The 52,635-nt window shown below is 72.6% G+C and carries 61 protein-coding genes and 1 riboswitch (2 of these 62 cut by a window edge); of the genes, 31 read left to right on the plus strand and 30 right to left on the minus strand.

Annotation, left to right across the window (positions count from 1 at the left end; genetic code table 11):
* A protein-coding gene (locus Q2K19_RS27745) for a hypothetical protein (protein ID WP_302765066.1) crosses the window boundary here: on the plus strand, positions 1-309 show its 3' end. Its footprint begins 609 nt before the window's first position; only the last 309 of its 918 coding nucleotides appear in the window; the start codon falls outside the window, past its left edge; its stop codon occupies positions 307-309.
* Positions 310-312: 3 nt separating this feature from the next.
* Entirely contained in the window at positions 313-1,329 is a 1,017-nt protein-coding gene (locus tag Q2K19_RS27750) for an alpha/beta hydrolase (RefSeq protein WP_302765067.1), read from the plus strand.
* Between the two features lie 3 nt (positions 1,330-1,332).
* On the opposite strand, the gene Q2K19_RS27755 is transcribed toward Q2K19_RS27750, so the two are convergent.
* Together Q2K19_RS27755 and Q2K19_RS27760 are read right to left on the minus strand one after the other, a co-directional pair.
* Entirely contained in the window at positions 1,333-2,211 is an 879-nt protein-coding gene (locus Q2K19_RS27755) for a bifunctional 5,10-methylenetetrahydrofolate dehydrogenase/5,10-methenyltetrahydrofolate cyclohydrolase (RefSeq protein ID WP_302765068.1), read from the minus strand.
* A 13-nt stretch (positions 2,212-2,224) separates the two neighbouring features.
* Positions 2,225-2,307, minus strand: a riboswitch (ZMP/ZTP riboswitch).
* Positions 2,305-3,330: a hypothetical protein gene (locus Q2K19_RS27760; RefSeq protein ID WP_302765069.1), complete on the minus strand. Its 1,026-nt coding sequence runs from the start codon at positions 3,328-3,330 to the stop codon at positions 2,305-2,307. (Overlaps the previous riboswitch by 3 nt.)
* A gap of 125 nt (positions 3,331-3,455) precedes the next feature.
* Between Q2K19_RS27760 and Q2K19_RS27765 the strand changes: the two genes are divergently transcribed.
* Positions 3,456-4,868 (plus strand): acyltransferase family protein, encoded by a 1,413-nt coding sequence (locus Q2K19_RS27765; protein WP_302765070.1) that lies wholly within the window; start codon positions 3,456-3,458, stop codon positions 4,866-4,868.
* Between the two features lie 94 nt (positions 4,869-4,962).
* Here the strand turns inward: Q2K19_RS27765 and Q2K19_RS27770 are convergent, their stop codons facing one another.
* Positions 4,963-5,166 carry a hypothetical protein gene (locus Q2K19_RS27770; protein WP_302765071.1) on the minus strand — a complete coding sequence of 68 codons (204 nt, stop codon included), beginning with the start codon at positions 5,164-5,166 and terminating at the stop codon, positions 4,963-4,965.
* Between the two features lie 219 nt (positions 5,167-5,385).
* On the opposite strand from Q2K19_RS27770, the gene Q2K19_RS27775 reads away from it, so the two are divergent.
* A complete protein-coding gene (locus Q2K19_RS27775) occupies positions 5,386-5,811 on the plus strand; it encodes an SRPBCC family protein (RefSeq protein ID WP_302765072.1) in 426 nt (141 codons plus the stop codon).
* Positions 5,812-5,848: 37 nt separating this feature from the next.
* On the opposite strand, the gene Q2K19_RS27780 is transcribed toward Q2K19_RS27775, so the two are convergent.
* The 3 genes from Q2K19_RS27780 to Q2K19_RS27790 all read right to left on the minus strand — a co-directional run bounded on the left by Q2K19_RS27780 (position 5,849) and on the right by Q2K19_RS27790 (position 8,583).
* On the minus strand, positions 5,849-6,862 hold the full coding sequence (locus Q2K19_RS27780; protein ID WP_302765073.1) for a tyrosine-type recombinase/integrase: 1,014 nt from the start codon (positions 6,860-6,862) through the stop codon (positions 5,849-5,851).
* A 535-nt stretch (positions 6,863-7,397) separates the two neighbouring features.
* The gene (locus tag Q2K19_RS27785; RefSeq protein ID WP_302765074.1) at positions 7,398-8,057 is read right to left on the minus strand and encodes a hypothetical protein; all 660 of its coding nucleotides are present in this window, start codon (positions 8,055-8,057) and stop codon (positions 7,398-7,400) included.
* Positions 8,058-8,232: 175 nt separating this feature from the next.
* Positions 8,233-8,583 (minus strand): DinB family protein, encoded by a 351-nt coding sequence (locus Q2K19_RS27790; protein WP_368046115.1) that lies wholly within the window; start codon positions 8,581-8,583, stop codon positions 8,233-8,235.
* Between the two features lie 14 nt (positions 8,584-8,597).
* Here Q2K19_RS27790 and Q2K19_RS27795 point away from each other — a divergent pair, with 14 nt between their 5' ends.
* Complete coding sequence (locus tag Q2K19_RS27795; RefSeq protein ID WP_302765075.1) at positions 8,598-8,822, plus strand: hypothetical protein; 225 nt, start codon at positions 8,598-8,600, stop codon at positions 8,820-8,822.
* A 326-nt stretch (positions 8,823-9,148) separates the two neighbouring features.
* On the plus strand, positions 9,149-9,571 hold the full coding sequence (locus Q2K19_RS27800) for a hypothetical protein (protein ID WP_302765076.1): 423 nt from the start codon (positions 9,149-9,151) through the stop codon (positions 9,569-9,571).
* A gap of 397 nt (positions 9,572-9,968) precedes the next feature.
* Here Q2K19_RS27800 and Q2K19_RS27805 read toward each other — a convergent pair whose 3' ends face one another.
* The 4 genes from Q2K19_RS27805 to Q2K19_RS27820 form a co-directional block, all read right to left on the minus strand.
* Positions 9,969-10,403, minus strand: a complete 435-nt coding sequence (locus Q2K19_RS27805) for an MOSC N-terminal beta barrel domain-containing protein (RefSeq protein ID WP_302765077.1) — start codon at positions 10,401-10,403, stop codon at positions 9,969-9,971.
* Positions 10,404-10,467: 64 nt separating this feature from the next.
* The gene (locus Q2K19_RS27810) at positions 10,468-11,412 is read right to left on the minus strand and encodes an FAD-dependent oxidoreductase (RefSeq protein WP_302765078.1); all 945 of its coding nucleotides are present in this window, start codon (positions 11,410-11,412) and stop codon (positions 10,468-10,470) included.
* A gap of 87 nt (positions 11,413-11,499) precedes the next feature.
* Complete coding sequence (locus Q2K19_RS27815; RefSeq protein ID WP_302765079.1) at positions 11,500-12,372, minus strand: GNAT family N-acetyltransferase; 873 nt, start codon at positions 12,370-12,372, stop codon at positions 11,500-11,502.
* A 94-nt stretch (positions 12,373-12,466) separates the two neighbouring features.
* Positions 12,467-12,955 carry a MarR family winged helix-turn-helix transcriptional regulator gene (locus Q2K19_RS27820; RefSeq protein WP_302765080.1) on the minus strand — a complete coding sequence of 163 codons (489 nt, stop codon included), beginning with the start codon at positions 12,953-12,955 and terminating at the stop codon, positions 12,467-12,469.
* Between the two features lie 249 nt (positions 12,956-13,204).
* Here Q2K19_RS27820 and Q2K19_RS27825 point away from each other — a divergent pair, with 249 nt between their 5' ends.
* Positions 13,205-14,086 (plus strand): pirin family protein, encoded by an 882-nt coding sequence (locus Q2K19_RS27825; protein ID WP_302765081.1) that lies wholly within the window; start codon positions 13,205-13,207, stop codon positions 14,084-14,086.
* Positions 14,087-14,152: 66 nt separating this feature from the next.
* Here Q2K19_RS27825 and Q2K19_RS27830 read toward each other — a convergent pair whose 3' ends face one another.
* On the minus strand, positions 14,153-14,578 hold the full coding sequence (locus Q2K19_RS27830) for a MarR family winged helix-turn-helix transcriptional regulator (protein ID WP_302765082.1): 426 nt from the start codon (positions 14,576-14,578) through the stop codon (positions 14,153-14,155).
* An 81-nt stretch (positions 14,579-14,659) separates the two neighbouring features.
* Here Q2K19_RS27830 and Q2K19_RS27835 point away from each other — a divergent pair, with 81 nt between their 5' ends.
* Positions 14,660-16,189, plus strand: coding sequence for an MFS transporter (locus Q2K19_RS27835; protein ID WP_302765083.1), 1,530 nt, complete (start codon positions 14,660-14,662; stop codon positions 16,187-16,189).
* Between the two features lie 66 nt (positions 16,190-16,255).
* Complete coding sequence (locus Q2K19_RS27840; RefSeq protein ID WP_302765084.1) at positions 16,256-16,600, plus strand: TraR/DksA family transcriptional regulator; 345 nt, start codon at positions 16,256-16,258, stop codon at positions 16,598-16,600.
* Positions 16,601-16,988: 388 nt separating this feature from the next.
* Here Q2K19_RS27840 and pdxY read toward each other — a convergent pair whose 3' ends face one another.
* On the minus strand, positions 16,989-17,840 hold the full coding sequence (gene pdxY, locus Q2K19_RS27845; RefSeq protein WP_302765085.1) for a pyridoxal kinase PdxY: 852 nt from the start codon (positions 17,838-17,840) through the stop codon (positions 16,989-16,991).
* A gap of 37 nt (positions 17,841-17,877) precedes the next feature.
* Complete coding sequence (locus tag Q2K19_RS27850) at positions 17,878-18,450, minus strand: GNAT family N-acetyltransferase (RefSeq protein ID WP_302765086.1); 573 nt, start codon at positions 18,448-18,450, stop codon at positions 17,878-17,880.
* Positions 18,451-18,622: 172 nt separating this feature from the next.
* Here Q2K19_RS27850 and Q2K19_RS27855 point away from each other — a divergent pair, with 172 nt between their 5' ends.
* Together Q2K19_RS27855 and Q2K19_RS27860 are read left to right on the plus strand one after the other, a co-directional pair.
* Positions 18,623-20,041 (plus strand): OFA family MFS transporter, encoded by a 1,419-nt coding sequence (locus Q2K19_RS27855; protein ID WP_302765087.1) that lies wholly within the window; start codon positions 18,623-18,625, stop codon positions 20,039-20,041.
* Positions 20,038-20,160, plus strand: a complete 123-nt coding sequence (locus Q2K19_RS27860) for an MFS transporter small subunit (RefSeq protein ID WP_302765088.1) — start codon at positions 20,038-20,040, stop codon at positions 20,158-20,160. Before Q2K19_RS27855 ends, Q2K19_RS27860 begins: the two co-directional genes overlap by 4 nt.
* Before the next feature lie 50 nt (positions 20,161-20,210).
* Here the strand turns inward: Q2K19_RS27860 and Q2K19_RS27865 are convergent, their stop codons facing one another.
* Complete coding sequence (locus Q2K19_RS27865; protein ID WP_302765089.1) at positions 20,211-20,939, minus strand: SDR family NAD(P)-dependent oxidoreductase; 729 nt, start codon at positions 20,937-20,939, stop codon at positions 20,211-20,213.
* Between the two features lie 79 nt (positions 20,940-21,018).
* Here Q2K19_RS27865 and Q2K19_RS27870 point away from each other — a divergent pair, with 79 nt between their 5' ends.
* The 4 genes from Q2K19_RS27870 to Q2K19_RS27885 all read left to right on the plus strand — a co-directional run bounded on the left by Q2K19_RS27870 (position 21,019) and on the right by Q2K19_RS27885 (position 24,173).
* Positions 21,019-21,846, plus strand: a complete 828-nt coding sequence (locus Q2K19_RS27870; protein ID WP_302765090.1) for a patatin-like phospholipase family protein — start codon at positions 21,019-21,021, stop codon at positions 21,844-21,846.
* Positions 21,847-21,888: 42 nt separating this feature from the next.
* Entirely contained in the window at positions 21,889-22,347 is a 459-nt protein-coding gene (locus Q2K19_RS27875; protein WP_302765091.1) for a peroxiredoxin, read from the plus strand.
* A 66-nt stretch (positions 22,348-22,413) separates the two neighbouring features.
* Positions 22,414-23,091: a hypothetical protein gene (locus tag Q2K19_RS27880; protein ID WP_302772778.1), complete on the plus strand. Its 678-nt coding sequence runs from the start codon at positions 22,414-22,416 to the stop codon at positions 23,089-23,091.
* 191 nt (positions 23,092-23,282) lie between these two features.
* A complete protein-coding gene (locus Q2K19_RS27885) occupies positions 23,283-24,173 on the plus strand; it encodes a GNAT family N-acetyltransferase (protein ID WP_302765092.1) in 891 nt (296 codons plus the stop codon).
* A gap of 67 nt (positions 24,174-24,240) precedes the next feature.
* On the opposite strand, the gene cydB is transcribed toward Q2K19_RS27885, so the two are convergent.
* Together cydB and Q2K19_RS27895 are read right to left on the minus strand one after the other, a co-directional pair.
* Complete coding sequence (gene cydB / locus Q2K19_RS27890; protein WP_302765093.1) at positions 24,241-25,239, minus strand: cytochrome d ubiquinol oxidase subunit II; 999 nt, start codon at positions 25,237-25,239, stop codon at positions 24,241-24,243.
* Positions 25,240-25,254: 15 nt separating this feature from the next.
* Complete coding sequence (locus Q2K19_RS27895; RefSeq protein ID WP_302772779.1) at positions 25,255-26,667, minus strand: cytochrome ubiquinol oxidase subunit I; 1,413 nt, start codon at positions 26,665-26,667, stop codon at positions 25,255-25,257.
* Between the two features lie 176 nt (positions 26,668-26,843).
* Between Q2K19_RS27895 and Q2K19_RS27900 the strand changes: the two genes are divergently transcribed.
* Positions 26,844-27,620, plus strand: a complete 777-nt coding sequence (locus tag Q2K19_RS27900; RefSeq protein ID WP_302765094.1) for a lysophospholipid acyltransferase family protein — start codon at positions 26,844-26,846, stop codon at positions 27,618-27,620.
* A 26-nt stretch (positions 27,621-27,646) separates the two neighbouring features.
* Here Q2K19_RS27900 and Q2K19_RS27905 read toward each other — a convergent pair whose 3' ends face one another.
* Both Q2K19_RS27905 and Q2K19_RS27910 read right to left on the minus strand, forming a co-directional pair.
* Positions 27,647-28,009, minus strand: a complete 363-nt coding sequence (locus Q2K19_RS27905; RefSeq protein ID WP_302765095.1) for a DUF4180 domain-containing protein — start codon at positions 28,007-28,009, stop codon at positions 27,647-27,649.
* Positions 28,002-28,454, minus strand: coding sequence for a helix-turn-helix domain-containing protein (locus tag Q2K19_RS27910; RefSeq protein WP_302765096.1), 453 nt, complete (start codon positions 28,452-28,454; stop codon positions 28,002-28,004). The genes Q2K19_RS27905 and Q2K19_RS27910 overlap by 8 nt, the downstream gene beginning before the upstream one ends.
* A gap of 99 nt (positions 28,455-28,553) precedes the next feature.
* Between Q2K19_RS27910 and Q2K19_RS27915 the strand changes: the two genes are divergently transcribed.
* From Q2K19_RS27915 to Q2K19_RS27925, 3 genes are read left to right on the plus strand one after another with little or no spacing between them, the layout of a single operon-like run.
* A complete protein-coding gene (locus Q2K19_RS27915) occupies positions 28,554-29,321 on the plus strand; it encodes a glycerophosphodiester phosphodiesterase family protein (protein WP_302765097.1) in 768 nt (255 codons plus the stop codon).
* 14 nt (positions 29,322-29,335) lie between these two features.
* Positions 29,336-30,736: an MFS transporter gene (locus Q2K19_RS27920; protein ID WP_302765098.1), complete on the plus strand. Its 1,401-nt coding sequence runs from the start codon at positions 29,336-29,338 to the stop codon at positions 30,734-30,736.
* Positions 30,737-30,790: 54 nt separating this feature from the next.
* Positions 30,791-31,510, plus strand: a complete 720-nt coding sequence (locus Q2K19_RS27925) for a thymidine kinase (protein WP_302765099.1) — start codon at positions 30,791-30,793, stop codon at positions 31,508-31,510.
* Positions 31,511-31,542: 32 nt separating this feature from the next.
* On the opposite strand, the gene Q2K19_RS27930 is transcribed toward Q2K19_RS27925, so the two are convergent.
* Entirely contained in the window at positions 31,543-32,001 is a 459-nt protein-coding gene (locus tag Q2K19_RS27930) for an Rv0361 family membrane protein (RefSeq protein ID WP_302765100.1), read from the minus strand.
* Entirely contained in the window at positions 32,001-32,909 is a 909-nt protein-coding gene (locus Q2K19_RS27935) for an EamA family transporter (protein ID WP_302765101.1), read from the minus strand. The genes Q2K19_RS27930 and Q2K19_RS27935 overlap by 1 nt, the downstream gene beginning before the upstream one ends.
* A 362-nt stretch (positions 32,910-33,271) precedes the next feature.
* Between Q2K19_RS27935 and Q2K19_RS27940 the strand changes: the two genes are divergently transcribed.
* Entirely contained in the window at positions 33,272-33,643 is a 372-nt protein-coding gene (locus Q2K19_RS27940) for a VOC family protein (protein WP_302765102.1), read from the plus strand.
* 69 nt (positions 33,644-33,712) lie between these two features.
* On the opposite strand, the gene Q2K19_RS27945 is transcribed toward Q2K19_RS27940, so the two are convergent.
* Both Q2K19_RS27945 and Q2K19_RS27950 read right to left on the minus strand, forming a co-directional pair.
* Positions 33,713-35,086 (minus strand): vanadium-dependent haloperoxidase, encoded by a 1,374-nt coding sequence (locus Q2K19_RS27945; protein ID WP_302765103.1) that lies wholly within the window; start codon positions 35,084-35,086, stop codon positions 33,713-33,715.
* Positions 35,087-35,204: 118 nt separating this feature from the next.
* Positions 35,205-36,194 (minus strand): tyrosine-type recombinase/integrase, encoded by a 990-nt coding sequence (locus tag Q2K19_RS27950; RefSeq protein WP_302765104.1) that lies wholly within the window; start codon positions 36,192-36,194, stop codon positions 35,205-35,207.
* Positions 36,195-36,323: 129 nt separating this feature from the next.
* Between Q2K19_RS27950 and Q2K19_RS27955 the strand changes: the two genes are divergently transcribed.
* The gene (locus tag Q2K19_RS27955; RefSeq protein ID WP_302765105.1) at positions 36,324-37,343 is read left to right on the plus strand and encodes a helix-turn-helix transcriptional regulator; all 1,020 of its coding nucleotides are present in this window, start codon (positions 36,324-36,326) and stop codon (positions 37,341-37,343) included.
* A 3-nt stretch (positions 37,344-37,346) separates the two neighbouring features.
* On the opposite strand, the gene Q2K19_RS27960 is transcribed toward Q2K19_RS27955, so the two are convergent.
* The 5 genes from Q2K19_RS27960 to Q2K19_RS27980 all read right to left on the minus strand — a co-directional run bounded on the left by Q2K19_RS27960 (position 37,347) and on the right by Q2K19_RS27980 (position 40,123).
* Positions 37,347-37,772, minus strand: a complete 426-nt coding sequence (locus Q2K19_RS27960; RefSeq protein ID WP_302765106.1) for an Hsp20/alpha crystallin family protein — start codon at positions 37,770-37,772, stop codon at positions 37,347-37,349.
* Between the two features lie 76 nt (positions 37,773-37,848).
* Positions 37,849-38,358, minus strand: coding sequence for a GNAT family N-acetyltransferase (locus Q2K19_RS27965; RefSeq protein WP_302765107.1), 510 nt, complete (start codon positions 38,356-38,358; stop codon positions 37,849-37,851).
* 38 nt (positions 38,359-38,396) lie between these two features.
* Entirely contained in the window at positions 38,397-38,918 is a 522-nt protein-coding gene (locus tag Q2K19_RS27970; protein ID WP_302765108.1) for a DUF2087 domain-containing protein, read from the minus strand.
* A 65-nt stretch (positions 38,919-38,983) separates the two neighbouring features.
* Positions 38,984-39,550 carry an isochorismatase family protein gene (locus tag Q2K19_RS27975; RefSeq protein WP_302765109.1) on the minus strand — a complete coding sequence of 189 codons (567 nt, stop codon included), beginning with the start codon at positions 39,548-39,550 and terminating at the stop codon, positions 38,984-38,986.
* Positions 39,551-39,589: 39 nt separating this feature from the next.
* Positions 39,590-40,123: a MarR family winged helix-turn-helix transcriptional regulator gene (locus Q2K19_RS27980; RefSeq protein WP_302765110.1), complete on the minus strand. Its 534-nt coding sequence runs from the start codon at positions 40,121-40,123 to the stop codon at positions 39,590-39,592.
* A 68-nt stretch (positions 40,124-40,191) separates the two neighbouring features.
* Here Q2K19_RS27980 and Q2K19_RS27985 point away from each other — a divergent pair, with 68 nt between their 5' ends.
* Complete coding sequence (locus tag Q2K19_RS27985; RefSeq protein ID WP_302765111.1) at positions 40,192-41,427, plus strand: MFS transporter; 1,236 nt, start codon at positions 40,192-40,194, stop codon at positions 41,425-41,427.
* A gap of 9 nt (positions 41,428-41,436) precedes the next feature.
* Here the strand turns inward: Q2K19_RS27985 and Q2K19_RS27990 are convergent, their stop codons facing one another.
* Positions 41,437-41,832 (minus strand): cupin domain-containing protein, encoded by a 396-nt coding sequence (locus Q2K19_RS27990; RefSeq protein WP_302765112.1) that lies wholly within the window; start codon positions 41,830-41,832, stop codon positions 41,437-41,439.
* Positions 41,833-41,859: 27 nt separating this feature from the next.
* Positions 41,860-42,345, minus strand: coding sequence for a GNAT family N-acetyltransferase (locus tag Q2K19_RS27995; RefSeq protein WP_302765113.1), 486 nt, complete (start codon positions 42,343-42,345; stop codon positions 41,860-41,862).
* An 87-nt stretch (positions 42,346-42,432) separates the two neighbouring features.
* Between Q2K19_RS27995 and Q2K19_RS28000 the strand changes: the two genes are divergently transcribed.
* Positions 42,433-43,986 (plus strand): ArnT family glycosyltransferase, encoded by a 1,554-nt coding sequence (locus tag Q2K19_RS28000; RefSeq protein WP_302772782.1) that lies wholly within the window; start codon positions 42,433-42,435, stop codon positions 43,984-43,986.
* Between the two features lie 39 nt (positions 43,987-44,025).
* The gene (locus Q2K19_RS28005) at positions 44,026-44,844 is read left to right on the plus strand and encodes a TIGR04222 domain-containing membrane protein (RefSeq protein WP_302765114.1); all 819 of its coding nucleotides are present in this window, start codon (positions 44,026-44,028) and stop codon (positions 44,842-44,844) included.
* A 24-nt stretch (positions 44,845-44,868) separates the two neighbouring features.
* Here the strand turns inward: Q2K19_RS28005 and Q2K19_RS28010 are convergent, their stop codons facing one another.
* A complete protein-coding gene (locus tag Q2K19_RS28010) occupies positions 44,869-46,350 on the minus strand; it encodes a vWA domain-containing protein (protein ID WP_302765115.1) in 1,482 nt (493 codons plus the stop codon).
* A 251-nt stretch (positions 46,351-46,601) separates the two neighbouring features.
* On the opposite strand from Q2K19_RS28010, the gene Q2K19_RS28015 reads away from it, so the two are divergent.
* From Q2K19_RS28015 to rox, 7 genes are all read left to right on the plus strand, one after another.
* On the plus strand, positions 46,602-48,062 hold the full coding sequence (locus tag Q2K19_RS28015) for a hypothetical protein (RefSeq protein WP_302765116.1): 1,461 nt from the start codon (positions 46,602-46,604) through the stop codon (positions 48,060-48,062).
* A 43-nt stretch (positions 48,063-48,105) separates the two neighbouring features.
* Positions 48,106-48,690, plus strand: a complete 585-nt coding sequence (locus Q2K19_RS28020; RefSeq protein ID WP_446839817.1) for a hypothetical protein — start codon at positions 48,106-48,108, stop codon at positions 48,688-48,690.
* Between the two features lie 176 nt (positions 48,691-48,866).
* The gene (gene msrB, locus Q2K19_RS28025; RefSeq protein WP_302765117.1) at positions 48,867-49,334 is read left to right on the plus strand and encodes a peptide-methionine (R)-S-oxide reductase MsrB; all 468 of its coding nucleotides are present in this window, start codon (positions 48,867-48,869) and stop codon (positions 49,332-49,334) included.
* A complete protein-coding gene (msrA, locus tag Q2K19_RS28030) occupies positions 49,331-49,849 on the plus strand; it encodes a peptide-methionine (S)-S-oxide reductase MsrA (protein ID WP_302765118.1) in 519 nt (172 codons plus the stop codon). The genes msrB and msrA overlap by 4 nt, the downstream gene beginning before the upstream one ends.
* A 222-nt stretch (positions 49,850-50,071) precedes the next feature.
* Positions 50,072-50,254 (plus strand): epoxide hydrolase N-terminal domain-containing protein, encoded by a 183-nt coding sequence (locus Q2K19_RS28035; RefSeq protein ID WP_302765119.1) that lies wholly within the window; start codon positions 50,072-50,074, stop codon positions 50,252-50,254.
* Positions 50,255-50,278: 24 nt separating this feature from the next.
* Positions 50,279-51,208, plus strand: a complete 930-nt coding sequence (locus tag Q2K19_RS28040) for a redoxin domain-containing protein (RefSeq protein WP_302765120.1) — start codon at positions 50,279-50,281, stop codon at positions 51,206-51,208.
* A gap of 571 nt (positions 51,209-51,779) precedes the next feature.
* On the plus strand, positions 51,780-52,635 hold the 5' portion of the coding sequence (gene rox / locus Q2K19_RS28045) for a rifampin monooxygenase (protein ID WP_302772785.1). Its footprint extends 596 nt past the window's final position; 856 of the gene's 1,452 nt are visible here — the first part of the coding sequence; the start codon lies at positions 51,780-51,782; its stop codon lies off the right edge, out of view.

The following is a 52,635-nucleotide window of genomic DNA, read 5'->3' on the forward strand; positions in this document are numbered from 1 at the left end:
GTCGCCCCCACCGGCCTCGCCCCGCTCGCCCGGGCCGTCGTCCGGGCCGCACCGACCCGCTATCCCACCCTCGTCCTGCTCGACGACGCACCCGTCCCCGACCGGCAACCAGCCCCCACCGACCTGCCCAGCACCGAAACCCTCGCCGTCCTCGGCCCGCCCACCCGCCCCGGCGACCGGCTCGCCGCCGCCCTGGCCTGGGCCTGCCGACAGACCCCCGCGCCGCTGGGCGCACCCCCCGCGCTCATCCCGCCGCCCCCGCCACCCCGCGACCACCCGCCCCGCGCGCCACACCATCGGCGAGGCTGAACGATGGCCCCCGACAGCCTCGCCGCCGCCCTCACCGCCACCGCCGCCGCCGTGCTGACCGCCCTGCTGCTCGCCACCACCTGGGACCACGGCACCGGCGTGCGCCGGGCCGCCCGGCGCACCGCCACCGGCGTCCTCTGCCTCACCACCGCCCTCGCCGCCACCGGCATCTGGATCAACCGGCAGGTCGACACCTTCACCACCTGGACCGCCGGCGCCGGCCACGACGCCACCGCCACCGTGACCGCACCCACCGGCCCCGGCGGGCGGCTGTTCACCTTCACCGTCACCGGCACCGCCAGCGGCCTCACCCTCCCGGTCCGCGCCTACCTGCCCGCCGCCTACCACCAGCAGCCCACCGCACGCTTCCCGGTCATCGAGGCGCTGCACGGCTTCCCCGGCTCACCCGCCTCCTGGACCAACCGGCTCGCCGCCGCCCACCACCTCGACCAGGAGATCGCCGCCGGCCGCATGGCCCCCACCGTCGTGCTGTTCCCCCCGCAGACCCCCGACGCCCTGCTCGACACCGAATGCACCGACCTCACCCACGGACCCAAGGCCGAAACGTTCCTCACCGTCGACGTGCCCGCCGCCGCCGAGGCCCGCCTGCGGGTACGCACCGACCGCGCCGGATGGGGCCTCATCGGCTACTCCGCCGGCGGCTACTGCGCCACCAACCTCGCCCTGCGCCACCCCGACCGCTACGCCACCGCCGCCAGCCTCTCCGGCTACGCCGAACCCGGCATCACCATCGGCGACGGCACCGAACACACCCTCAACGACGACGCCTGGCGGCTGCGCCACCTGCCCCAACCCGCCGTCGCCCTCTACCTGTCCAGCGGCTCCGCCGACCACAAGGCCCACCACGACGCGGACACCCTGCGCCGCCTCGCCCACCCCCCGCTCGACGTCACCACCGCGTACGTGGCCGGGGGCGGCCACAGCATGGCCGTCTGGGAAGCCGCCGAAGGCCCCGCCTTCGACTGGCTCTCCAGCTGGCTCGGCCGCCCCCTCACCTGAGGCTCAATCCAGCCCGGCCGCCCGCTGCGCCGCCCGCACCGCGTTACGGAACAACATCGCCACCGTCGTCGGACCCACCCCACCGACCCGCGGCGTGATCGCCCCCGCCACCTCGGCACACGACTCGTCCACGTCCGGCAGCAGCAGCCGCCCCTCGTAACGCACCCCACCGCCGACCACCACCGCGCCCGGCCGCACATGCTCCGGCCGCACGATCCCCGGCACCCCCGCCGCCGCCACCAGGATCTCCGCCCGCCGCGTGTACCGCGGCCAGTCCGCCACCCCGGTGTGCACCACCGTCACCGCCGCATTCGCCGTCGGCCGCTTCTGCGCCAGCAGCATCGCCAACGGCCGACCCAACGTGGCACCCCGACCCAGGATCACCACCTCCCGGCCCGCCACCGGCACCCCGTGGAACGCCAGCAACGCCTCGATCCCCGCCGGCGTACACGGCAACGGACCCGGCAACCCCAACGCCAGCCGACCCATGTTCACCGGGTGCATCCCGTCCACGTCCTTGTCCGGATCCAGCACCGCCAACGCCCGGTCATAGTCCAACCGCGCCGGCACCGGATGCTGCACCAGCACCCCGTGCACCGCCTTGTCCGCGTTGAAGTCCTCCAGCGCCGCGTGCAGATCCGCCTGCGACGCCGCCGCCGGCAGATGCACGTGCGGCGACGCGAACCCCAGCTCCGCCGCCTGCCGCTGCTTGATCCGGATGTATCCGGCACTCGCGTCGTCGTCACCCACCAGCACCGTCGCCAACGCCGGCGTCACCCCCGCCGCGCGCAGCGCCGCCACACTCTCGGCGACCTCCGCCAGCACCCGCTCCGCCACCGGCCCACCCGGCAGCAGCCGAGCCGTCGCACCCGAAGAAGACATGACACACCTCGCCCGCGGAGGCCCAGGCGGTCGACCCCCGCGACGAGCTCCCCGATGGTTGCTGCCATCCCCGTGCCGCCAGTCGCGTCCGCCTCAGCCTGCCACAGCGCGCTGCGCGACCGCATCCGCCACCGCCTGCCACCGCGGCAACGACCCCAGCAGCTCGCCGGCCCGGCGCCGCCGGTCCGCCGCCGACGCCACCCCCAGATCCGCCAACGCCGCCGCGAACGCCGGCCGCAACGCCCGCTCCCGCCCCGGGGCGTCCGCCGCCAGGATCGCGTGACATCGCGCGTACGACACCACGATCCAGAACATCGCCTCCCGGTGCGCGCCCGCCCCGATCAGCTCCGCGCTGCCGTCCACCACCACCGGCCGCCCCGCCGCGCTCACATCCGCCCGGAACGGAAACGGGGTACGCGCCACCCGCGCCGCCTCGTCGAACGCCACCGCCAACCCGGCCAGATGCTCCCGCACCCGCCCCGGACCCACCCCGCCGCCGTCCAGCGACGCCAGCAACTCCGGACACCGGTCGGCGAACCCGTACCCGGTGAGGACCTCCCGCGCCCGCACGTACCGCCGCCGTACCGTCGGATCCCGCAACCCCGCCACCACCGGCAGCAACGCCAACACCGACGTCGGGAACAACCACGCCAGCACCTGATCGTGCAGCGGCGCGGCGTCGTCCCACCGCCGCAACCCCTCCTCGATCCGCCGCCGCACCCCGGCCATCCGCCGTCGCACCCACACCGGATCCGCGTACCCGGCCGACACCCGCTCCCGCACCGCCGCCAACCGGCCCGTCGGATCCACGATCACCGTGTCCGTACGGAAGAACGGGGCGAACACCCACGACCCCAACACGTCCTGCGGCCCACCCAGCTCGTCCCAGCTGACCGCGCTGACCTCCAACAGCACCCCCCGGTGCCGAAACTTGCCCAGCTTCCCGCCCGAACCGTCCCGCACCAGCAGCACGTCCACGTCCGACGACGCCGGCAACACCGCGTCGGCCGGCAACCCCACCGTCGACCCGCTGAAGAACGCCCCCTCCACGCCCGGGTCCCGCCGCAAGTGCTCGCGCACCCACTCGACCGCGACCAGCCGAGCGTCACCCACCCGCATCCTGCAACAAGTCCCCTCAAGTCAGACAAAGCCGAACAACGCCCCGCCGCTTCTGAGAACATGAAGCCCTGCCCCTGCGTCAGCAGCTCGACGCCGCGCCGCCACGCCACGAACAGGAGCGGGGCATGGACCGTGTGCGTCGGCTCGCCACGCGGACGCCGGCCGGTCGGGAACGATACATCGACCTGCTCCGCGCATTGGCGATCATCCTCGTGGTCTACGGCCACTGGACGGACACCGTCATCGCATACGACCGCGCCGGTCACGTCACCGGCTACTCGGCGACCCCCGAGCTGCGGTGGGCACACCCGCTGACCTGGATCTTCCAGGTCATCCCGGTCTTCTTCCTCGTGGGCGGCTTCGCCAACGCCGCCTCCCTGACCACCTTTCAGGCCCGCGGTGACACCGCCACCGACTGGCTGCTGGACCGCAGCGCCCGGCTGATCCGCCCGAGCACCCTACTGCTCGGCACGCTGTTCGCCGGCAGCCTCCTGGCCCGGCTGCTCGGAGCCGACCCGACCGAGACCAGGACAGCGGTCTCGTTCGCCACCATCCCGCTGTGGTTCCTCTGCGCCTACGTCGCCGTCGTCGGCCTGACACCCTTGATGTACGCGCTGCACCGCCGTCTCGGATTCCTCGTACCGCTGCTGCTGGTGGCGCTCGTGGCCGCCGGCGACGTGGGCCGCCTCCGCGGCCACGGACCGCTCTCCGCAGGCAACTTCCTCTTCGGCTGGCTGGTCATCCACCAGATCGGCTTCGCCTGGTACGACCGCTACGCCACCACCCTCCCATCGGCAACGGGCCCACGAGCGGCCACCGAACGAGGCGGACTTCTCGCCCGACAACTGCCGATCGGCTGGCCCCTGGCGGTGACCCTGACCGCCGTGGGCCTCGGCGCGCTGTTGCTCCTCACCGTCGTCGGCCCCTACCCGGTCAGCATGCTCACCACGCCCGGCGAGCGAGAACTCGACAACTCCTCACCGCCAAGCCTCGCACTGCTCGCCCTGGCAACCCTCCAGCTCGGAGTCATCCTGCTCCTGTACCGCCCAGTTCAACGATGGCTGCGCCGCGGGCGACCCTGGCGGACGGTCATCGGGGTGAACGCCGTCGTGCTGACCATCTTCCTGTGGCACATCAGCGCCGTGCTGCCCCTGACTGCCGCTCTGAACGCCGCACACTGGCTGCCCGCCCCACCCGTCGGCACCGGAACCTGGTGGGCCTGGCGGGTGCCATGGCTGCTGAGCCTCACTGTCATCCTGCTCGGACTACTGGCCATCTTCGGACCGATCGAGGCACGCGCCGCCGGTCACCGCCCGGAGACCATCCCCGACCGGCAGCACGAGAGCCGACCGGGGAGAAGCCGTACCGTCCTCACCATCGGCGGATACGCCGGTGTGGTCCTCGGCCTGCTGATCAACAACGCGGTTCGCATGTCCACGCCCGAGCCACTGGGCATTCCCCCGGTCGCGTTGCTGGCCTACCTGGCCGGGGCAGGCGTCCTACGACTACTGAGATCGACCCGGCGGCACCCGGCCTGACCGCCGTCACCCACCCTGTTCCTCCGCGCCGAACATCGACCGCCGGCACCGCCCCGACCGACCGCGTCGAGACCGACCTGCCGTGTCCGCCCGGTCAACTGGTCGCCGCCTGCCAGTGATAGGTCCAGGGCGGCCCGGAGCCGGCGACGGCCGCTCGCACGTACAAGCCGTCCCCGACGACGTCGATCTCGCCCGGATGCAGCTCGGCCGGTGGTTGCCCACGGTCGTCGAGTACGACAGTGGCCGTGCGTCCGTCGGCCGGCCCGCCCACGACCACGACATCAGCTACCTCTCGCATAGCTGCAGCATCACGGTCAGACCTCGGAGCGCACGCCGGAATGCCGGAGTTTGCCACCTACGGCCCCCAACCCACCAACGGTGAGCTGACGCAGGCGCCTGTCCGGGCACGCCGGCCCGGTGCGAGCACAGCAGCGGCTACCTCGTCCGCGCAGACGTGACACCCTGACCGTCAAAGCACTGACGGATACCAGCGAACATGGGGAACAAAGGAGGGACGATGGCACCACTGGTTTCCACCATCGAGATCGCGCGTCCACCGGAAGAGGTCTTCGCCTACGCCACCGACCCGTCGCGGTTCGCCGAATGGCAGCACGACGTCGTCAAGGTGCACCTGCTGGACGGCTCCCGGTTCACCACCACCCGCCGGATCAGGGGCGCCGAGCGCACCATGACCCAGCAGATCACCCACAACGACCCGCCGCACAGCTGGGCCGCTCGAGGCACCGACGGCCCCATCCGTCCGCACGCCACGATCACCGTGGTGCCCACCGACAACGGAACCAGCTCCCGCGCCACATTCACACTGGACTTCGAGGGCCACGGGATCGGCCTTCCCCTGGTGCCACTGGTCCGCCGGCAAGCACGGCAGCAAGCACCGAACAGCTACCAGAACCTCAAACAGCTCCTCGAAAGCAACGAATAGCCCGCCGACCGGGCCGCCGCAGCGGCAACCGCCAGCACTAACCCCCACCTCCGACAGCGCGCCCACCCAGCAGACCCGCCAACGTACGGTTCGTGCGGTTCGAGCGCACCGCCGCGCGCTGCTGACCCGCCGTCACCTCGATGTACGTCTGCGACGACGCCAACGACGCGTGCCCCAGCAGTCGCATGATCTCCGCCGCGCTCGCCCCGTCCTCCGCCAGCCGGGTCGCGAACGTGTGCCGCAACGCGTGCAGACGCGCCCCCTTCGGCACCCGATCGCCGATGCCCGCCCGTCGGTAACACGACTCCACCAGATACTGCAGGCCACCCCGACGCAGCGGCTCACCCCGCCGGTCCACCAGCAGCGGCGCGTCCGGCCCGACACTGCGCGCACCGAACCGCCGCCGGCGAGTGTCCAGGTAGTCCGCCAGCACCCGGTCCAACCCCGCCTCGATCGGCACCGTACGCGGACGCCCGCCCTTGCCGGCGACGTCCACCCGCCGCTCACCGTCCCGGCCGGCCACCGACGACACCCGCAGCGCCAGCAGCTCGGACAGGCGCAGCCCCGCGCAGAGCGCCAGGGCCAGCACCGCCAGGTCCCGCTCCGGCCACGGGTCTCGCTGCCGCCCCGCCGCGCCGGCGACCGCGGCCAACAACTCCTCCGGGGTGTCCTCGCCGCGCAGCGGCTTGGGCCGGGGGAGCGCGGCGCGCGGCCGGCCCACCGCCGGCATCGGGTTTCCAGCGACGACGCCCTCAGCGACCAGGAAGGTGAAGAAGCTGTTCCAGGTGGACCAGGCACGGTGGACGGAGGCGGCGGCGCGGGCAGCGGCGAACCGGGCGAACGCCGCCCGCATGATCCGGGGGGAGAGCGCGGTGATCGGCACCTGGTCGAGGGGGAGGGGAGGGGTCTCGTCGGTGCCGGTCAGGGCCGCGATGATGGTCAGATCCCGCCGGTACGCCGCGAGGGTGTGCGGGGACGGCTTGCGGGTGGCCCGGTCGGTCAGGAACTCCTCGATCAACCGTCCTGTCGATTCGCCCGCTTTGTCATGCATAAGGGACATTATGCACGACTTTCGCGTTTCCGTCACCCCGAAAGTCGGGGGAGAGCACGAACGTCTTCCGCAGTGGCTCCAAACGCAGGGATTCCGGCCCAGGGCGCGTCTGGCGCGGTGCGCCGTGCGGCAACCGCGGCGTGGCGACCAGCGCCGAGCCGACTACCACCCGGGGAGCGGGTCACCCTGGCAGGAGGCAGACGTCGGCGCCCGTCGAGAACTGACGGATGTGCTGCCACAGGCGTCGAAGTGCTGATGCGGGCGCGGCACACCCGGAGCTGGCTGGCCGAGCCGCCGCACCTCGTGGCAGGTGGCCGCGGTTACCTGCGCGGAGCGGCTCCTCGCCAACCGGGAACGGCCGCGTGGCGGACGCATCTCGTCAAGGCACCGGGGCTGCTTCCCCGGGGAGGGTCCCGCCCACTTGACTTTACATAATGTAGATTATCGAATCTCCTGTCCGCGCACGTGGCCGGCCTCGCGCTATGCGGATGCCGCTACAGGTACGCAATCTCCACTTCTCCGGCGGCTCGGCGGCTCAGAACGTCACCGGCTCGGCCTTGACGATCTCCAGCGGCACCCCGGGTCCGTAGTACGCGGGAAGCAACTTCTTCGCCTTGTCCACATCGGGCACGCCGACCTCGATGTCGCCCTTGTCGGGCCGTGGCCCGATCATGTTGATCTGCACACCCCTGCTGCGCCAGTACGCCATGTCCGCCGAGATGCGGTCCGCGCGGGCCCCCAACTCGACAATCGAGTACCGGGCGTCCACGATCTCGACGCAGTCCCTGGCGAAGTCGCGCAGCACCCACGCGTCGAAGCTCGCCGACGGCTTGCGGCGTACCAGAATCCGGTCACGGATCTGGACCAGCTCGACGCTGGCGTATACGTCGGGAAAGCGGGAGCTGGCGACAGGGTTGAGCCTGTTGGCCACCTCATCGAGCCGGTTCTGGTTCTCCGGCTGCGGCGTACCACTGATCTCCATGGCCGGGGTGGTCGTGGCGAAGGCGCACCCGGCCGTCTGCACCACGCCGTCCGCGCGGCGGCCCCCGGCGGTGGGTGTCGGCGCGGGCGCCGTCTCCACGGCGGCGCCGGCGCGAACCGGCGTTGTACCGGACGGATCGGCGCAGCCCGCCACCATCATTCCCAGTACACTGCCGGCCACGGCGAGCACAGCCGGCACCAGACGCAATCGCATGACCCCCATCCTCGTCGTCGAAGGTCACGGTTGGACCCGGGCTGGCGTGCCACGGTTCCCGTACGGCCGGCGGCAGCACCCGATTCGGGCGTGCTCTCTGGCACCGGGGTCCTGCGGGGGTGTCCGCCGTCCCCGCGCGACTGATCAGCATGACTCAACAGCGCGAGGCGTCTGGTCATCCCATCGCGGCGAGGTCGCGGACGGCGAAGCTGTGGTGCGCCCACTCCTCGTTGAAGATGACCCGCAGGCACGCCGAGGCGGCGCGAGGGCCGGGCGACGGCCAGCCGGGCGGGGCGTTCGGCTCGCGTACCCGGTCCAGGTCCTCCTGGGTGACGGTGGCGAGGAACTCCCGTACCTCGGTCATGCGGCCGGCCCGGACCGCCACCACCTCGGCGAAGCTCGGATCGGCACCCAGGTCGATGCCGAGGTCCGCACCGTTCGTGATGAACGTCGCCGGCAACCCGAGCGGGTGGTACGGCCGTTCCCGGCCCAGTACCGCCTGACCGAACCACAGGTCGGTCGCCATCACCAGATGCCGCAGTGTCTGGACGAACGACCACTCCCCGTCGATCCTGTTCCGCCCTCCCTCATGAGGGGTACGCGGCCTACGTCTGGCTGTCGGTCGACGAGAAGAGGGCGGAGGTCAAGGCGGAGGTTCGCCTGGCGGCGAAGCTGGTCAGCCAGCACCGCGAGTCGGAGGACGACGGGGCGGCAATCGGGGTGCTTGGGGCGGCCGACGGGTGGGAGCAGCTACCGCCCGGGTAGCCCGGGCCCCTGTACGGTCCGCACCGCGTACCGGATCTCGTCGAGCCGCGGCCCGCCGTTGTAGCGCAGCTGCGCGCCGACCCGCCGCGGTGGCCACCTCGAAGACGATCACGCCCGGCAGCGCGGCCGGTTCGGCCGGCTTCTCCCCTCGCCCTCGTCCACGCCGGGAATTATGCGCGGCTGATGTGGACGGCCAGAACCCCTCTCGCGAGTCGGGCTAATCGCCGCTTTGACGGCGCGCATACTCTCCGGTCATGTGCGATGACTACACCCCGACGCCGGCGGAGGTCGCGAGGCCCCAGACGGATCGGGCCACGGGAGACCACATGAGACAGAAGCTGCACGATGCCCTGATCCGCACCGCAACCCCACTCCTCAACCCTGGTGAGACGCCGGCCGCGACCGGTCGAGCCCGCCTTGGCCAGGTCTCGCTCGCCCGCAATGCCGCCCTGGCCGCCGCCTCGACGGTGCTGTCCGGCGTGAATCTGAATAACGCCTACTACGTGCTGCTGACCAACCAGCGGCTGCTGCTGCTCGAGCCGCACTGGCTAACCAGCCGCCCCACCGCGAAGGTCGTCGGCAACATCCCCCGGCCACTCCTGTCGGTCGCGGACGTCAAGCGTGCAGTCATGACGTCGGTGACGCTGTCGATCGGCGGTGAGGGCAAGAAGCTGCTACTCAAGTACCCGTCGCTGGACAAGGAAGGCGCAGAGTCACTGCTCAAGGCGCTCGAGGCAAGCGGCGTCTGATCAACCAGCTAGGTTGCCGGGACCGTTGCCTTTGCCAGGACCAGCGAGAGTCGTTGCGGTCCGCGCCCGCCTGCTGGGATCTCTACGCCAGATCCCGAGGCGAGTTGCGCGCACCGTGGCGCTGATTCGTCCCAGGCCTCGGCCTACTCGAGCGCGGGCCGCCGGATCTCGGCGAGGGCCAAGGCCACGCGCTGGTGCTCGGTGATGAGCTCGCCGGCGCGACGGGCCCGCTCACCGGGTCCGCGATGCCGGCCACCGCCTCGAGCTCGTCCACGCGCCATCGGCAGGGCCTGCGGTGCCTGCTCTCCGCGTTCGGCGGCGCCCTCGGATATCCATTCGTTGAGCTGGTGGAGTGAGGGCAGCGTGGCGGCGAGGAGTGGACCGGCGTCGGACAGGTTCAGTGGGGTCGCCTGGGGAGGCCCCCGTGGTTGGTGGCGACCGGCCGGCGGCGGGGGTCGTCGAGCCACGCCAGCCGCAACGGGCGCTGGAACTGGGCCGAGAGCCATTCATGGGCTTCTTCGTAGGCCAGCCTCACGGTGTCCAAGCGGGAGACGGTGGTGGTGACCAACTGCCCGTATGTCGGTTCAGGGACGGCGAGGGTGGAACCGTCCAGCCCGGTGAGGGTGATCGAACCGAGGGCCGGCGCGGCGCTGACGCCGAGCATGCGGTGTTCGTTGCGCGCGGTCAGGTAGCTGCCGTCTGGATTGAGGGCGAGCCAGCGCCGATCGTGGCGCAGGCCCCACGGCTCGACCGTGGCTTGCCCGACGCCGGTGCCTCCGAGCGATTTGACGGGATAGATCTGCACGGCGGTGAGGCGCATGATCTCGACCATAGGTCACCTGCACGGTTGGCGAGGGCCGCCGATGATCTAGGGGTATAAGCCGCCACGTATTGGGTCAGGACAGTCCTGACACGAGTGCGGCCACGTCCTCGGCGCAGCCGTACGACAGGGTGACGCCCGCCCCACCGTGGCCGTAGCAGTGCACGACCGGGCCGCGGTCGATGAACCCGGTTTCCAGCCGGACGCTCGGGCGCCCGGGACGTAGGCCCACGCGCTGGCTGAGGATGGGGGCCTTCTCGAGCGCGGGTACGAGCTCTATGCACCGTTTCAGGATGCCCGCGGTCGTTTCCGGCCGGACGCTCAGCTCCTCGTCGTCCTCCTCGGCGGTGCCGCCGAGCAGCACGGTGTCACTCCTCGGTACGACGTAGGTCAGCTGTTCCGGGACGCTCTGATCGAGTAGCCATTCGGTCAGGCCGACCTGCGCGACGACGATGACCTGTCCCCGCACCGGCGTCAGCGTCCGGTCGTGGATCAACTCCCTGGACCCCAGCCCGGGGCAGTTCACCACGACGTCCACGTCGTCGAAGGCCCCGGCCAGATCGTCCACGTGTCGCGTCCGGACGGTGACCCCCGCCGTTTCCAACTGGCCGTGCAGCCAGGGCAGATGCATCGCCATGTCCACCACCGGAACGCTCAGCTCGTAACCGTCGACGTAGCCGGTCGGCAGTCGCTCGTCGGGGACCCGACCCAGTTCGGGAACGGCCCCCCGCCACCACGGGTCGGCGGTGTGCTGGCGGAACAACTCCCGCCCGAGGCGCATCCGAACGCCGGCGGACGGGTCGGAGGTCAGGCGGCACAGCACCTCGTAGGTGGTCGCCGACCATCGGGTCACGTCCGCCTCCGGGTAGGCGCGGTAGGGGTACCAGAGCGCCGCGGCGACCGAGGATGTGGTGCTGTTCCCCAGCTGCGCGGCGACCACGTCGACCTCATGACCGGCTTGCACCAGACGGAGCGCACAGGTCAAGCCCACCACACCGGCACCGACGACCCTGACCTTCATGCCTCGAGATCACACCACATCGACGTGCCCGTACGCGCAACGGGCGCGGGCCGGAGCGGGCGACGCCGCCCGTCAGGGGCAGCGCCGTCAAGCGAGAGCGGGCGACGGAACGGCGCGGTGCGGGTCCAGCAGCATGGCGTGTGTCGCCATGAACAGGTCCATGCTGGTTACCCGCCATCCGGCTGCCAGCAGCGGCCGGACAGCCGGGTGTGGCGCCGGCAGGCACACCCGGGCGTTGCCGCCGGCGGTCTCGAGCGCGGCGAGCACCGCCAGCACGCTGTCCGCCGCCTGGGCGTCGTGAAGACGCGGATCCCCTGCCAGGTGCACCAGACCGAAGCCGTCACCTTCCCCTGCTGCGGTGCCCGCAGCACAGGGGCGACCATCCAGGTTCGCGACAATTGCCATCCCGTTCGGCCGCCGCGCCCAGGCGCGATGGTCGGTGCGGCGATCGATGCCCGTCCAGGCCGCCTCAAGCGTGCTGACCGCCTCGGGTGTGGACGACTCGACCGTCCAGCGAGCGGGCGTCGACACGGTGTGACCGGTCAGGTACAGCAGCGGCCACCAGCCGCCCAGGCCGGCGCTCGTGTAGAGCGGTAGCGCATGTGGGTGTTGGCTGCTGAACGTCATCCGGGGGGAGTTCTGCTCGGGCCACAGCTCGGCGAGCAGTGCCCTTCCACAGCCGCGACCGTGGTGCGACGGATGAACGAATAGGTCGCACAGCATTGAGGTCACGCCGTCACGTCCGGGGATGCCCCGGGTCGCACCAAAACCGACAATCCGGCCGCCAGCGATCACAACGGCGATCCGGCCGTACCGCAGCAGGTGCCCGACGTACGCGGGGTCGACGCCGGTCCATTCGCCCCGCTGACCCGCCGCCTCGGCAACCCGCCCGATGGCATCGACGTCAGCGGTGGTGGCGCCGCGAACCATCAGGCCTTGCCGGGGTGCGAGATTGGTCATCCGCCACATCCTGCCCCCACTGACCACGGCGCGAGGGGCTGGGAGCAACGAGAAGCGCTGGAGCCTGCACACGACCTACCTCGGCGCGGTCTCGTCAGCGCTCCGGGACCGGTCCGGGGTGGGGTAGCTGGGACCAGCCGGTGGCGGCTGCGACCCGTTCGGCGATGGCGGTCAGCTGGGCGATCTCGTCCTGGTTGAGCTGGTCGACGAGGACGTTCCGGATGGTTTCGACGTGCCCCGGTGCGGCCGCGGCGACGGCGGCGTAGCCCTGGTCGGTCAGTTTGACCATGGTGCCGCGGGCGTCGGTGGGGCACTCGGAGCGGGTGATCAGCCCGCGCTGTTCCATCCGGCGTAGCTGGTGCGCGATGCGGCTGCGGTCCCAGCCGAGCCAGGTGGCCAGGTACCGAACGCGCAGGGTCCGCCCTTCGGCTTCGGAGAGCGGCACCAGCACCTCGTAGTCGGGGCGGGAGATGCCCGCTTCGCTGAGCTGCCGGTCGATGGCGACCTCCACCGCGCGGTGCATGCGCAGGTAGGCCCGCCACATGCGGCTCTCCTGCTCGTTCAGCCAGCGTGGTTCGGTCACACGTCACACTCTACCCCGATTTTGTTGACGCGTCAGCATCTTGGTCGTAGTTTCGCTGATGCATCAGCAATTTGCTGCCGGCCATATCCGAGGAGTTCAAGGACCTGGCCGCGCAGATGCGCGTACAGGCCGAGGAACTCGCCCGCTCGCACGGCCGCGCCCTGCGCTGAGGGTCGGCCCCACCCCAGCCCGAGGCGCCGAGACCGTTCCAGCGTGGCGCCCAGCAGGCAGAGCAAGGAGGAACGCCCCATGGCCCCGCATCCAGCCCGGCGCACCGTCGACCGGGTCACCCGCAAGCAGCGGTTGGGCCCGGACGCGCAGGTCGACGACAAGGCGCTCATCATCGCCCCGACCGATCCGTCGCAGACCGACCCCTTCCTCCTGCTGAGCGAGGACTGGTTCTCCGCTCCGGGTTTCGAGTGGCATCCCCACCGGGGCCTGGAGACCGTCACCACCGTGCTCGACGGTGTACTCGAGCACGGTGACAACCTCGGCAACGCCGGGGCACTCGAGGTCGGCGACGTCCAGTGGATGACCGCCGGACGGGGCATCATCCACCGTGAGCTGGCCTACCGGAACGAGCACGCGCACACGTTGCAGCTCTGGCTGAACCTGCCCGCGAAGCGGAAGATGGCCGAGACCCGTTACCAGGACGTCCTCGCCGCCGCTCGGCCGCGCATCACCCTGCCCGGCGTGATCGTCGACGTGGTCTCCGGCACGGTGGCCGGTGTCACCGGGCCGGCGTTGAACCATCACCCGGTGCAGGGCGTCATCATCACCCTCGACCCGCTCGCCGGCTGCGAGCTGCCGGTGCCAGCCCGGCACCGGCTGTTCGCGTACGTCGTCGAGGGCGAGATCACGGTGGCCGGCAGGAGGTTGCGGGCCGGTGAGACGGCCTGGTCCGATCCCATCCGGGGCGCCACGGATTCCCTCCTGGCGCTGACCGCCGCGGATGGTGCGGCCCCGGCGCGAGTCATGGTCTACAGCGGTGAGCCGCTCCGGGAGCCGGTCGCGATGGGCGGCCCGTTCGTCATGAACCGGCGGGTCGAGATCGTCCAGGCGTTCAACGACTTCCACGCCGGCAAGTTCGGCAGCGTGCCCCGCCAGGCACGGTTGGCCTACGACCGCTGACCGGCTCCCGATCGGTCCGGGGGCTCGGCGTCGTGCATCCTGTCCGCCCGCCTGACGGCTACCGGGCTAGCTGGAGGGCGGGCGGGCGACGATGCGCTCAAGGAGAGCGTGGAGCTGGCCCAGCTCGGTGTCGTCGAGGTTGCCGAACTGGTCCCGGAGCGCCCGCTCGACCAGCGGGTCACAGCGCTTGAGCAGTGCTGCCCCGTCGTCGGTGAGCCGGTGGAGCAGTCTGCGGCCGGGGCCCTGAGCGCGTTCGACGAGCCCGCGGTCGACCAGCCGGCTCACCAGCGCGCCGAAGGACTGATCCGTCTGGAAGGTCACCTGGGCCAGTTCGTGAGCCGATTTGCCGGGGTGGGCCGCGATGTTACGCAGGACGATCCACTGGGACATGGTCGTGCCCAGCGGTGCGAGGCCGGCGTCGACCGCGAGCTGCTTGCGCTGCTGGATCTGCTTGATGTGCAAGCCCAGCTTGAAGACGTCGACTGCGGTCATCATCACAGCATACCGCGTGTCTAAGGACCCTTAGATAAGCTTCCTTATATCAGGTTCCTTAGTCGAACGGACGATGGTCTCATGGCCGTAGCAGCACTGTCGCCGACCGCGTCTCGCACGTCCGGCGCGAACCGGTCCAGCCGGACGGCAACGACGGTGGTCCTGGCCTGCCTGGGCGTCTTCTGCGCATATCTCCAGATCAGCGCGATCTCGGTCAGCCTGGCCACCATCGGCCGGGATCTGCATGCCTCGACCACGGCACTGCAGTGGGTGTTCGACGCCTTCACCATCCCGGTTGCCGCCCTCGTGCTCAGCTTCGGTGTCCTCGGCGACCTCGCCGGCCGAAAGCGCATCGCCATCGCCGGTCTCGCACTCACCGTCACCGGCAACCTGATCAGTCTCCTCGCACCCGGCACCGGCGTACTGCTGACCGGACGGGCCATCGCGGGTGTCGGAGCCGCCGCCCTGCTACCCGCCACCCTCGCGCTGATCACGCACGCCGTACCCGAACCCGCCCGGCGCGGGCACTACGTCGCGTTCTGGACCGGCGCCCTCAACGTGGGCCTCGCCGTCGGCCCGTTCATCGCCGGCGTGCTCCTGGCGCACGCCTCGTGGCGCTGGGTCTTCCTGCCGGTGACGCTGGTGCCCCTGGCCGTACTGATCCTCAGCGCCTGCCTGCTCGAAGACTCACGTGCCGCGGAAGGCCGCCGCCTGGACGTCCCCGGCCAGATCCTGGCCGCGGCCGGCATCTTCGCGCTGATCTACGGCGTGATCGAGGGCGGCCAGCAGGGCTGGACCAGCCCGCAGGCCCTCGTTGCACTGCCACTCGCCGCCCTGGTCCTGACCGGATTCGTACTCGTCGAACAGCGCAGCCCCTCGCCTATGCTGCGCCCGCAACTGTTCCGCTCCCCGGCGTTCCTCGCCTCGGTCCTGGCCGGCCTGCTGGCCATGTTCAGCCTCATCGGCTCGAACTTCGTTCTCAGCCTCTTCCTCGGCGCGGTGCAACGGTTGACGCCGTTTGGCATCGCACTGCGGCTGCTGTGCCTGTACGGCGCGGTACTCGTCACCGGGCAACTCGCGGGCCGTGTCCTGGCCCGCACCGGCCCGCGCACGCCGCTGATCAGCGGGCTGCTGCTGGCGGGCGTGGGCCTGTTCACCCTGCGCGGCGTCCAGCCCGACAGCTCCCTGGCCGACCTGGGATGGCGCCTGGCCCTGCTCGGCCTGGGCTTCGGGCTCGTGCTCACCTCCGTGACAGCCGCCGCCGTCAACGCCGTCCCCCGCCACCTCGCCGGCATGGCCAGTGCCGCCATCAACACCTTCCGGCAGGTGGGTGCCGCCCTCGGCCCCGCGATTCTCGGCGTCATCCTCACGACCGCGACCACGTCCCACCTGACGACCGGCGCCGCGTCCATCAGCCCCGGTGCCTTCCACACGCTGGCCCAGGAAGGACTCGGCGGACTCACCCGCCTGACCGTTTCCCCCGCGGGCCAGGCCGCCATCGGCCACAGCGCCGCGAGCGCGATCCACACCTGCGCCACCGTCAGCGGATGCGGAATGCTCCTGGCCGCACTCCTCGTCGCCACCCTGATGCCGCGCCGCACCCACGACTAGCAGGACCCCAGGTTGCCGGGGCGGTACCCGGGGGAATGAGAGCAGCACACGACGGTGGAGGTCGGTATGCATGACGCGGAATCGCCTCGGGAGGCGTTGCAACGCGCACGGCACGAGACCGAGCTGCAGATTGCGGCACTGACCCGCGACCTGACCGGGGTCATCGACGCCTCCCGCTCCTCCAACGCCGACGACGAACACGATCCTGAAGGCGCGACCATCGCGTTCGAGCGGGCGCAGGTGGCCGCGCTGCTGTCCGCCGCGCGTCGACGCCTCGCCGAGTTGGATGCCGCCGGGGAACGACTGGACGGGGGCACGTACGGCAGGTGTGAGCGATGCGGCTCACCGATCCCGGCGGAACGGCTTGCGGTACGCCCGTCCGCGCGTACCTGCGTCAGCTGCGCCCGCTGAGGCGGCCCGCCGCCAACATGACGCTGACGGACCGCGGTGATGTCCAGGCCGGCCCGCGGTGGGCCGGCCTGGACGTCGCAGCACGGCCCGGGCCGCGTCGGTGGCAAGCCGTCCGGCGCCACGCCTCCGCCGGCCCGCTCCCGCGCCAGATCCACACCACCAGGCCGAAGGTGATCCCGGCGGCTATCCACACCGCGCTCCAGAGCAGTGCCTCGCGCAGCTCGATGGCGTGGTGGTCGCGAGCCGTCCGCCGGGAGGCGGCGGTCCGGCGAACTCCGCCGCCATGCCGGTCGGCTCATCGGACGCGGCAGGATCATGACCGGGGAGGACGGGTGCTGCTCTCCCCCGCCGGGCCGCGGCGCGTGACTGGCTGATCCTGCCGATCGGGTCAGCGCAGCCGGCGGGCGGTGAACTTCGTCGGCGGGTCGGCGATCGCGTCCTGGGCGGCGATCAGCTGGAGTTCCCGGGTACCCGCCGCGAGGGTGGCCTCCAGCACGGCGAAGATCGAGTTGGTGGTCCGCTCCAGCGCCGTCTCGGGCGAATTGGTCGTGAACAGGTGGGCCAGATACAGCGCGGCGGTGATGTCGCCGCCCCCGTTCGGGCTGATCGGCAGGAGCGGCGTGGTGACCGCCCAGGCGCCGTCGTCCGACACGGCCACCACCTCCAGCGACCCCTCGGGTACGTCGCCGTGCAGCACGCTGGTGACCAGCACGTGCCGTGGCCCCGTCGCACGTACGGCGTCGACCGCCGCCAGCAGGTCCGGCAGCGTGTTGGTCGTGCGGCCCGAGAGGAACTCGAGTTCGAACTGGTTCGGGGTGATGATGTCCGCGCGCGGGACGACGGTGTCGCGGAGGTATTCGGGGATGCCGGGCCGGACGAACATGCCGCGGCCGACGTCGCCCATCACGGGGTCGCAGCAGTACACGGCGTTCGGGTTGGCCGCCTTCACCCGGTCGACGGCGTCGAGGATCACCGCGCCCATCGCCGGGTCGCCCTGGTAGCCGGAGAGGACTGCGTCGGCGGTGCCGAGGACGCCGCGGTCCTCGATGCCCGCGATGACGTCGGCGACGTCGGCCGGTGCCAGCAGCGGGCCGCGCCAGGCGCCGTACCCGGTGTGGTTGGAGAAGTGCACGGTGAGCACCGGCCAGATCTCGTGCCCGAGCCGCTGCAGTGGGAAGGCGGCAGCGGAGTTGCCGACGTGGCCGTAGGCCACCGAGGACTGGATGGACAGGATCTTCACCGGCCCATGGTCGCATTCGCCGACCGGTGGCAACCGGTCAGGTGTCGGTGCGCAGCCGGGCGTGCAGGTGCATGTCGTGCCAGCCGTCGGCGTGCCGGGCGGCGCCGCGGTTGGTGCCCTCGGCGGTGAGGCCGGCGCGGTCGGCCACCCGGCAGGAGGCCGGGTTGGCGGTGGAGTGGCGCAGCCAGAGCCGGTGCAGTCCGGCCTGGTGGAGGCTCCAGGTGGTGAGGGCGGTCAGGGCGCGGGCGGCGACGTGGTGGCCGCGGGCGGTGGGGAGCACCCAGTACGACACCTCCCCCCGTCCCTCGGCGAGGTCGATCTGGCGGAGGCTGATCTGTCCGAGGACGCCGGTGGTGTCGGTGACGGCCCAGCCGGCGCCGGTCTCGGCGTGCCAGCGGTGCGGCCAGGCGGTGAGCCAGGCGCGGGCCTCGTCGTCGGTCATGGTGCGGCAGTGCCAGCGGCGGATGTCCGGGTCGGTGTAGGCGGCGCGGACGGCGGGCAGGTCGTCGGGGCGCCAGGGGCGCAGCAGCAGGCCGTCGGCGGGGATGTCGGGTTGTGGCCGGTGGGCCAGGGCGCCGGGGGTCAGCGCCGGGGTGGTGAGCAGCGGCATGCGGTGAGCCTGCCGAACGGTCGTGCGGCGGTGCCGATCGGTGTGGGCGGCGGGTGCGGGTTGACCGTTCGGCTCAGCGTTTCGACCGTCCGGCGCGCGGTGGGTTTGACTGGAGCGTGCGGTATGGGCATGTGGCGGGAAGTTACCGCCGTTTTTTGGAGAGGAAGCACGCATGCTTTCCGCACTCGATCGTCGGCACACCGTCGCGCCGCCCGGGTACAGCCGTTGGCTGATTCCGCCGGCGGCATTGGCGATCCATCTCTGCATCGGGCAGGTCTACGCGACCAGCGTCTACAAGAATTCCCTGATCGCGCACTTCGACGCCAGTCAGACGGCGATCGGGATCATCTTCAGCATCGCCATCGTGATGCTCGGGTTGTCGGCCGCGGTGGCGGGCACCTGGGTGGAGGCGAACGGGCCGCGGAAGGCGATGTTCGTCTCGGCGTGCTTCTGGGCGGCCGGTTTCCTGGTCGGGGCGCTGGGCATCGCGACGAAGCAGTTGTGGCTGCTCTACCTGGGGTACGGGGTGCTGGGTGGGATCGGCCTGGGCATCGGGTACATCTCCCCTGTCTCGACGTTGATCAAGTGGTTCCCGGACCGGCCGGGCCTGGCGACGGGTCTGGCGATCATGGGGTTCGGGGGTGGGGCGATGGTGGCCTCTCCCCTGTCCCGGCAGTTGCTGTCGTTCTACGACGCGGGGTACGACCCGGCGAACGCGGGTTCGACGGCGTCGGGTTCGGCGCTGGTGTGGCTGTTCGTGACATTGGGCCTCGGCTACTTCGTGATCATGATGTTCGGGGTGTTCAACGTGCGGGTGCCGGCGGCGGACTGGCGGCCGGTGGGGTTCGATCCGGCGCGGGTGGCGGCGAAGCCGCTGGTGACCACGGCGAACGTGTCGGCGGCGAACGCGGTGAAGACGCGGTCGTTCTGGCTGTTGTGGGTGGTGCTGTTCTGCAACGTGACGGCGGGGATCGGGATCCTGGAGCAGGCGAGTCCGATGATCCAGGACTTCTTCCGGGACAACGGGACCTCGACGGTGTCGGTGGCCGCGGCCGGCGGGTTCGTGGGGCTGCTGTCGCTGTTCAACATGGCGGGCCGGTTCGTGTGGTCGTCGACGTCGGATGTGATCGGCCGTAAGCCGATCTACCTGGTCTATCTGGGCGTCGGGATGGTGCTGTACGTGCTGCTGGCCCTGTTCGGGCAGTTGGCGACGGCGTTGTTCGTGCTGCTGGCGTGCGTGATCCTGTCGTTCTACGGCGGTGGGTTCGCGACGGTGCCGGCGTATCTGCGGGATCTGTTCGGCACGTTCGAGGTGGGCGCGATCCACGGCCGGTTGTTGACGGCGTGGTCGGCGGCGGGGGTGGCCGGTCCGCTGATCGTGAACGCGTTCCTGGACGCGCAGGGCAAGCCGGGCACGTTGACGGCGGCGGCGTACCGGCCGGCGTTGTTCACGATGGTCGGCGTGTTGGCGGTGGGGTTCGTCGCGAACCTGTTGATCCAGCCGGTGCCGGAGCGGTTCCATGAGCCGGCGTCGGGCCGGGACGGGTCGGAGGGTACGGAGCCGGTGGCGGCGGAGAGGAGTGCGTCGTGAACGAGGTCGGTGGCGGGCAGCAGGTGCGGCTCGTGGTGTCGTGGCTGGTGGTGTCGGCGCTGTTGGGTTACGGGGTGGTGCAGACGCTGATCACGGCGATGAAGTTGTTCACCCACTAGGCGTGGGGTGTCGAGGCGGCCCGGGGGTGGACTCCCCCGGGCCGCTGTCGTCAGAGGCCACCGGCGACGCGCAGCACGGCACCGGTGGTGTAGGAGGCGTCGGGGCCGAGGAGGAAGGCGATGGTGCCGGCGATCTCGTCGGGTTCGCCGGCGCGGCCGAGCGGGACGCGTCCGGCGGCGCTGTCGGCCCGGTCGGGTACGCCGGAGAGGGCGTGGATGTCGGTGCGGACGATGCCGGGGGCGACGGCGTTGACGCGGATGCCGCGGGGGGCGAGTTCCTTGGCGAGGCCGACGGTGAGGGTGTCGGTGGCGGCCTTGACGGCGGCGTAGTGGATGTATTCGCCGGGGCTGCCGAGGGTGGCGGCGGCGGAGGAGACGTTGACGATGGCGCCGCCGCGGGTCATCGTGCGGGCGGCGTGCTGGGCGCAGAGCACGTATCCGATGAGGTTGACGTCGACGACCTGGCGCAGGTCGTCGACGCGCAGGTCGGTGAAGGGGCCGATCGGGCTGGTGATGCCGGCGTTGTTGACCAGGCCGGTGAGGGGGCCGAGGTCGGCGGCGACGTCGAAGAGGCGTTGCACCTGGTCGGGGTCGGTGGTGTCGGCGGGGACGGCGACACCGCGGCGGCCGGCGGCGTGGATGTCGGCGAGGACGGCCTTGGCGGCGGCGTGGTCGCGGCGGTAGCCGATGGCGACGTCGTGGCCGCCGGTGGCGAGCCGGCGGGCGGTGGCGGCGCCGATGCCGCGGCTTCCGCCGGTGATGATGGTGACGGAGGTCAATGCCCTCTCCCCTGCCCTGGTGGTGCGGGTGACGTTACCGTGGCCGGAACGGGGTCGGGGTGGAGAGGACGGTCACACCATGACGCGAGCGTTGGTGCTGGGTGGCGGCGGGGTGACCGGGGTGGCCTGGGAGTTGGGGCTGCTGGCGGGCCTGGCGGAGCGCGGCCTGGACCTGACGGACGCGGACGTGGTGGTGGGCACGTCGGCGGGGTCGGTGGTCGGGGCGCAGGTGTGTTCCGGGACGCCGGTGCGGGAGTTGTACGCGGCCCAGCTGCGCGCGCCGCGGGGTGAGGTGGCGGCCCGGTTGGGGGTGGGTGTGCTGCTGCGCTGGGCGTGGGCGGGCGCTCGGGGGCGGGACGAGGCGCGGGCCCGGGTCGGGGCGATGGCGCTGGCGGCGCGTACTCCGTCGGAGGCGTCGCGGCGCGCGGTCATCGAGGCGCGGTTGCCGGTCCGGGAGTGGCCGGCGCGGCGGCTGCTGGTCACGGCGGTGGACGCCGCCTCGGGCGAGTTCGTGGTGTTCGAGGCGGGCAGCGGGGTGTCGTTGGTGGACGCGGTGGGGGCGAGCTGCGCGGTGCCGGGGGTGTGGCCGCCGGTCACCATCGGCGACCGCCGGTACGTCGACGGTGGGGTGCGGTCGGCGGTGAACGCGGACCTGGCGCGGGATTCGGAGGCGGTGGTGGTGCTCGCGCCGGTGTCGTCGGGGTTCGGTCCGGCGCCGCGGTTGGCGGCGCAGGTGGCCGGATTGCGGTCGGCGGGGTCTCGGGTGGCGGTGGTGGCCCCGGTCGCGGGGGCGCGGCGGGCGATCGGCCGCAACGTGCTGGATCCGGCCCGGCGGGCGGGGGCGGCGCGGGCGGGGTTCGCGCAGGCGGCGGCGGTGGCCGGTGAGGTGGCGGCGGTCTGGGGCTGATCGCCTAGGCTCACCGCGTCGGTCTGACGGTGGAGGCGCGCGGTGGGTGTGGGTGTCGGGGATCTGGTCGAGGACTTCGCGCTGCCGGACGAGACGGGCACGGTGCGGCGGCTGTCGGAGTTCCTGGCGGCGGGTCCCGTGGTGCTGTTCTTCTACCCGGCGGCGATGACCCGCGGGTGCACGGCGGAGAGCTGCCACTTCCGGGACCTGGCGGCGGAGTTCGCGGCGGTCGGCGCGCGGCGGGTGGGGATCAGCCGGGATCCGGTGGAGAAGCAGGCGGAGTTCTCCCGGCGGCACGGTTTCGACTATCCGCTGCTGTCGGACGTCGACGGGGCGGTGGCGGAGGCGTTCGGGGTGCGGCGGCGGCTGCCGCTGGGGGCGTTGAGCACGCGCCGGATGACGTTCGTGATCGGCCCGGACCGGCGGGTCCTCGCCGTGGTGCACAGCGAGCTGAGCATGAACGAGCACGCCGACGCGGCGTTGCGCGCCCTGGGGGGTTGATCTTCCCGGTGTCGCAGCCGGCTGGTATCAAGGCTGCAGTCAAACAGGTGTACGGAAGAGGGCATGATGGCGGGCCAGGGTTTGTCCACTGACGAGGTGCAGGGGATCCGGGAGGCGTTGGCGGCGGGCCGCAAGCCGAAGGTGGTGTTCACGGCGGCGGCGGGTCAGATGGCCGGGCAGCTCGGCCAGGTGGTGGAGCTGACCGATCCGGAGGTGTCCGAGGAGTTCGTGGTGGTGCGGTTCGGCCGCGACGAGCTGCCCTTCTCCCCCGCCGACGTGGCGATTGCGCCGAAGGGCGCCGGCCGGAAGCCGGCGGAGCCGAAGCCGGAGGCCGAGCCGGCGCCGGCGGAGCCGGAGTTCGTGTTGGACACGCCGCCCGTGCCGGCGCCGCGTCGGGAGGAGCCGAAGGTGGAGCAACAGCAGGCGGAGGCCCGGCCGGCGCGGCGGGCGGTGAAGGCGGCGAAGCCGAAGAGCCCGGCCGGGCTGACGGTGACGCTGGCGTACGCCGAGGGTGAGTGGACGGTGGCGGCGCAGCAGGGCGCCAAGGCCCTGGCGAAGCCGTACGTGGTGAAGCCGGCGGAGGCGCTGCGGATGGTGGCGCTGGTGGACGTGCCGGGCGTGCAGGAGGCGGTGGAGCAGATCCTCGCCGCGGAGCGGGCCGAGGCGGAGCAGCAGGCGGAGAAGCTGCGCGCGGAGCTGGCGGAGATTGAGGCGCGGCTGGCGGAGCTGCGCGAGGCCCGCTGACCCTCGCCGCGCGCCGGCCGGGAAACGCCTCGGCTGGCGCGCGGGCCGTCTGCTACGGTTCTGCCGCGTCCTCGAACGAGGCCGGAGGGAGGTGAGTGCCATGGCACGTACGACTGTCATGCGCTCCCACCCGTCCGCGGGGACGCCGGGTTCCTGATCCGGGGAGCGCACCGCTTCCTGGAAGGACCTGCATGACCGACCTGGTCATCCGCCCGCTCGTCGCGGGCGAGGAACACCTCTTCGACACCCTTTCCGACCCGGGGCTGGTCGGGCGGGCCATACTCGGCGAGACGTACGCCGACGGCCGCTACCGCCCGGAGTGGACCTGGGTGGCCCTGCGCGACGGGAAGGTCGTGGCCCGGGCCGCCTGGTGGGCCGGGCCCGACGATCCGGCGCCGCTGGCGCTGGACTGGTTCGACTTCACCGACGCGCAGGCCGCCGTGGAGCTGCTGCGTACCGCGCCGCTGCGCGCCGAGTACTCGATCCTGCTGCCGCCCGGGTGGCGGGACGATCCGCCGGTCCACGCCCAGGCGCAGGCCCGGATCGACGCGGCGACGGCCGCCGGCCTGCGGGTGCTGGTCGAGCGGTACCGCTACCGGTGGACGTCCGACTACGGCCTGCCGGCGCGGCCCGGCCGGCTGGAGTTCCGGCCGGAGCCCGACGACGCGGTGATCCTGGACGTGCTGCGCCGCATCGGCGAGGGCAGCCTGGACGCGCACTACCGGCACGCCGCGGCCGAACACGGCCCGGACGCCGCCGCGCGGGAGGACCTGGACCTGCTGCGCTGGCTGCCGAGCCCGCGCGACTGGTGGCAGCTCGCCTGGACCCCTGGTGGGGAGCTCGCCGGCATCGTCGTGCCGGCCCGCAACCAGACCCACCACATCGTCGGGTTCGTCGGGGTGCTGCCCGGGCAGCGGGGCCACGGGTACGCCTACGACCTGCTGGTCGAGGCCACCCATCGGCTGGTCGAGGCGGGCGCGCAGGAGATCGTCGCGGCCACCGACCAGGGCAACACGCCGATGGCGGCCACCTTCGCCCGCGCCGGCTACCCGATCGCATGGGAACGCGTCGACCTGGTCTGAGACGCCCCGCGGGGCCGGTGCGACCCCCTCGCACCGGCCCCGCGCCTTCCTGCGCCCCGCAGGCTGGTCAGTGTTGCGGGATGTTCTGTACCCCGATCCGCTTGCGGAACACCCAGTAGGTCCAGCCCTGGTAGGCCAGCACGATCGGGGTGAACACCACCGCCACCCAGGTCATGATCTTCAGGGTGTAGGGGGTGGAGGCGGCGTTGCCGGCGGTCAGCGTGCCGGCGGCGTCGAGGGTGGACGGCAGCACGTTCGGGAACAGCGCGGCGAACAGGGTCGCCACCGCCAGGGCGATGGCCACGGCGGTGCCGGTGAACGCCCAGCCCTCCCGGCCTACCCGGGCGGCGGCGAGACCGCCGAGCAGGGCGAGGGCGGCGCCCACGGCGAGCACGACGGCGGCCGCGCTGGACCGGATGGTCAGCGTCCAGGTCAGGAAGGCCACCGCGACGACGGCGGTGCCGGCGCCGACCTTGACCGCGAGGGCGCCCGCGCGCTCGCGGATGTCGCCGGTGGTCTTGAGGGCGAGGAACACCGCGCCGTGGGTGAGGAACAGCCCCAGGGTGGTCACGCCGCCGAGCAGGGCGTACGGGTTGAGCAGGTCGAGCAGGCCACCGACGTACTCGTGGTCGGCGTCCAGCGGCACGCCGCGCAGGATGTTGGCGAAGGCGACGCCCCACAGGATCGCCGGCAGCAGCGAGCCGACGAAGATGGCCCGGTCCCAGCGGCGCTTCCAGGACGCCTCGGGGCGCTTGTGCCGGTATTCGAAGGCGACGCCGCGGGCGATGAGGGCGAGCAGGATCAGCAGCAGCGGCAGGTAGAAGCCGGAGAACAGGGTGGCGTACCACTCGGGGAAGGCCGCGAACATGGCGCCGCCGGCGGTGATCAGCCAGACCTCGTTGCCGTCCCAGACCGGGCCGATGGTGTTGATCAGGACGCGGCGTTCCCGGTCGTCGCGGCCGAGCACGGGCAGCAGCATGCCGACGCCGAAGTCGAAGCCTTCGAGGACGAAGTAGCCGGTGAAGAGCACGGCGACGAGGAGAAACCAGACGGTGGTCAGTTCCACGATGGGCTCCGGGGGTCAGTAGGCGAACGCCAGCGGGCGTTCGGCGTCGTCGGTGTCGTCGTCAACGGGCGCCGGGGTGACGTCGGGGACGCCGGCCTTGGCGTAGCGGAACAGCAGCTTGAACTCGATCACGGCGAGGGTGGCGTAGATCAGGGTGAACGCGGTGAAGGAGGTGAGCACCTCGGTCAGCGACACGCTGCGGGACACGCCGTTGCGGGTGAGCATCTCGCCGAAGACGATCCACGGCTGGCGGCCCATCTCGGTGAAGATCCAGCCGAAGGAGTTGGCCAGCAGCGGCAGCAGCGGCATCACCAGCCCGGCGCGCAGCAGCCACCGGCTGGTCGGGGTGCGGCCCTTGCGCTGCGTCCAGAGCACCAGCAGGGCGATCGCGGCGGCCGCCAGCCCGAAGCCGATCATGAAGCGGAAGCTCCAGTAGGTGACCGGGATGATCGGGGCGTAGTTGCCGGCGCCGTACTGGCTGGCGTACTGGGCCTGCAGGTCGTTGATGCCCTGCACGGTGCCGTTGGGGTCGCCGGTGCCGAGGAACGACAGCAGGTACGGGATCTTGAGGGCGAAGACCTCGCGGCTGCCGTCGAGGCTGCCGACGGTGAGCACGGAGAACGAGGCGGGGCTCTCGGTGGTGTAGAGGCCCTCGGCGGCGGCCATCTTCATCGGCTGCACCTCGGTCATGATCTTGCCCTGGATGTCGCCGGTGAACACCACCAGTGCCGAGGCGATCATGACCACCCAGGCGCCGAACTTGGTCGCGAACCGGTAGGCGTCGGTGTCGGCGCTGTCGCGGTTGCGGATGACGTGCCAGAGGCCGACCGCGACGATCAGCGACCCGGCCACCAGGAACGCGCCGGCCAGGGTGTGCGGGAAGGTGACCAGGGCGACCTTGTTGGTGAGCACGGCGACGAAGTCGGTCAGCTCGGCCCGACCGGTGGTGGGGTTGATCCGGTAGCCGACGGGGTTCTGCATGAACGAGTTCGCGGCCAGGATGAAGTACGCGGACAGGTTGGTGCCGATGGCGGCGGCCCAGATGGCGGCCAGGTGCAGCCGCTTGGGCAGCCGGTCCCAGCCGAAGATCCACAGCCCGATGAAGGTCGATTCGAGGAAGAACGCGACCAGGGCCTCGATGGCCAGGGGCGCGCCGAAGATGTCCCCCACGAAGCGGGAGTAGTCGCTCCAGTTCATCCCGAACTGGAACTCCTGCACGATGCCGGTGACCACGCCCATCGCGAAGTTGATCAGGAAGAGCTTGCCGTAGAACTTGGTGAGCTTGAGGTAGCGCTCGTTGCCGGTGCGGTGCCACATCGTCTGGAGGATGGCTACCAGGATGGACAGGCCGATGGTCAAGGGCACGAAGAGAAAGTGGTAGACGGTGGTGACACCGAACTGCCAGCGGGCGACGTCCAACGCGTCCACCTGGAACCCCCAGCTGTTCATACTACGAGACGTAGTAAATACTACTCGGCGTCGTAGAAAAACCGACAGGGCCGGGGGTCCCGACCCGTTCCGGGACCAATGACCCTGATCACCTCCGCCACCCGGCCCGGACCGGACCCCCGCCTCACCCCGGGGCGTGCGACCATCCACCACTGATGAACACCCCGACCACCCCCTGGCGGGCGCCGCTGCTGTGGCGCGCCGCGCAACTGCTCGCCCGCGCCATCGTCAGCCTGCTCGGTCGCCTCGAGGTCACCGGCGACGTGCCGGACGAGCTGCGCCACGGGCCGCTGATCCTGGCCGCCAACCACATCAGCCCCTTCGACCCCGTCGTCCTCGCCGCCGCCTGCCAGGCCCGCCGCATCGCGCCCCGGATCATGGCCACCGGCGGGCTGTTCCGCGCCTCCGTGGTCGGGCCGCTGATGCGCCGCGCCGGGCACATCCGCGTCGACCGGGGCACCAGCTCCGTGCACCAGGCCCTCGACAACGCGGCCGCGGCCGTGGCCGGCGGCTCGGTGGTGCTGGTCTACCCGGAGGGACGCATCGGCCTGGACCCCGGGCTGTGGCCCGAGCGGGGCAAGACCGGCGCCGCCCGGCTCGCCTTCGCCAGCGGCGCCCCCGTGGTCCCGGTCGCCCAGTGGGGCTCCCACGAGGTGCTGCCCTACCGGACGCCGAAGGGCATGCTGCGCGGCCTCGCCCGGGCGATGCTGCGCCGGCCGGTGATCCGGGTGCGCTTCGGCGCCCCGGTCACCCTGCGCGACGTGCCCGACGGCACGCCGGGGGCGGCGCGACGGGCCACCGAGCGGATCATCGACGCGATCACCGACAACCTGGTGCCGCTGCGCCCCGACGAGCCGGACCGGCCCCGCCACGTCGACCCCGGCCGCCCGACCGACACCAGCCGCTCGCACCGCCGCCCGCTGGCCCGGTGACCCGCGCCCGCCGCACCCTGCGCGGGTCAGGCGCGCAGCCGCTCGTCGAGGGCGGCGAGATCGGGTACGAACCAGACGTGGTCGTGCCGGTTGGACTCGGCCACCAGGGCGCGCAGCGCCGCGCTCGCGGCCAGGTGCCGGGAGATGTCGCCGACGACGACCAGTCGCAGCCGGTAGTTGACGAACTTCTGCATGACCTCGCCGGCGAAGCGGGTGCCCAGCGAGAAGAAGCTCGGGTCGAGCCGGTCGGCCGGCACGGCGACGGCCCTGGCGCCGAGGAAGGCCGCGCCGATCAGGTCCAGCGCGTCGCGCTCGCTGGCGATCGGCGGCCCGGCCGGGTCGCACACCAGCACCGGCACCCCGGCGCGCTGCTGAATCCGGTCACGCATCGGACGCCTCCCCGGCCAGCAGGCCGCCGTCGTGCAGGACAGCTTCGACCAGGCGCAGCAGGTCGGCGGTGGCGGCGGCGTCGCCCAGGATCACGATCTTCATGCGACGGCGCTCCTCGTCGTGGACGGTCTGCACGCGCAGCGGGCGCGCGGGGTCGGGGCCGGTGTTCGCGGCGGCGTGCACCAGGGTGGTGAGCCGGTCGGCGGCGGCCCGGTCGACGCCGTCGACCTGCGCGATGCTCGACACCTCCAGCGCGGGCCGCCCGGCGGGCGGCGTCGGTGCCGGCCGGCCGGTGAGGGCGTCGAGATCGGCGCGGGCGACCCGGTACTGCTTGCCGATGCGCACCGCGCGCAGCCGGCCGGCGCGGATGTAGCCGCGCACGGTGCGCACGTGCAGCCCGAGCAGCTCGGCGACCTGCTCCACCGAGTACATGTCATCGCTCATCGCTCCGTATCGTACGCAGGATAGGGAGCGATAGGGAAGTTGGTGGGGACGACGTCGGCCGGACACCCGCGCGCCACCGACACCCGGCATACTGCCGGCGTGCAACCCCGCTCCGGCTACCTCGACGCCCCCGCGCCGCTGGCGTTCGCCCACCGCGGCGGCGCGGCCGACGGCGACGAGAACACCGCCGCCGCGTTCGCCCGGGCCATCGCCCTCGGCTACCGGTATGTGGAGACCGACGTGCACGCCACCGCCGACGGCGTGGCGGTGATCTTCCACGACGCCACCCTGCGCCGGGTCACCGGCTCCGACGGGCGGATCGCCGACCTGCGCTGGGCCGACCTCGCGTCGGTGCGCGTCGGCGGCGCCGCGGTCGTGCCCCGCCTCGACGAAGTCCTCGCCGCCTGGCCCGAGGTGCGGTTCAACATCGACGTCAAGGCCGACGGCGGGGTCGTGCCGACGCTCGACACGGTCACCCGGGCCGGGGCCGGCGACCGGGTGCTGCTCGCCTCGTTCAGCGACGCCCGGCTCGCCCGGCTGCGCGCCCTGGCCGGGCCGAAGGTCGCCACCAGCCTCGGCATGCGCGGGGTGGCCCGGCTGCGGATGGCCTCGCTGCACGGGCGGTCGTTGCGGCTGCCGCCGTCCGTGGTCGCCGCCCAGGTCCCCGTCCGGTACGGGCGCATCCCGGTGGTCGATCCGCGCTTCATCGCGTACTGCCACCGCATCGGTCTGCAGGTGCACGTCTGGACGATCGACGAACCCGCCGAAATGCACGACTTACTTGATCTTGGTGTGGATGGCATCATGACCGATCACGTCGGCGTGCTGCGCGACGTCTACCGCAGCCGCGGCCACTGGGCCGCCTGAGTCGAAGGACCCCGATGGCCGCAACGGTCGCCCCCACCGTCGACGAGCCCGCCCAGCCGGGCAGCACCCGTCGCGAACGCACCGGCTGGTATTTCTACGACTGGGCGAACTCCGCCTTCCAGACCACCGTGATCACGGTCTTCCTCGGGCCGTTCCTCACCACCGTCACCGAACTGGCCGCAGGGTGTGAACTCGGCGCCCGGAGCAGCTGCCACGGGTACGTGCACCCGCTGGGCATCCGCGTCGCCGCCGGCTCCTACTACCCATACCTGATCTCGCTGTCGGTGTTCCTCACCGTGTTCGTGCTGCCCGTGGTCGGGGCGATCGCCGACCGGTCGCCGCACAAGAAGCGGCTGCTGGCCCTCGCGGCGTTCATCGGCGCCGGCGCCACCATCGGGTTCGCCTTCGTCACCGGCCAGCGCTACCTGCTCGGCGGTGCGCTGTTCCTGATCGCCAACATCTCCTTCGGCGCGGCCGTGGTGGTCTACAACTCGTTCCTGCCGCAGCTCGGCGGCCCCGACGAACGCGACGCCATCTCCAGCCGGGGCTGGGCCATCGGCTACCTCGGCGGCGGGCTGCTGCTCGCCCTGAACCTCGTCGCGGTCACGATGCTCAGCGAGGAGGGCAACCCGCAGCGCACCCTGGACCTGGCCCGCTGGTCCATCGTCTCGGCCGGCGTGTGGTGGGCGGCGTTCACCCTGCTCCCGCTGCGCTGGCTGCGCGAACACCCCGCCGCCGCGGCGGCGGCCCGGGCCCGCGACGGCAACGTGCTCACCGACGGGTTCCGGCAGCTCGGCCACACCCTGCGCAACATCAAGGCGTACCCGCTGACGCTGTTCTTCCTGCTCGCCTTCCTGGTCTACAACGACGGCATCCAGACCGTCATCACCCTGGCCAGCCAGTACGGCACCCAGGAGCTGAAGCTGGAGCAGAGCACCCTGATCGTGACCATCCTGCTGGTGCAGTTCCTCGCCTTCGGCGGCGCGCTCGCCCTCGGCGCGCTGGCCCGGCGCATCGGCGCCTGGAAGACCGTGCTGCTGTCTTTGGTGCTCTGGACCGGTGTGATCATCGCCGCGTTCCGGCTGCCCGCCGAGGCGCCGCTGCCGTTCATGGTCCTCGGCGGCTGCATCGGGCTGGTGCTCGGCGGCAGCCAGGCGCTGAGCCGGTCGCTGTTCAGCCAGCTCATCCCCACCGGCAAGGAGGGCGAGTACTACGGCTTCTACGAGATCAGCGACAAGGGCACCAGCTGGCTCGGCCCGCTCGCCTTCGGCCTGGTGTTCCAGCTCACCGCCTCGTACCGGGTGGGCCTGGTCTCCCTGCTGATCTTCTTCGTGGTCGGGTTCGCGCTGCTGGCCGCCGTGCCGATCCGCCGCGCCATCGTCGCCGCCGGCAACACCCCACCCCGGGTGCTGTAAGGCGGCGCCCGGCCGGCAAGATCCTCTCGCGTCGATGGGCTAGGCTGCCCCGACGTGACCGACGACGCCGCTGCCGCCCCGATCTGCCTGGCCCGGCCCCTCCCCGGCCCCGGCGACGACCCTGCCGGCGGCTGCGCCGCCGCCCGTGCGGTCGACGGACGGCCGCTGCACGCCGCCGCGCTGAAGTTCTTCTGGGGCCCGATGGACTGCGGCAAGTCCACGATGGCCCTGCAGATGAACTACAACCACGCCCGGCAGGGCCGCCGCGGCCTGGTCACCACCCGCATCGACCGCTCGCTCGGCCCGCAGGTCACCACCCGCATCGGGCTGGCCCACTCGGCCGTCGAGGTCACCGACGACCTGGACCTGCGCGACCTGGTCCGCGACGCGTGGGCCGAGGGGGTACGCGTCGACTACCTGATCTGCGACGAGGCGTCCTTCTACAACCTGGAGCACGTCGAGCAGATGGCCGACCTGGTCGACAACTACGACGTCGACGTGTACGCGTTCGGCCTGGCCACCGACTTCCGCTCCTGCCTGTTCCCGGCCGCGCAGCGGCTGTTCGAACTCGCCGACGAGGTGGCCCGCATCCAGGTCGAGGTGCTCTGCTGGTGCGGCCGGGAAGGGCTGCTCAACGCCCGGGTCGTTCACGGGCGGGTGGTCCGCGAGGGCGAGCAGGTCGTCATCGGCGACACGGTGGACAGCGCCGATGTGCGCTACCAGGTGCTCTGCCGCCGGCACTACCGCTCCGGCGACCTCGGCCCGCGCGCCTGATCACTCCTTCGTCACGTCCACGTCGGGCGCGGTCAGAACGGGTCCCCGCACACCCGCCACTTGCCGTCCTCCTGCACCACCGGCAGGCTGCGTTCCTCGCTGGCGCCGCCGTCGCGGGTCAGCCGCACCTTCACCGTCCCGTGCGGGCGACCGCCCCGGGTGGCCACCGACACGTCCGTGATCTCGTAGCCGCTGACCTGCGGCGGGGTGCGTACCCAACTGCTGAAGCCGAGCTGGCTCCACTTCCCGCGGGCCTCCCGGCACAGCTTCCCGTACGCCTGGTCGGTGTCGCCGGCCGCCACCTCCCGGAGGAACGCGTCGGTGGTGTCGCGTACCGGGCCGTTGGACTGCAGCACCACCTGCAGGTTCCACACCGCGACGCCGGCCACCCCGACCAGGCACAGGCCGATTCCCAGCCCGCCGAACAGCGTGCCGGCGCGCATCGGCCGGCGACGTCGGGCCGGCCTGGTCCACCCCTGTTCCCTGCCCATCACCTCCGACCGTAGAGACGCCGACGGGCGCGCGCAGGAACTTGTGCCCCCGGCGCCCCGTCACCGACGCCTCCGGGTGAACCAGTGAGCACGGCCAGGCCCACGGTGAGCACGGCCAGCCCGCCGCACCAGGAAACCGCCGGCAGGTGCTCGCCCACGACCACGACGCCCAGCACCGCCGCGACCGCGGGTTCCGCCAGCGTCAGGGTCGTGGCCGCCTGGGCGGCGGTGTGCCGCAGGCCGTACCCGAAGAGCCGGTACGCGAGGAACGTGGTGACCACGGCGAGGTGTGCGGCCACTGCCGCGCCCCGAAGGGTGAGCAGCCAGTGCGGGCCACCGCCCAGCAGGACGGGCAGGACCAGCAGTGCCGCCGCGCCGAACATCGCCCCCATGACCACGCCGGAGGGGTGTCCGCGGGCGATGAGCTTCCCACCGACGAGTGAATAGCCGGCGTAGGACAGACCGGCCAGGGCGGCCAGTGCCACGCCGGTGACGTCCACGGGTGCGGCGCCACCGGCGAACTCGGGGCCGAGGACCAGGACGGCGCAGCCGATGACCGCCGTCATGGTGGCGCAGGCCCAGCCGAGGGTCGGCCGGGCCTGCCGGGTGAGCCAGGCCAGCAGGCCGGCGAAGACCGGTGCGCTGCCCAGCGCGATCACGGTGGCCACCGCCACACCGCAGCGCGCCACGGCCGGGTAGAAGCTGAGCGGATAGCCGGCCACCGCGACCGCGCCGAGGACGAGCAGCCATCGCTCGTCGCGGCTGCACCTCTTCGGGAGCGAGCGGGCGCCCCGGGTGGAGACGAACAGCAGCAGGCCGCCGAGGGTCAGGCCGGCGGCGCCGGTGCCGGCCGCCGGCGCCCCGGGCGGGGCACGGGAGCTGGCGGTGCCGGTGGTGCCCCACAGCACCGCGGCGGCCAGGATGGGAACCGGCCCGTTGAGGAGGCCGGTGTGGGGGGTCCGGGGGCCGGCGGCAATTGAAGGGGCGAGGGCCGCCAGAGGGGTGTGGTTCGGCACAGTCGTGAACTTCCGTCGTCGAATACCGTCCGGGGAGCTGGCTTCGAAGCGGGCGCACGACACCGGTTGACCGGCTGTCTTGCCGGTCAACCGAGAAGGCGGGTCAAGCCGTCGGCGGGTGCGCCCGGTCAGGCGCCCAGCGGCGGCAGCACGACGTGCCAGTAGGTGTTCACGCGGGGATGCTATCGGGATCTTCGAAACCGGCCGGACGTACCTGCCAGAAGATGTCAGGTTCGGTTGCCAGGATGGGTGGCATGACAATGCACGCCGACCTTGCGATGGTCAACCTCGACAGCTCCGACCCCGTCGCCCACGCCGGGTTCTACTCCCGGGTCCTCGGCTGGGAGGTCACCCACAGCCAGGCCGAATACGCGATGATCAGCAAGGAGGGGGTCTCGATCGGCTTCGGCCTGGTGCCCGGGTACGCGCCGCCGGCCTGGCCGGACGAGACCGCCGGCAAGCGTTACCACCTCGACCTGTACGTCGACGACGTGACCGTCGCCGAGAAGGAGTTCCTGGCGTCCGGCGCGTCGAAGCCGGAGTTCCAGCCGGGCGGGGAGCGGTGGACGGTGCTGGTCGACCCGATCGGCCAGCCGTTCTGCGTCTGCCCACGCCCGCAGGGCTGACCGAGGGCCGGCTCGCCGGGCGGACCCTCGCCCGGCGAGCCGTTCGGCACCGACGTCATGCCCGGCGCGTCATCGCCGGGGGCGGAAAAAGTTATTGATCATGTAAGCGGTGACCTTCGCTCCGATCTTCGCGCCCTCGACGTCGGCGGTGCGGGTGTGGATGCCGCCCCAGATGCGGGCCTCGATGACCTCGGCGATGGCCTGCGAGAAATGACCGAAGTACCGGGTGGTGCCCGAGGCTTCGCTGTATGCGTGGAACGGGATGTCGTCCCGGCCGAAGAAGTGCCGCAGCGCCAACATGCTCGCCGCGGTGAAGCACGTGTGCCCGGACGTGAAGTCGGGGTGCGGCGGCGTGACGAGCAGCGGCATCCAGTCGGGATCGGCGTCGGTGGCCGCGTTGCCGTCGGTGTCGGCCAGGTGGACCGCGGTGACGGGCCGCCAGAACATCCAGGCGGCCTTCTCGTTGTAGCAGGCGGTCGTGGCGTCGGCCTCGGCGAGGTCGACCATCGCGAACATCCGCGCCGTCTGCAGCGTGGTCAGCCGCTGCCTCGTGGCGAGCTGGCGCTTGATCTCCCATTCGCCCAGGTGCCGGTCGTGCCACCAGATCGCGGCCTGCGTCTGGTCGGCGGTCCGGATCGGACTGTTGACCGCGCCGATCGTCTTGACCTCGTTGAAGTCCCGGGCGTATTGCGCGCTGGTGAGCGCGGGCGGGCCGGACGAGCGGAACATCGACGCGCTGGGGAGGAGGAACGGCTTGAGACCCGCCACCCATGCCCCGTCGTTGGCGTTGGTCGGCGGGGTGGGCCGCCACTGGCCGGGCTCGGTGCCGACGGGCCATGCCGCGTTGCCGAATGCCCCGTCGTTCCTCCGGGCGCTGATCATCGCGGCGGCGGTCTGGCTGCCCATGGAGATCCCGCCCTGCTTCGCGCGGCCGTCGGGGATGGCGGCCAGCCACTCGTCGTACTGCGCCTGCAGCCGCGCCTGCTGCGCCGGGAACAGGGAGCTGAGCACCTGGAAGGCCGCAGTCCCGACCGCCGCGTTCACCGACTCACGGCCGTCGCTGCGCGGTGCGATGAGGTATGGCTGGTAGGGGCGCCCGGCGATGGCGTTGACCGCGTCGTAGACGGCCCCGTGCACCATCGCGAAGCTGCGCGCCTGGACCTGCGGCTGTTGGCCCGCCACGTCCCAGATCGCGGTCTGGGCGTTACGTTCCCAGACGATGACGGCGTTGCTGGACGTGCTCGGGTCGGCGGCGTGAGCGGCGGAGGTGACGAGCGCGGCCGGCGACCCGGCGGCGAGGATACCGGCGACGACGACGGCCACGACTTTTCGGCGGGTGGGAACCTGACGTTTCATGACTGCGCCCCCTGGCTGGCATTTCCGGGCAGCCGAGTGCCCATTGACGTGAGTTGCTGCCAGGAGGCAAGCTACCGCGCCGGCCATGGCGTCCATAGTGGCCAAAGCGGTGAAGAACTTTGTTGTCCCGCAACGGTTTTGGACAAGACCGACGTCGGCGACGACACTTCCGGAACTCGCCGCCCTCGATGATCGGCGGCAGGGGTCAGCCGCGGCGGCGGGCTCGGGCGGCCCAGATGGCGTACGCCGGGTCGCGGTCGAGGTTGTGCCGGTCCCGGTCGTAGCGGCGGGTGGTACGCGGGTCGGCGTGCCCCATCGCGTCCTGCACGTCCTCCAGCGGCACCCCCTCGGCCCGGGCCGTGGTGGCGAACGCGTGCCGCAGCGAGTGCGGAGAGAGTTTCTCCCAGGCCGGGATGCCGGCGGCCTGGGCGAGCCGGCGGACCAGCCGGAACACGGAGTGCCGGTCCAGCCGGGCGCCGGTGGCGGTGACCAGCAGCGGGCCGGTCAGCTCCGGCACGGTCACCCCCTGCGCGGCGCCCCGCGCCGCCAGGTAGGCGTCCACCGCGTACGCGGTGCCGGGGGTGAGGGCGCGGCGGCGCACCTTGCCGCCCTTGCCGACGAACCGCACGCTGCGGTGCCCGCGTTCCGTGCCGAGGTCGGTCAGGTCCAGGGAGATCAGCTCGCCGACCCGCAGCCCCAGGTCGGCCAGGAGCGCGATGGTGGCCCGGTTGCGGGCGGCGGTCGGGCCGGTGTCCGCGTCGGCCGCCGCGAGCAGCGCGTCCACCTCCTCCGGGGTCAGCCCGACGGTGGCGGAGTGGTCCCGGTCCACCCGGGGCCGGTCCGCGGCGGCGACCGGGTTGGCCTCGATCGCACGCAGCTTCACCAGGAAGTCGTACCAGCTCGACAGGGCAGACAGCCGGCGGGCCACGGTCGCCGGGGTGAGCGGCCGACCGCTCCGCGCGCCCAGGGTCGACTCCAACTCTCGGCCGTAGGCGTTGACGTCGAGGAAGCTGACCCGCAGCGGGTCCACGCCCCGGCCCGCGCACCACGTCAGCCAGCCGGTGACGTCCCGCCGGTAGGCGTCGCGGGTGTGCTCGGACAGCCGCCGGTTGCGCAGCCACGCCTCGGTGAAGTCGGCCGGTCCGGCGGGCAGGGCGGGACGGGCCGACCCGCGGAGGACCTCGGGACGCAGCACGTGAGAAAGGCTCTCAGCCGGCGGGGTGAATCGCGACGAGGCGCGCCCGACGGAAACCTGACCAAGCTCACACCGCTGCGCCGACAGGCCCGGCTGCCACCGCTGTTCCGCCCGCGCTACCGTCGGCCAGTGCGCGCCAGTCGCCTGGTTTCCCTGCTGCTGCTCCTGCAGACCCGGGGGCGGATGACCGCCCCGGAGCTCGCCGAGGCACTGGAGGTCTCCGTCCGGACCGTCTACCGGGACGTCGAGTCGCTCAGCGCCGCCGGCGTCCCGGTGTACGCCGACCGCGGCCCGGCCGGCGGATACCAGCTGCTGGAGGGCTACCGGACCCGACTGACCGGGCTGACCGCCCCGGAGGCCGAGGCGTTGTTCCTGGCCGGCATGCCCGGGCCCGCCGCCGAGCTGGGCCTCGGGCCGGTGGTGGCCGCGGCCGAGCTGAAGCTGCTCGCCGCGCTCCCCGACGAGCTGGCCGACCGGGGCGGCCGGATGCGGCAGCGGTTCCACCTGGACGCGCCCGGCTGGTTCCGGCACTCCGAGCCCACCCCGCACCTGACGGCGCTGGCGCGGGCGGTGTGGGAGGACCGGCTGGTGGAGATGCGCTACCGGCGCTGGCGGGCCCCCCGGGAGGTGACCCGGGTGGTGGCCCCGCTCGGGGTGGTGCTCAAGGCGGGTCGCTGGTATCTGGTGGCCCGCTGCGACGAGCAGCTCCGCACCTACCGGGTCGGCGCGGTGCTCGACCTGGTGGTCCGCGACGAGCGGTACGCCCGGCCCGCCGACTTCGACCTGGCCGGCTACTGGCGGGAGTGGACGCAACGGTACGAGCGGGACGTCTACCGCGCCCACGCCCGGGTCCGGATGACGGTCGCCGCGCTGGAGTTCATGCCGTACGTCTTTCCGCCCGAGATGAGCCGGGCGGCCCGGGCGGCGGCCGGCGAGCCGGACGAGGACGGCTGGCTGGAGACGACCGTGCCCATCGAGTCGGTGAAGCACGGCCACACCGAGCTGCTCAAGCTCGGCGCCGAGGTGGAGGTGCTGGAGCCGGCCGAGCTGCGCGATCGCCTCACCGCCACCGCTCACGCGCTGGCCCGGCTCTACCCGGCGAGCCCGGACAAGGCGGTGGGGGCGTCCGTGTTGGACGCCCCCACCTGAGCGTCAGGCGCTGATCTCCTTGCGGCCGTTGCCGGACGCGGTGACGGTGATCCGGCGCGGCTTGGCGCGCTCCGCGATCGGGATCCGCAGGGTCAGTACCCCGTTCTCGTAGCCGGCCTCCAGCTTGTCGGTGTCGAGGGTGTCGCCGAGGAAGAGCTGCCGGGTGAAGGTGCCGCTCGGCCGCTCGGCCGCGATGAGTTCGACGTTGTCCCCGGTGGGCCGGCGCCGCTCGGCGCGGACCGTCAGCACATTGCGCTCGACCGTGCAGTCGATGCTGTCCGGGTCGACGCCGGGCAGGTCGAAGGCGGCGTAGAACCAGTCGCCGTCGCGGTAGGCGTCGAGGTGCATGACCGCCGGCCGGGCGGTGGTGCCGAAGAACTGCTCGGCGAGCCGGTCGATCTCGCGGAACGGGTCGGTACGCATCAACATGGCTGTGCCTCCTCGGTTCTCCTGGACCCAGGGTGTCAGGTTGAGTCTGGTTGACTCAACTCCTCGACTTCTTGTTTTAGCGCGGGGCGGCCGTGCCGTCAACTCGGGCTGGCAGGAGCTTCTCGAACCAGTGCTGGGCGTACCTGTCGTCGTTGTAGGCGGGGATCTCGGCGTACCCGTGACGGGCGTACAGGGCGCGGGCCTCGACCAGGTCGGTGCGGGTGTCGAGCCGGATCCGGTCCGCCCCCGCCGCCCCGGCGTGCGCTTCGACGGCGGCGAGCAGCGCCGCCCCGCCGCCGGCGCCGCGGTGCGCGGGGCGGAGGTAGACCCGGGTGAGCTCCGCCCAGCGCGGACGCCACCGCAGCCCGGCGCAGCCGGCCAGGTTCCCGTCGTGGTGGGCCAGCAGGAGCAGACCGGTGGGCGCCACCAGGTCGTGGCTGGGTGACTCGGCGAGGGCGGCGTCCACCTCGTCGGGCCGTTCCGGCCGGCGGTGCCAGCGGCGGACCATCTCCGCCAGGTACTCGCGCAGCAGGGTGGCCGCCTCCGGGGCGGCGGGATGGGCGGGGTGGGTCGTCCAGCTGCTCACCGCCCGATCCTCACCGGACGGTCAACGGCTTTTCCCGGTCAGGGCCGCCAGTAGACGCCGTGGTCGCGGGCGAGCAGCCGGTCGTCGACCAGGTAGCGGCGCAGCGTGACGTGGTCGGCGCCGCCACCGTCGCACCAGGCCCGCAGCGCGTCGTCGACGGCCCGTTCCGGATACCGCACGCCCGGCTCGAAGGAGCGCTCGGTGATGTGTTCGAGCAGTATCCGGCGGCGTCCGCGCTGGGCGGGCAGCCGGGTCAGCACGCCGTCGCGCAGGAAGGTGCGCAGGATCGCCTCTTGGGGGCTCGCCGCCGGTGCCGCCGCCGGCCGGCCGCCCGCCCGGACCTGCTCCCGCAGCCACTGGCCGTCGACCCGCAGCCCGGTGCCGTCGTCGGCCACCACGCCGACGTCGACCAGCCGGCGCACGGCGGTGGCGACGTCGCGCGTGGGCAGGCCGGTGCGTGCCGCGACGGCGGGGAGGTCCGCGTCCCCGAGCACGATCGCGGCGAACACGACACGGCGGCGGTCGTCGGCGAGCGCACCCGCCAGGGCCTGTGAACTCATGCGGCGCAGCCTGTCAGCCCCGCCCGCCGAGGGCCAGGCGTTTTCCGCCCGGGCGGCGCTCGACGTCAGGCAGGGGCGGGCACCGCGAAGTCGACCTCCGCGGTGTCGACCGTGCCGCCGGTGCGGCCGGGAGCGGTGTGGTCGCGCCAGTAGAGGTTGGTGTGGGCGATCACCTGGTCGGGCGGGGGGGCGCCGTAGGCGCTGAGGTCCTCGGTGGTGTGCGCGTCGGCGACCAGCGTCGCGTCGTAGCCCCGGGTGATCGCGCCGTGCAGGGTCGAGCGGATGCACGCGTCGGTCTGGGCGCCGGTGACGACGAGCCGGCCGATGCCGGCCGCGGCGAGGACCGGCTCCAGGTCGGTCTCCTCGAACGAGTCGCCGTACGCCTTGTGCACCAGCGGCTCGGCCTCGCGGCGCACCAGCTCGGACACGTACTGCCAGGGCTCGCTGCCGGTGGGCAGCTCGTCGCTGTGGTGCTGGACCCAGACGACCGCGACGCCGGCGTCGCGCGCCCGGTCGACCAGGGTGGCGATGTTGGCCACCACCCGGTCCCGGTCGTGGGCCTGGGCCACCACCCCGTTCTGGACGTCGATGACGAGCAGGGCCGTGTGTGGTCGGTCGGCAAGCGTGGTCATGGCGCCTCCCCGAGCGTGCGGCTGCGGTCTGCGTCGACCCTAGACCCGCCCACCGACATCCTCGACCCCGCCGGGCCGGGCCGGCGGGGTCTCGGCCGCGAGGGTGACCCGGCGGAGCAGGTCGGACAGCAGGCGCCGGTCCTGCGGGGTCAGGGCGCCGAGCACCCGGTGCTCCTCGTCGCCGACCACCCCGATCGCGCGCCGCCAGGCGGCCCGGCCGTCGTCGGTCAGTTCGACGTCGATGCGGCGGCGGTCCACGGTGGAGGGGATCCGCCGGACGAAGCCCCGGCGGACCAGCGCGTCCACCCGTGCGGTGATCGAGGCGGGGGCCATCCGCAGGTCACCGGCGATCTCGGAGGGGGCGGCCCGGCCGCCGCGCCCGGCGAGGACGTGCAGGGTGCCGTACTCCTTCTCCTGCAGGTCCAGATCGGCCAGGGCCCGCTCCTTGACCTCCCGCAGGTGCCGGGTCAGCAGCGACATCCGGGTGACCGCACCCTCGACGTCAGGGTCCAGGTCGGGCAGGACGGGCAGCCAGCGGTCCACGTGCTGGTCGATGCGGTCGCGGTCGGTCACCCGATCACCGTACGCCGGGCCGCAAAAATTCGTTGTCGAAATATTCGATGTCGAAGTACTCTACGGCGGTGACGCATCCACTCCGGCATCCCGCCTTCCGTCTGCTCTTCCTCGGCCGAACGGTCTCCGCCGTCGGCGACGCCGTGGTCCCCACCGCGCTGGCCCTGGCCGTGCTCCGGGCCACCGGTTCGACCGCCGCCCTCGCCGTGGTGCTCGGCTGCGCCATGCTGCCCCGGCTGCTGCTGCTCCCCCTCGGCGGCGTGGTGGCCGACCGGTTCGACGCCCGGCGGGTCGCCCTCCTCACCGACCTGGTGCGCTGTGCCGCCCAGTTGGTCGTCGGCGTGGAACTGCTCGGCGGCGCCCCGACCCTGACCCACCTCGCCGCGGCCTCCGCCCTCGGCGGCGCGGCCTCGGCGTTCGCGATGCCGACCGCGTCCCCGCTGGTCGCCGGCACCGTCGAGGCCGACGGCCGCCAGCGGGCCAACGCGCTGATGGGCGTCACCGCCAACGCCAGCCGGCTGGCCGGCCCGGCCCTCGCCGGCCTGCTGGTCTGGACCGCCGGCCCCGGCTGGGCCTTCGTGCTCGACGCGGCCTCCTTCGCGGTCAGCGCCGCGCTGCTGTCGGTCATCCGGGTCCGGCACGTTCCCGTACCGCACCGGTCGCTCCGGGCCGACCTGGTCCTCGGCTGGCGGGAGGTCCGCTCCCGGGACTGGTACTGGAGCAGCCTGGTCGCCCACGGCGTGTGGAACGGCGCCGCCGCGGTGCTGCTCACCGTCGGCCCGGTGATCGCGGTGGACCGCCTCGGCGGGGAGGGCGTGTGGGTGCTGCTCCAGCAGGCCGGGGCGGTCGGCCTGCTGGCCGGGTCGCTGCTCGCCGCCCGGGTCCGCCCGCGCCGGCCGGTGCTGCTGGGCAACCTCGCCCTGGCCACGTACGCGGCGCCCTTGCTGCTGCTCGCCGCCGCGGCGCCCGCCCCCGTGGTGGTCACCGCCTACTGCCTCGCCCTGGCCTCCCTCGGCTTCCTCAACCCGGTCTGGGAGACCGTGGTGCAGGGGCAGTTCCCGCCGGAGGTGCTCGCCCGGGTCACCTCCTACGACTGGCTGATGTCGCTGGGCGCCATGCCGATCGGCTACGCGCTCGCGCCGCTCGCCGCCCGGGCCTGGGGGTCACCCGCGCCGCTGGCCGTCGCCGGCGTGCTGGTGCTGCTCGCCTGCGCCGGCACCGCCGCCGTCCCCGGCGTACGCCGGCTGGGCTGGCCGGCCGGCGCCCCGGCCGCACCCGCGGAGCAGGTGCCGGCGGGGCGCTGACCGGCCCGGTCAGAGCCGGTGACCGGTGGTGGTGTCCACGTGCCCCGGCACCTCGTCGTGCCGGTCCCCCACGCTGGAGGTGCCGGACGGCTCGAACATCAGGATCGAGGCGCCGTCCGGCGCGGACGGCCGATGCTCCACCCCGCGCGGCACCACGTACACCGCCCCGCGGGGCAGCACCACCTCCCGCTCGCCGCCGCCCGCGCCGTCACGCAGGGCGATCCGCAGTTCCCCGTCGAGCACCAGGAAGAACTCGTCGGTGTGGTCGTGGGCGTGCCAGACGTGTTCGCCGGCCACCTTGGCCACGCGGACGTCGTAGTCGTTGACGGTGGTGACGATGCGCGGACTCCACAGCTGGTCGAAACGCGCCAGGGCGGCGGCCAGCTCGATCGGCTCAGTGCTCATCCACCCATCGTCGCCCACCGGCGCCGTTCACAGCGGACGGTGCATCACGTGCAGCCCCACCCGGCCGAGGGTGGGATGCGCGAACGCCTCCGGCACGGTGCCGATCACGGTGAACCCGAGCCGTTGGTACAGCCGCACCGCCGTCGCGTTGGACTCCGCCACGGCGTTGAACTGCATCGCGGCGTAACCCTGGCGGCGGGCCCAGTCCAGGGCGTACTCCGCCAGGGCCCGGCCGACGCCGCGCCCCCGGGCCGCGGCGCCCACCATGAAGCTCGCGGTGGCCACGTGCGAACCCGGGCCGGGCCGGTTGGGGCCCATCTTGGCGGTGCCGAGGAGCGTCCCGTCCTCCTCGGCGACCACGGTGTGGCCCGGGGGCCGTTCCACCCAGACGTCGTGCAGCACCTCGGCCGGCCACGCCGGGTCGTAGGGGAAGGTGTCCGCGGCGGTGACGACGGCCGCGACGATCGGCCGGACCTGCGCCCAGTCGGCCTCGGTGAACTCACGGATCAGCATCCCGGGCACGGTAGCCACCCGCCCCGGCCGTCCGCGAGCCGGTTCCGACCGCGACGGGTCAGCGCGCGGTGGCGCGGCGGGACGATGATGGACGGCGTGGCCGAACCCGTCGCCGACCTCGACCGCCCCGCGCCGGCGGCATCCCCGACCGACCCGCCGGCGCCGGGCCCGCCCACCGCCGCGCCGTGGCTGCTCGGCGCGGCCGTCACCACCGTGCTGCTCCTGCTCGCCGGCCGGTACGGCTACCACCGCGACGAGCTGTACTTCCTGCTCTGCGGCCGGCACCTGGACTGGGGCTACGTCGACCAGGGCCCGCTCGTGCCCGCCCTGGCCCGGCTGGCCGACACCGTCGCACCGGGCAACCTGGTGGTGCTGCGTACCCCCTCGGCGCTGCTCGGCGGCGGGGCCGTGGTGCTGGTCGCGGCGATCGCCCGGGAGTTCGGCGCGGGCCGCGGCGGCCAGATGCTCGCCGCGTTCCTCGCCGCCACCTCGGGCATCGTGCTGGCCGCCGGGCACCTGCTCAGTACCACCACCGTCGACCTGGCGGTCTGGCTGGTCGCGACCTGGTGCGCGGCGCGGATGCTGCGCACCGGGGACAGCCGGTGGGCCCTCGGCGCGGGGCTCGCACTCGGGGTCGGCCTGCTCAACAAGCCGCTGCCCGCCCTGCTCGGCGTCGGCCTGCTGGCCGGGGTGGCGGTCGCCGGACCGCGCCGGCTGCTGCGGGACCGGTGGGTGCTGGCCGGCGCCGGGGTCGCCGCCCTGCTCGCCGTGCCCTACCTGGCGTGGCAGGCCGCGCACGGCTTCCCGCAGCTCTCGGTGGCCTCCTCGATCGCCGGCGGGGACAGCTCCTACAGCGGCCGCCTGGACGCCGTCCTGCTGCAACTGATGATCATCAGCCCGTACGCGGCGCCGATCTGGATCGCCGGGCTGGTGGCGCTGCTGCGCCGGCCGGCGTGGGCGGCCTACCGGGCGCTGGGGTGGGCGTGGCTGGTGGTGTTCGCGCTCGTCCTGATCCTCGGCGGCAAGGGCTACTACGACGCGCCGCTGCTGCTGGTGCTCACCGCAGCCGGCGCGCCGGCGGCCGCCGCCTGGGCCGGCCGGGGCGCGGCGCGGCTGCGGCGGGTGCTGCTGGCCGCGGGCGCCGCGGTCACGCTGGCCGGCAGCGCGGTGCTGCTGCTGCCCACCCTGCCGGCCGACCGGCTGCCCGGTTTCGTGGTCGAGGTCAACTACGACGCGGGCGAGACCATCGGCTGGCCGGCGTTCGCCGACTCGGTCGCCGCCGTCCACCGCGGCCTGCCCCCGGCGGAGCGCGCCCGCACGGTCGTGCTCACCGGCAACTACGGCGAGGCCGGGGCGCTGGCCCGGTACGGGCCCGCCCGGGGCCTGCCGCGGGCGTACTCGGGGCACAACAGCATGGCCGGATTCGGCCGCCCGGCCGACGACGCCGACGTGGTCATCGCCGTCGGCTGGGCCCGCCCGGACCGGCTCCGGAGCTGGTTCACCGAGGTCACCGAGGCCGGCCGGATGGACCAGCGGGTCGACGTCGACAACGACGAGAACGGGATGCCGATCTTCGTCTGCCGGGGCATGCCGCGCCCGTGGTCGCAGATCTGGGACAGCGAGATACGCCACGCCTCGTGACCGGGTCGCGGGCCGGCCGGCCGGGCCATACTTGGCGCCATGCTCTGGGGTGTCAGCGGACCGCTCTTCCTCCTCGACTACGTCACGGCGGTCGCCGCCGCCCTGGCGATCGCCCTGGCGGCACGCGAGCTCACCGGCCGGCGGGCCCGGGGCGCGGCACCGGACACCGTCGAGCTGGCGTACCTGACCGACCGGGCGGGCCTGGCCTGCCAGGTCGGCATGGCCGCGCTGCGCCGCGCCGGCGTCGTGCACCTCGGCGAGCTGGCCACCCTGTCCGTGGACGGGCCACCACCACCCCGCTCGACCGCGCTCGTCCGCGCCCTGCACGCCGCGCTGCGCCGGCCGCAGACCTGGGCCGCCGTGCTCGCTGACCCGGCCGTGGGCCGGGCCCTGCGCCGGCTGGTCGGCCGGCTGGTCCGCGACGGCTGGCTGCTCACCCCGGCGCAGCGGCGACGCGTCGCGCTGGCCACCCTGCCGCTGTTCGCGGTCGCCGCCGTCGGGGTGACCCGGCTGGTGGACAGCGCCGTCGAGGGCCGCGACGCCGGCGGGCCCGCCTCCGTGGCGGGCCTGCTGCTGTGCTGCCTGGCCACCGCCCTCGGCGGCTGGTGGCTGTGCGAGGTGCCGGAGACCGGGGCGGCGGCCCGGCGACTGCTGCGCCGGCTCCGCCGCGAGCACACCGACCTCGCCCCCGAGCGGCGCCCGGCGTGGAGCGAGCGCGGCACCGACGAGCTGCTGACCGGTATGGCCCTGTTCGGGCCGCGCCCGCTGCTCGCCGTCGACCCCCGGTTCGCGGTGCAGGTCGGCGTCGACCCGGAGGGCACCCGTCCGGCCCAGCAGCCGAAGCTCGCCCGCCGCTGACCGGCCGCCGGCCCTGTTCCGGGATCAGCGGAGCTCGTCGGCCGAGCGGATCACCCGCGCCAGGTCCCGCACCTCCGCGTCCTCGGTCGCGGCGGCCGCCCCGTCCGCGATCCGCGCCAGATCCGCCAGCCGCACCTGCGCGCCGTCCCGGCCACCCTGCAGCGCGACGGCGAACCAGGCCGCCGCGTAGCAGGTGCGCAGGCGCGGCGAGGCGGCCTCGAAGTCGCCGCTCACGTCGGCGACGCGCACCGACTCGTACGTCTCGGCCGGCGCCCGGTCCGTCGGATCGGTCCAGCGCACCTGCACTCGCGCGACCCGGGCCGAGGCGGGCGCCTCGTCGACGAGCTGCACGGCGTAGAGCGCCGTCACGCTGTGTCCGGGGCCGACCTCGCCCCCGTCGACGCGGTCGTCGCGGAAGTCCTCGTCGGCGAGGGCCCGGTTGTCGTACCCGACGAGCCGGTAGGACCGCACCGCCGCCGGGTCGAAGCTGACCTGCACCTTGGTGTCGAGCGCCCGGACGCCCAACGTCGCGGGCAACCGGTCCACGAACAGCTTGCGGGCCTGGTCCCGCTCGCTGACGTACACCACGAATCCGTCGCCGCGGTCGGCGAGCTGCTCCATCAGTTGGTCGCCGTAGTCGCTGCCGACGCCCACGCCGAGCAGGGCGATCTCCTTCTCCGCCTCGTCGCGTACCCGGCGCAGGATCGGCTCCGCGTCGGTGTTGCCGACGTTGGCCAGCCCGTCGGAGAGCACGATCACCCGGTTCGTGCGGCCGGGGCGGAACGCCTCGCGGGCCACCTGGTAGCCGAGCACCAGACCGGCTTCCAGATTGGTGCTGTCCCGGGTCCGCAGCGAGTCGATGGCGTCGTGCAGCCGCCGGGCGTCGGAGACCGGGGTCATCTCCCGGACCACCCGGGCCTGGGTGCTGAACTCGACGATGGCGATGGAGTCGGTGGGGCGCAGCTGGTCCACGAGGGTGTGCAGCGCGTCCTGCACGAGGTCCAGCCGTCCGGGCCCGTCCATCGACCCGGAGACGTCGATGACGAAGGTGAGGGCGGCGTCCGGTCGGCTCTGCCCGCTCTGCCCACGGGTCTGCAGCCCGACCCGCATCAGCCGGACGTCGCCCGCCGCCTCGTGGGTGCGGGGCGGGCGGGCGCCGTCGACGTGCACGGCGAAGCCGTCGCCGGCCGGCTCGGGATAGTCCTGGCGGAAGGAGTTGACGAACTCCTCGGGCCGCACCGCCGTCGGATCCGGCAACCGGCCGTCCTCGATCTGTCGGCGGGCGTAGCCGTACGACGCGGTGTCGATGTCGACGCCGAAGGTGGACTGCGGGTCCTCGGCGGCCCTCGTGTCACCGCCGCCGGACCAGGGCGTGCCGTCGTGCTGCCGGACCGGACCCTGGGCCGTGTCGCTGCGCCCTGCGTTGTCGGCGGCGGTGCAGGCGGTGATCGTCGTCGCGGCGGTCAACGCCGTCAGCAGCAGCGGCAACCGTCTCCAGTGGGCCATCGGATCCTCCCGGCGGGCTGAGGGGTGGGTGATCCGGCGGCGCCGCCGCGGGATCCCTTTCGGTCATTGACGCAGAGCCACCGCGCCGCGGCTCCCGCTGTGGCCGAGCCGATACCCAAGCGTGAATCTCGTGACCGGTCCGTGTGCGAGACGTGACCTGAGCGGGCGGGCCCCGCCCTGCGGCACCCGCCGGGATGGGGCAGAGTGAGGGCCCGGTTGTCCGCAGCCGGGACGACGAGAGGAGGGCGACCGTGGAGGGCCCGACCGGGGTGGTGTTCCCCGAGACCGGCGGTACCCGCAGCACGACGGCGCTGGGCCGGGCCGTGGTCGCCGATGCCCTGCGCGCCGTCGACCCGGTCGGCGCGCGCGCCGCCGAGCACGAGACGAACTGGCGGCACGGCTACCTCGGCCACTTCCGCCGCCTGGTCGAGGCCGGCCTGCTCTCCCGCGAGGCGGCGCTCACCATCGCCCGGGACGGGCTGGCCGCCCTGCACACCCGGATGCGCTACCTGCCCGCCGGCGGCGCGGAGGTGGGGCTGGCCGAGGCGTTCGACCTGCCGGATCCGGAGCCGCTGGAGACCGCCACGGTGACCGGGACCGGCGAGGTGCAGCGGGAGCTGTCCCTGCCGTACCGGGGGCAGCGACTGCGCGGCGACGACCTGCGCCGCCGTCTCGACGCCTGGGTGGACGCCGGGGTGATCGAGCCGAGCTGCGCCGAGGCGGTCCGGGTGGTGCTGGCCAACCCGGACTGGCTGGACCTGGGCGACCAGCGCATCGTGGTGCTCGGTGCGGGCGCGGAGATGGGCCCGCTGCCGTCCGTGCTGCGCTGGGGCGGTGAGGTCGTCGCGGTCGACCTGCCCCGCCCGGAGATCTGGCGTCGCCTGCTGCGCACCGCCCACAGGTACGGCGGGCGCCTGCACCTGCCGGTCCGACCGGGCACCGGCGGGGACGACGACGCCCTCGCCGCCGGGGCCGGCGCGGACCTGCTGCACCGCCTCCCCCAGGCCGCCGCCTGGCTGAGCGGCCTGGACGGGCGCCTGGTGCTGGGCAACTACGTGTACGCCGACGGCGCGACCAACGTGCGCGTGGCCACCGCCGTCGACGCGCTCACCGTCCACCTGGGCCGACGCCGTCCGGACGTCGCGCTGGCGTTCCTGGCCACCCCCACCGACGTGTACGCCGTCCCCGCCGAGGCCGTCGCCCACGCCGAACGCGGGTACGCCGCCCGGGGCCTGGCCCGCCGGTCCCTGCGGGTGCTCTCCGGCGGCCGGCTGCTGCACCGCAACTACCCGCCGCACGCCGACCCGGGGATCAACGACAGCCTCGTCCCCCAGCAGGGACCGAACTACGCCCTGGCCAAGCGGCTGCAGCGGTGGCGGGCGGCGGTGGCCCGCGAGGCCGGGACGACGGTCTCGCTCACCGTGGCGCCGCCGACCCGCACCCGCTCGGTGCTGCGCAACCGCGCCCTCGCGGCCGCGTACGCGGGGGCGCACCGGTTCGGCATCGAGGTGTTCGAGCCGGCGACCAGCAACACCCTGATGGCCGCGCTGCTGGTGCACGACCTGCGCACCGGGGGCGGCCCCGCGCAGGAGCACCCGTGGCGGGACGAGGCGTACGCGGCGGCGCACGGCGGCCTGTGGCGGGTGCCGTACGCCCCGCGCAGCGCCCTCGGCCTGGCGGTGCTGCTCGGCCTGGGCGGCGCACGCGCCTGACCCAGGCCAGGTTTCCGCTCCCGGCCCCCGGGAAGCCAACCGCATGGCCGAGACCTTCGCTGATCAGGACCTGACCACCCTGCGGTCCATCGCGCGCGGTGCCGGCATACCGGACACCGAGCGCGTACCGCACGACGAACTGGTCGACATGTTGCGCCGGGCGGGTCTGGCCGACCCGGACGGTCGGCCGATCGATACCAGCCTGGCGGATCCCGGTGACCCGGGCACCGCCGAGGGCGTCTACCACGGCCGGGGCGTCGGACGCCGCGAGTCCGCCGGCGGATCTGCCGCCGCGACGGGCTGGCCGGACCAGCCGACGCAGGATCCGGCCGGGCTGTCCAGGCTGCCCCGCAGCAGTCTCACGCTCGGTGACGAGAGCACCGGCGGCCGGGCCGCCGAGGAGGCGATCGGCGCGCAGCCCGGCGAGTCCGGCACGGAGATTCCGGACCGGACACAGGGCCCGGACGGTCGCCGGGGCGACATCCGGGATCCGGCCGGGCTGTCCGGGCTGCCCCGCAGCAGTCTCACGCTCGGTGACGAGAGCACCGACGGTCGAGCCGCCGAGGAGGCGATCGGCGCGCAACCCGGCGAGTCCGGCACCGAGATTCCGGATCGCACGCAACGCTGACCCCGGATGGCGAGCCGCCCCCGAAGCGGGGGCGGCTCGCGTTTCCGCTCACCGGGACTTTCCTCCGCGCCACCGGAGGGCGGTTAGTCGACCTCAGGCCGGGTACGCGTGCGAGACCGTGTGCGGGCCCGTGGAATCCGGCCGTTCGTGCCGACCAGCCATCCGAGGGGAACAACGTGTCACACGAGTATCGGAAGAACCCTGAGGCGGTCTCCCGGCTGTCCCCGGAGCAGTACCGGGTCACTCAGGAGGCCGAGACGGAGGCACCCTTCGACAACGCCTACTGGGACAACAAGGAGCCCGGCATCTACGTCGACGTGGTCTCCGGTGAGCCGCTGTTCGCCTCCGTCAACAAGTACGACAGCGGCACCGGCTGGCCTACCTTCACCCGGCCCATCGAACGGAAGAACGTGGTCGAGATCCCCGACGAGAGCCTCGGCGTCGTCCGCACCGAGGTCCGGTCGGCGCACGGAGACAGCCACCTCGGCCATGTGTTCGACGACGGCCCGGTGGAAACCGGGGGGTTGCGCTACTGCATGAACTCCGCCGCCCTGCGGTTCGTTCGGCGCGACGACCTCGAGCGCGAGGGCTACGGCGAGTACCGCACGATTCTCGAGCACCCGGACGGGGAGAAGAAGCGATGAGTGACAGGACTGAGAAGGCGATCCTGGCCGGCGGCTGCTTCTGGGGGATGCAGGACCTCATCCGCAAGCGGGAGGGGGTGCTCACCAGCAGGGTCGGCTACACCGGCGGGGACGTGCCGAACGCGACCTACGAGAACCACGGTTCCCATGCCGAGGCCATCGAGATCGTCTTCGATCCCGACCGACTCTCCTATCGGGAGCTTCTCGAGTTCTTCTTCCAGGTCCACGACCCGACCACGAAGAATCGTCAGGGCAACGATGTGGGCGCCAGCTACCGGTCGGCCATCTTCTACTGCGACGACCAGCAGCGGCAGGTCGCGGAGGACACGATCGCCGACGTCGACGCCTCCGGCCTCTGGCCGGGCAAGGTGGTCACCGAGGTCAGCCCGGCCGGCCCCTTCTGGGAGGCCGAGCCGGAACACCAGGACTACCTGGAGAAGTATCCGGCGGGCTACACCTGCCACTTCGTCCGACCGGACTGGAAACTTCCCCGCCGCACGCAGAGCGCCCGTTGACAACAGCGTTGGCCCGGCCCGGATTGCTCGTATCGTCCGGGCCACCGGGGAAGGCCGCTCTACCCTCGGGCAGCCGGCGACCAGGCCGCTGACCTCGCATCACTCGCCTCAACGCCGGCGCCGGAAGGCGCTGCACGCCACGCCGCATCCGGGGTCCCGATGCACAGCAGGGCAGGAATCCCGCTCGACCTCGGATGACCCCGAAACGGAAAGGTGGCCCACATGGCCGTCAAGACCGAAGTGCGACCGGCCGTTGCCGAGATCCGACCCTTCATGGTCGAGGTCCTCGACTCGGAACTCGAGGCACTGCGGGCCCGCATCGCGGCCACGCGCTGGCCCGAAAAGGAGACCGCCCCGGATCAGCCACAGGGCGTGCAACCGGCGACGATCCAGGCGCTTCGCTAGATGACCCTGACCGAACGTCTGCAGATGCCCTCACTCGACGGGGCGACCGAGTGGCTCAACTCCGCGCCACTCGGCCCCATCGAGCTGCGCGGCCGTCCCGTCCTGGTGAACTTCTGGACGCTGACCTGCATCAACTGGCTGCGCCAGGAGCCGTACGTGCGGGCGTGGTCGCAGGCCTACCGCAACGACGGGCTGATCGTCGTCGGCGTCCACACGCCGGAGTTCTCCTTCGAGCACGACGTGGACCAGGTGCGGCAGGCGATCACGGCGCGCGGGATCGACTATCCGGTCGTCGTCGACAACGACTACGCCGTCTGGCGCGCCTTCGGCAACCACTACTGGCCGGCGCTCTACTTCGTCGACGCCGACGGCGCCATCCGCGACCAGCACTTCGGCGAAGGGCGCTACGAGCGGTCGGAGCGGGTCATCCAGCGGCTGCTCGACGTCGAGCGGGAGCCGGTCGCCGTCGAGGGGCGCGGGGTCGAGGCCGACGCTGACTGGGATCACCTGCGCACGCCCGAGACCTACCTCGGCTACTCACGCAGCGAGCACTTCGCGTCACCGCAGGGTGTCGTCTTCGACGAAGCCGGCGCCTACGCGCTCCCCGAGCACCTGCCGCTCAATCACTGGGCCATCGCCGGGCAGTGGACCATCGGATCCGAGCAGGTCGTGCTCCACCAGCCCGGCGGGAGCATCGCATTCCGGTTCCACGCGCGGGACGCGCATCTCGTGCTGTCTCCCGGAACGCGCGAGGTGATCCCGTTCCGGGTGCGCCTCGACGGCGAAGCGCCGGGCCGGTCACACGGCGCAGACGTCGACGATGCGGGGCACGGCCTGCTCCGGGACGGGCGCCTGTACCAGCTTGTGCGCCAGCACGACGGTGTCCGCGAGCGGACCCTGGAGATCACGTTCGACGAGCCCGGCGCCGAGGCGTACGTGTTCACGTTCGGATAGCCAGGACAGCCACCCTCACCATAACTGTCATTATGATGTAGTTCCGGTATGCGCCTTTCGTCGCGAGTAATTACCGGATTGCCAGTAAAGGCAATCCGATAATCGGGCAAGCGGGGGGGCTGGATGAGGTGACGGCGGGCCGGTGTCGCTTCGCAAGCTGAGTCGGCGAGTCCGTCTCACTGGCTCTGATCCGTCGGGCCGGTGGGGCTCGTCTAAGGCCGCCGATAGCCGGACGCCGGATTCGCCCTGCACCCCGTTCGGAGCCGTGATCACGTGGCGGGGAAAGGGCTGGACGGGATGATGCTCAGGCTTGTAGCTTGCAGTTGCCCGTGACGCCGCCCGAGGAGGTGAGACCCATGAACGCTGTATCGATGTGGGTGCTCCCCCTTCCCATCACGGTCGGGCGATTGACGTAGGTGTCGCCGGGAGCGCCTCGCCAACAAGGCACTCCCGAAAGGCAACACCTATGCACTCTCTGCAGTTCACCGCCGAGCCGTCGTCGAACGACCCGGTCGAGCGCGACATCCCCGGACTTCCGTCGCCGGCCTCCGGCGCCGATCGTGCGCCCCTCATGTTCGACGTGATCATTGCCGGGTGCGGGCCGACTGGTGTGATGCTGGCCGCCGAACTGCGGCTGCACGATGTGCGGGTACTCGTCCTGGAGAAGGAAACCGAGCCCGTGTCGTTCGTCCGCATAGTCGGTCTGCATGTTCGCAGTATCGAGCTGATGGCAATGCGCGGGCTGCTGGAGCGCATTCTCGAACGCGGAAGGCAGCGTCCGGCCGGCGGCTTCTTCGCCGCCATCAACAAACCCGCGCCCGAGGGCCTGGATTCCGCGCACGCCTATCTGCTGGGCATCCCGCAGCCGGTCATCGTTCACCTGCTCGAAGAGCATGCGATCGAACTGGGTGCGCAGGTCCGGCGCGGTTGTGCGGTGGCCGATTTCGAGCAGGACGGCAATGGTGTGACCGTCGAGCTGGCCGACGGGGAACGGCTGCGTTCGCGCTATCTCGTCGGCTGTGACGGCGGGCGCAGTACGGTGCGGAAACTGCTCGGCGTCGGCTTCCCCGGCGAGCCCTCGCGGACCGAGACGCTGATGGGCGAGTTGGAAGTGGGTGTGCCGCAGGAGGAGATCGCCGCCAAGATGGTCGAAATCCGCGAGACCGACAAGCGACTCGACCTCAGGCCCGCAGGCGTTGGGGTCTATCGCGTGATAGTCCCCGCCGCGGGAGTCAGCGATCGTGCGGAACCGCCCACCCTCGAGGATTTCAAGCAACAGTTGCGCACCATCGCCGGAACCGACTTCGGCGTGCACTCCCCGCGCTGGCTGTCCCGCTTCGGCGATGCCACACGACTAGCCGAACGTTATCGGGTCGGGCGGGTGCTGCTGGCCGGCGACGCGGCACACATCCATCCGCCCATCGGCG

The organism is Micromonospora sp. NBRC 110009, assembly GCF_030518795.1.
GTDB lineage: Bacteria > Actinomycetota > Actinomycetes > Mycobacteriales > Micromonosporaceae > Micromonospora.

What these genes read in the sequence shown, in the direction of transcription:
- Q2K19_RS27750 (WP_302765067.1), top strand. Translation starts at nt 313, where the DNA reads ATGGCCCCCGACAGCCTCGCCGCCGCCCTCACCGCCACCGCCGCCGCC.
- Q2K19_RS27755 (WP_302765068.1), bottom strand. Translation starts at nt 2,211, where the DNA reads ATGTCTTCTTCGGGTGCGACGGCTCGGCTGCTGCCGGGTGGGCCGGTG.
- Q2K19_RS27760 (WP_302765069.1), bottom strand. Translation starts at nt 3,330, where the DNA reads ATGCGGGTGGGTGACGCTCGGCTGGTCGCGGTCGAGTGGGTGCGCGAG.
- Q2K19_RS27765 (WP_302765070.1), top strand. Translation starts at nt 3,456, where the DNA reads ATGGACCGTGTGCGTCGGCTCGCCACGCGGACGCCGGCCGGTCGGGAA.
- Q2K19_RS27770 (WP_302765071.1), bottom strand. Translation starts at nt 5,166, where the DNA reads ATGCGAGAGGTAGCTGATGTCGTGGTCGTGGGCGGGCCGGCCGACGGA.
- Q2K19_RS27775 (WP_302765072.1), top strand. Translation starts at nt 5,386, where the DNA reads ATGGCACCACTGGTTTCCACCATCGAGATCGCGCGTCCACCGGAAGAG.
- Q2K19_RS27780 (WP_302765073.1), bottom strand. Translation starts at nt 6,862, where the DNA reads ATGCATGACAAAGCGGGCGAATCGACAGGACGGTTGATCGAGGAGTTC.
- Q2K19_RS27785 (WP_302765074.1), bottom strand. Translation starts at nt 8,057, where the DNA reads ATGCGATTGCGTCTGGTGCCGGCTGTGCTCGCCGTGGCCGGCAGTGTA.
- Q2K19_RS27790 (WP_368046115.1), bottom strand. Translation starts at nt 8,583, where the DNA reads ATGGCGACCGACCTGTGGTTCGGTCAGGCGGTACTGGGCCGGGAACGG.
- Q2K19_RS27800 (WP_302765076.1), top strand. Translation starts at nt 9,149, where the DNA reads ATGAGACAGAAGCTGCACGATGCCCTGATCCGCACCGCAACCCCACTC.
- Q2K19_RS27805 (WP_302765077.1), bottom strand. Translation starts at nt 10,403, where the DNA reads ATGGTCGAGATCATGCGCCTCACCGCCGTGCAGATCTATCCCGTCAAA.
- Q2K19_RS27810 (WP_302765078.1), bottom strand. Translation starts at nt 11,412, where the DNA reads ATGAAGGTCAGGGTCGTCGGTGCCGGTGTGGTGGGCTTGACCTGTGCG.
- Q2K19_RS27815 (WP_302765079.1), bottom strand. Translation starts at nt 12,372, where the DNA reads ATGACCAATCTCGCACCCCGGCAAGGCCTGATGGTTCGCGGCGCCACC.
- Q2K19_RS27825 (WP_302765081.1), top strand. Translation starts at nt 13,205, where the DNA reads ATGGCCCCGCATCCAGCCCGGCGCACCGTCGACCGGGTCACCCGCAAG.
- Q2K19_RS27830 (WP_302765082.1), bottom strand. Translation starts at nt 14,578, where the DNA reads ATGACCGCAGTCGACGTCTTCAAGCTGGGCTTGCACATCAAGCAGATC.
- Q2K19_RS27835 (WP_302765083.1), top strand. Translation starts at nt 14,660, where the DNA reads ATGGCCGTAGCAGCACTGTCGCCGACCGCGTCTCGCACGTCCGGCGCG.
- Q2K19_RS27840 (WP_302765084.1), top strand. Translation starts at nt 16,256, where the DNA reads ATGCATGACGCGGAATCGCCTCGGGAGGCGTTGCAACGCGCACGGCAC.
- Q2K19_RS27850 (WP_302765086.1), bottom strand. Translation starts at nt 18,450, where the DNA reads ATGCCGCTGCTCACCACCCCGGCGCTGACCCCCGGCGCCCTGGCCCAC.
- Q2K19_RS27855 (WP_302765087.1), top strand. Translation starts at nt 18,623, where the DNA reads ATGCTTTCCGCACTCGATCGTCGGCACACCGTCGCGCCGCCCGGGTAC.
- Q2K19_RS27870 (WP_302765090.1), top strand. Translation starts at nt 21,019, where the DNA reads ATGACGCGAGCGTTGGTGCTGGGTGGCGGCGGGGTGACCGGGGTGGCC.
- Q2K19_RS27880 (WP_302772778.1), top strand. Translation starts at nt 22,414, where the DNA reads ATGGCGGGCCAGGGTTTGTCCACTGACGAGGTGCAGGGGATCCGGGAG.
- Q2K19_RS27885 (WP_302765092.1), top strand. Translation starts at nt 23,283, where the DNA reads ATGACCGACCTGGTCATCCGCCCGCTCGTCGCGGGCGAGGAACACCTC.
- Q2K19_RS27900 (WP_302765094.1), top strand. Translation starts at nt 26,844, where the DNA reads ATGAACACCCCGACCACCCCCTGGCGGGCGCCGCTGCTGTGGCGCGCC.
- Q2K19_RS27905 (WP_302765095.1), bottom strand. Translation starts at nt 28,009, where the DNA reads ATGCGTGACCGGATTCAGCAGCGCGCCGGGGTGCCGGTGCTGGTGTGC.
- Q2K19_RS27910 (WP_302765096.1), bottom strand. Translation starts at nt 28,454, where the DNA reads ATGAGCGATGACATGTACTCGGTGGAGCAGGTCGCCGAGCTGCTCGGG.
- Q2K19_RS27920 (WP_302765098.1), top strand. Translation starts at nt 29,336, where the DNA reads ATGGCCGCAACGGTCGCCCCCACCGTCGACGAGCCCGCCCAGCCGGGC.
- Q2K19_RS27930 (WP_302765100.1), bottom strand. Translation starts at nt 32,001, where the DNA reads ATGGGCAGGGAACAGGGGTGGACCAGGCCGGCCCGACGTCGCCGGCCG.
- Q2K19_RS27940 (WP_302765102.1), top strand. Translation starts at nt 33,272, where the DNA reads ATGACAATGCACGCCGACCTTGCGATGGTCAACCTCGACAGCTCCGAC.
- Q2K19_RS27945 (WP_302765103.1), bottom strand. Translation starts at nt 35,086, where the DNA reads ATGGCCGGCGCGGTAGCTTGCCTCCTGGCAGCAACTCACGTCAATGGG.
- Q2K19_RS27960 (WP_302765106.1), bottom strand. Translation starts at nt 37,772, where the DNA reads ATGTTGATGCGTACCGACCCGTTCCGCGAGATCGACCGGCTCGCCGAG.
- Q2K19_RS27970 (WP_302765108.1), bottom strand. Translation starts at nt 38,918, where the DNA reads ATGAGTTCACAGGCCCTGGCGGGTGCGCTCGCCGACGACCGCCGCCGT.
- Q2K19_RS27975 (WP_302765109.1), bottom strand. Translation starts at nt 39,550, where the DNA reads ATGACCACGCTTGCCGACCGACCACACACGGCCCTGCTCGTCATCGAC.
- Q2K19_RS27990 (WP_302765112.1), bottom strand. Translation starts at nt 41,832, where the DNA reads ATGAGCACTGAGCCGATCGAGCTGGCCGCCGCCCTGGCGCGTTTCGAC.
- Q2K19_RS27995 (WP_302765113.1), bottom strand. Translation starts at nt 42,345, where the DNA reads ATGCTGATCCGTGAGTTCACCGAGGCCGACTGGGCGCAGGTCCGGCCG.
- Q2K19_RS28000 (WP_302772782.1), top strand. Translation starts at nt 42,433, where the DNA reads ATGGACGGCGTGGCCGAACCCGTCGCCGACCTCGACCGCCCCGCGCCG.
- Q2K19_RS28005 (WP_302765114.1), top strand. Translation starts at nt 44,026, where the DNA reads ATGCTCTGGGGTGTCAGCGGACCGCTCTTCCTCCTCGACTACGTCACG.
- Q2K19_RS28010 (WP_302765115.1), bottom strand. Translation starts at nt 46,350, where the DNA reads ATGGCCCACTGGAGACGGTTGCCGCTGCTGCTGACGGCGTTGACCGCC.
- Q2K19_RS28020 (WP_446839817.1), top strand. Translation starts at nt 48,106, where the DNA reads ATGGCCGAGACCTTCGCTGATCAGGACCTGACCACCCTGCGGTCCATC.
- msrA (WP_302765118.1), top strand. Translation starts at nt 49,331, where the DNA reads ATGAGTGACAGGACTGAGAAGGCGATCCTGGCCGGCGGCTGCTTCTGG.
- Q2K19_RS28035 (WP_302765119.1), top strand. Translation starts at nt 50,072, where the DNA reads ATGGCCGTCAAGACCGAAGTGCGACCGGCCGTTGCCGAGATCCGACCC.
- Q2K19_RS28040 (WP_302765120.1), top strand. Translation starts at nt 50,279, where the DNA reads ATGCCCTCACTCGACGGGGCGACCGAGTGGCTCAACTCCGCGCCACTC.